Here is a 56,617-nt window from a genome sequence, read left to right as displayed (position 1 = left end):
CGCCGTGCGCGCGCCCGACTGAGCGTCCTCAGCCGCCCTTGGCGACCTTGCTGAAGAAGTCGTAGATGCCTTCGTCGCTCATCTTGCGGGCGTTGGCCAGCTCGCCGGCCTTGGTCGTGTAGACGACCTTGCCCGTGGGCGAGACCACGACCGCGGCGGGGATGCCCTTCTCGATCGGGTTGCCGTAGGTGTTGGCGATGTCCAGGTTGTGGTCCCAGTTGCCCACATCGACCTTGACCACCTCGAAGTGCTGGTTGACCAGCGCGGCGTTCTTCTCGCTGTGCAGCGAGGTATCCAGTGCCCGGCAGTCGCCGCACCAGTTGGCGCCGAAGATCAGCAGGGTCGGCTTGTGCGCCTGCTTGCCGGCGGCCAGCGCCTGGGCGACCTCGGCCTTGGCGTTGGCCTGCGGGTTGTAGGGCAGGTCGGTGGCCAGGGCGGCGCCGGTGGCGGCGAGCAACAGCAGGGTCGGCATCAAGCGCTTCATGGTGGACGGGCCAATGGGGAAGGGAACGGCGATGGTTGGCGGACCGGGTCCCCGGCGTCAATGGTCCAGCGCACGCATGCGTGGAACGCGGCGTGGCGAGGGCGGGCATGCCGCGTCCTACGACTAAAGTCGAAGCCCAAAATGTAAATCTTTTGTTCTTGTAAGTAGCCTGCGCAGTCCCGCTGGGCCAGAATGGCCCCGTACCGTGGCGTACGGCGAGGGCTAGGCACGCCGCGGTCGAACAAGTTGCAGATGAAATGAATCAAGGACGCGTGCCGATCGGCATGCAAGACAACGACAAACTCGTGGATCCGGAGGGGATACATGTTGAACAAGAAGAATGCGCTGGCCATCACCGTGGGCGCCATCTGCGCCGCCGCCAGCGGGGCGGGTTTCGCCTCGGCGCTTGACCGCTCCGGCCAGTCCATCGCGCCGTTCCTGAAGCCAGGCAACTACGCCGAGTACGGCGGCAGCTTCCTCAACCCCAAGGTGGACGGCAAGGACAAGAACGGCACCGACACCGGCAACGTGGCCAACAGCTACAACTTCGTCGGCGGCGCGATCAAGTTCCAGCCCACCGAGAAGTTTTCCTTCGGCTTCATCTACGACGAGCCCTTCGGCGCGTCGGCCGAGTACCACGGCGCCAATGCCTTCACCGCCAACCCGCGCGACGTGGTGCTGAGCGGCCTGCCGATCGTGACCGGCCCCAGCGTCGTCAGCAACGGCCAGCTGGCCGCCTACGGCCTCAATGCCGGCATCACCGGCGACACCGACGTGGAAGTGCGCACCAAGAGCCTGTCGGCGCTGGTGGGCTTCCAGCCGACCGAGAACTGGAACCTCTACGCCGGCGGCGTGTACCAGGAGATCAAGGGCGAGGTGTCGCTGCGCGGTTCGACCTACTCGGCCTTCAACGGCTACGACCTGTCGATCCCGTCCAAGCGCGACTGGGGCTGGCTGGCCGGCATCGCCTACCAGAAGCCGGAGATCGCCCTGCAGGTCTCGCTGACCTACCGCTCGGAGATCGACTACGACATCAACGCCAACGAGTCCATGCCGTTGGTCACCGCGCTGGGCGCCAACCGCGCGCAGCTGGCCGGCCTGATCCAGCAGCTGGTGCTGGCCGGCCGCCTCCCGGCGGCCACCGGTCAGGCGCTGGCCGGGACGCTGGGCTCGCTGGGCGGCCTGAGCGGCGGCACCACCTCGATCACAACGCCGCAGTCGGTCAACCTGGATTTCCAGACCGGCATCATGGCCGACACCGTGCTGTTCGGTAACGTGCGCTGGGTGCAGTGGTCCAAGTTCGCGGTGCGTCCGGCCCAGTTCGGCCAGCTCGCCGAGGCCGTCGGCCCGCTGATCGGCAAGCCGGACGGCTTCAATCTGGTCGACTACTCCAAGGACCAGTGGTCGGCCAACCTGGGCCTGGGCCGCAAGCTGACCGAAACGGTGTCAGGTTCGTTCTCGGTGGGTTGGGACGGCGGCGCCGGCAACCCGGTGACCACCCTGGGCCCGACGGACGGCTACTGGAACGTGGGCGTCGGCCTGCGCTACAGCCCCACGCCCAAGATCGACCTGAGCGCCGGCGTGAAGTACTTCTGGCTGGGCGATGCCACCGCCGAAACCGGCGCGCACAGCTACGCCGGCGAGTTCAAGGACAACAGCGCCATGGCCGTGGGCGTGAAGATGGGCCTGCACTTCTAAGCACAGGCCGCATGCGCCGGGGCGTTGGACGTCCTGGCGATCATAAGGGCGATGCCATCCGGCATCGCCCTTTTTGTTGGATTGGGTCTTCGCTGGAGTGCGGGGCTGGTCCCCACACTTCGGTAGCCAGCTTCGCCCCGACCGGGCGCGCGCCTCGGCTCAGTCGTCATTCCTGGCCGATTCTTTGGTGGGAGAGGATAGGCCGCGCCTCCATCCTTCGGTGGGAGCAACTGTCCCCTCGCATTTCGCAGTGGTCTGTCTGTAGAGCGGAGCTTGCTCCGCTGGGGCCTTTCCCACGAACTGAACGAAGAGCAGCGGAGCGAGCTCCGCTCTACAGGTGGGAGCTGCCCTTGTGGCCTTTTCGGCCAATGGCGGCGATGCGGCTTTCCCGGTAGAGCCTCATCGCCGCCATGGCGGCTCCCACGGGGTCGCGGCGGCATTCTGTAAGGATTTTTCGATGGCCGGACAACCCGACTCGCGCCACGCCAGTGGGCCGAGGACAATGGCGCGATGAGCTTCGCTTCCGAGTCGCCCTTGCCGCCCATCGCCCTCCTGTACCAGGACGCCCATCTGGCCGTGGTCGACAAGCCGGCCGGGCTGATGGTCCACGACAGCGGCCTGGCCCGCGGCGAGGAGGTGTTCCTGGCCGATCTGCTGCGCGCGCAGCTGGATCGGCCGATCTTCCTGATCCATCGCCTGGACCGCGCCACCAGCGGCTGCCTGCTGGTGGCCTTCGACCGCGACACCGCCTCGGTGCTCGGCCAGGGCTTCATGTCGCGCGAGGTGGAGAAGGACTACCTGGCCGTCTGCCGCGGCTGGCCCGAAGCCGAGTTCACCATCGACCACGCCCTGGACGGCGGCCCGGGCAAGCCGGAGAAGAAGCCGGCCATGACCGGATTCGTGCGCCTGGCCAGCGGCGAACTGAATGTGCCGTCCGGCGGCTTCGAGACCTCGCGCTACGCGCTGCTGCGCGCGCGTCCGCACACCGGGCGCTTCCGCCAGATCCGCCGCCACCTCAAGCACGCCTTCCATCCCCTGATCGGCGACACCAGCCACGGCGAGGGCCGGCACAACCGCGCCTTCCGCATGCGCGGCGTGCATCGCATGCTGCTGCACGCGCGCCGGCTGGCCTTCCTGCATCCGCACAGCGGTGCGCGCATCGAAGCGTTGGCGCCGCTGGATGCACAGTTCATGCGCGCCCTGGACCTGTTCGGCTGGGACCACGACGCGCGCTGAGCACGAGGGCTTTCATCGGCGGAAAAGGAAAAGGCGCCGTGCGGCGCCTTTTCCTCGACTCGAACCGCGGGCCTATCGCTTGGCCGGCGCCTTCATCATCGCATCGCGCGCGGCCTTGAACGGATTGCCGTCGTACCAGTTGGGCCACTGGTCGCCACCGGCCAGCTCGCGGCCCACGCCGTAGACCAGCTCCAGGTCCTGCATGGTGCCGTCCAGCTTCCAGGTGTCCGGGTCGTACTCGTCGGCGGGCGAGTGGTAGCGCTGCTCGCCGTACTCCTTCGCGGCGGCCTTGCCGGCGGCCTCTCCGCCCTCGATCAGGTCTTCGCCGCCATCCACGTACAGCGCCGGCACGCCGGCCTTGGCGAAGTTGAAGTGATCCGAGCGGAAGTACGAGCCGTTCTGCGGCGAGGCCTCGGCGTGCAGCGTGCGGCCCTGCGCGGCGGCCAGCGGCTTGAGGAGGTCCTCCAGCTGCGAGGCGCCCATGCCCGTCACGGTGACATCGTGCGCCTTGCCCGCCACCGACATCGCATCGATGTTGATCACCCCGGCGATCTTGTCCAGCGGGAAGGTCGGATGGGCGACGTAGTACTTCGAACCCAGCAGGCCCGACTCCTCCAGCGTCACCGCCAGGAACACCACCGAACGCTCAGGCTTGGGCTCCTGATGCGCGAAGGCATCGGCGATCTCCAGGATGCCGGCCACGCCGGTGGCGTTGTCCACCGCACCGTTGTAGATGTTGTCGCCGTCCTCGTTGTCGTGCTTGCCCAGATGGTCCCAGTGGGCCATGTACAGCACCGCCTCGTCGGGGCGCTTGCTGCCGGGCAGCACGCCGATCACGTTGCGCGACTTGGCCTGGCCGATCGTGCTCTTGAGGTCGAAGGACAGCTTGGCCTTCAGCGGCACCGGCTTGAAGCCGGGCTTGGACGCGTCCTTGTAGGCCTGGTCCAGATCCAGCCCGGCCTTGGCGAACAGCGTGCGCGCCACCTCGCCGGTGATCCAGCCCTGGGCCGGGATGCGCGGCGACGGATCATCGGCGGCCGGCAGGTCGTACTGCTTGCCCGCCCAGGAATTCTTGACCACGTCCCAGCCGTAGCTGGCGCCCTCGCTGTCGTGGATGATGATCGCCGCGTCGGCGCCCTTGCGCGCGGCTTCCTCGAACTTGTACGTCCAGCGACCGTAATAGGTCATCCGCTTGCCGTCGAACAAGCTTTCATCGTGCGTGTGGAAGCCCGGGTCGTTGACGAACATCACCACGGTCTTGCCCTTCCAGCTCTTGTTCCCGGCGTAGTCGTTCCACTTGCGCTCGGGGGCGTCCACGCCGTAGCCGACGAAGACCAGCTCGCTGTCCTTGACGTCGATCTCCGGCTTGCCGGTGCGCGTGCCGATCACCATCTGCTCGCCGAAGGCCAGCGTCTGCGTGCTGCCGTCGGCCTCGGTGATGGTCAGCGTGGTCGAAGGATCGGCCGTGGTCTCCACCATCGGAACGTCCTGCGTCCAGCTGTCGCCGTTGCCGGGCTTCAGGCCGATGCGCTGCATTTGCTCGGTGATGTAGGCCACGGTCTTGTCCTCGCCCGGCGTGCCGGGGCCGCGGCCCTCGAAGGCGTCGGAGGACAGCGTCTTGACCAGTTCGCCGAAATCGCCGGCATCGATCTTCGGCGAGAAGGCATGCGGCGCAGGCGCGGATGCGGCCTGGGCGGGGGCGGGCGTGGAGGCGGCGGGCGCCGGCGGCGCGTCCGGCTTCTTGCAGGCGGCCAGCGCGGTCAGCGTGGCCAGGCCCAGCAGCAGCGTGCGGGACATGCGGGTTCCTTGCGGTGAACGGGAACCCGGGATTCTAGCCAGACTGGGCCGATCCTCGGCGCGCGGCGCCTGTCGATCCGGACAGGGCCGCGCGGGACGTCCGCCTGGGGCGGAGGCGAACCGGTAGTCGCAATGGAAGCGGGAACCCCGTGGTCTTGGAGAGAGAGGGCCAAGGCACGGGGTCCCCGCCGGGAACGGGGACGCGGCAGGCGCCGCTTACTCGGTCGGCGCGGTGTTGCCGCTGTAGGCGATCGGCGTGGCGCCGGTCACCGGGCCGATCTTGGCGCTGGTATGCACGTACAGCCTGACCGGGCGTTCGAACACCAGCGCGCCGTCGACCACCGCGTTGGGGCCGATGATCACGCGCGGCGGGTTGCCCTCCTGCTTGCGGCTCGACCAGCCCTGGTTGCGCTCGATCTTGATGCCGCCGCGCACGTGCGAGCCGGCGCCGACGGTGAGATCGCCGTTGACCGTTTCGATGCTGCCGCCGACCTCGGTACCGACGATGCCGATGGCGCCGTTGACGTTCTCGATGCCCTTGGCGACCTTGCCGCCCTGGTCGACGAAGACGCTGCCGTTGACGGTCTCCAGGCTGCCGTTGACGGTGACCTGGCGGCCCAGCCTCAGGCTGCCGTTGACGGTCTCCAGGTCGCCGGTGACGGCCTTGTCCTCGACCTTGATCGAGCCGTTGACGGTGCCGGCTTCCTTGACCGTGGCGCCGGCCTCGATGGTGATGCTGCCGTTGACCGTTTCCAGGTCGCCGTAGGCCTGGCCGGACTGCGCGGTGATGCTGCCCAGGACCTTGTCGATGGACTGCTGGGCCGATGCGCCGCTGGCGGCCAGGGCCAGGGCGATGCCCAGCGCGACCAAGGCGGGGCGGGAGAACGAGACGGTCATGGATGCGGTTCCTGTGCGGGTGATGTACGGGCTTGGATGCGCCCATCGTGCCCAGGGTTTAAACGCGCGGAAGGCGCCCGGACAGGATGCGACGGCGGCCCTGGCTACAATCGGGGCCTGCTCCGTCGTCGAAGATGCATCCGTGCCCCAGTCGTCTCGCTCAACGCCTGCCCGCCGCGCCACGCTGGCGGCGCTGCTGGTCCTGGCCGCGGGCGCCTGCGCACCGGTCTGGGCGCAGAGTCAGAAGGAAGCCCAGAAGAAGCTCGAGACCGTCCGCAAGGAGCTCAAGTCCATCGCCGCCGAGCGCCGCGACCTGGAGGGCAAGCGCGGCGAGGCCTCGCGCAAGCTGCGCGCGGCCGATGAACAGGTCGGCCAGTCCAGCCGCCAGCTCACCCAGACCCAGGCCGCGCTGCGCAAGGAGGAGGCCGCCCTGGCGCAGCTACAGGACAAGCGCGCGCAGATGCAGCAGCGCCTGTCCGGCCAGCGCGCCGAGCTGGAACAGCTGCTGCGCGCGGCCTACATGGCCGGCAGCAACGCACCGCTGAAGGTGCTGCTGTCGCAGGACAGCGTGGTCGACGCCAACCGCGCCATGGTCTACCACCGCTACGTGCAGGGCGACGTGGCCGGCAAGATCGCCGCGCTCACCGGCCAGCTGCAGGAGCTGCAGACGCTGGAGCGCGAGATCCAGGCGCGCGCCGCGCTGCGCTGCAGGACGCCCACAAGCGCCAGCAGACTCAAGTGGTTCAGCTGCAGCGCGACCGCAGTGCCCAGGCCCAACTGGTCGCCCAGCTGGACGAGCGCTACGAGGACCGCAGCGACCGGGCCCAGGAACTGGGCCGCGACGCCAAGGCCCTGGAGACCCTGCTGGCCAACCTGCGCGCGGCCGCCGCGCGGGCCGAGGCCGAACGCCGCGCCGCCGCCGAGCGCGCGCGGCGCGAGCAGGCCGCGCGCGAGGCTGCCGCCCGCGAACAGGCGGCCAAGGACCGCGCCGAAGCGAAGGCGGAAGGCCGTCCGCCGCCGCCGCCGCGCAAGGTCGCCCCGCCGCCGCCGGTGGTGGCGAGCGCGCCGGCGCTCAAGGTCGGCGGCCTGAGCTGGCCGACCTCGGGCAACCTGCTGGCGCGCTTCGGCGGGCAGCTGCCCGATGGCCGCACCAGCCAGGGCGTACTGATCGGCGCGCCGGTGGGCTCGACCGTCTCGGCGGTGGCCGATGGCACGGTGGTGTTCTCCGAGTGGATGACCGGCTACGGCATGATCCTGATCATCGACCACGGCAACGGCTACATGAGTCTGTATGCGCACAACGAGGCGCTGCTGCGCGACGCCGGCGCGGTGGTGAAGAAGGGCGATCCCATCGCCAAGGTCGGCAGCTCCGGCGGCTGGGGCACGCCGGCGCTGTACTTCGAACTGCGCAAGGGCGGCTCGCCGGTGGATCCGGGGGCGTGGCTGCAGCGGCGCTGAGCGGAGAGCAGCCAGTGAAGCGGAGCGCGCGGTGAGCCGGTGCCGCCGCAAGCACGCGCTGCTCCTGCGCTTGCGCGCGCCTGACGCCGCCTCGCCCGCTGCGCTTTCCTTTCTCCCGCTTCCCGCATAATCCGGGGCGTTAGGTCCCTCACGATCCACCCGGAGTCGCCGCATGCGTGTGTCCCTGTTGCTGTCGTCCCTGCTGCTGGCGATCGCGCCGGCCCTGGCCCAACAGGCCCGCGCCCGCCGCCCAGGACACGCCGCAGTCCGCGCCCGCGCCGGCCGCTGCGCCGGCCAAGCCGGCGGCCCAGGACAGCGACGAGGACGCCCCGGCCGTCCCCTCCAGCGACGATCCGGACGGCACCGAGGCCAAGACCTCCGAGGTGCCGCTGGACGAAATCCGCCGCTTCGTCTCGGTGTTCAACGCGGTCAAGCAGGCCTACGTCGAGCCGGTGGACGATGAGAAGCTGATGCACTCGGCCATCCGCGGCCTGCTGCTGGACCTGGACCCGCACAGCGCCTACCTGGACAAGGAAGACGCCAAGGATTTCGACGAGCAGGCCAACGGCGCCTACGACGGCGTCGGCGTGGAGCTGCTGGCCCAGCCCGACGGCACGCTCAAGGTGATCTCGCCGATCGACGGCACGCCGGCCGCGCGCGCCGGCCTGCAGTCCGGCGACACCATCGTGGCCATCGACGGTAAGCCGCTGGGCGGCATGAACGATCCGATGGAGCCGCTGCGCGGCAAGGTCGGCACCCAGGTCACCCTGACCATCGTGCGCGACAAGCTCGCCAAGCCCTTCGACAAGACCCTGACCCGCGAGACCATCCGCGTGGCCAGCGTGCGCTCGCGCCTGCTCGAGCCGGGCTATGGCTACATCCGCATCAGCGCCTTCCAGGCCGACACCGGCGCGGACTTCCAGAAGGCGGTCGACGGGCTCAAGGCCAAGGGCCCGCTCAAGGGCGTGGTGCTGGACCTGCGCAGCAATCCGGGCGGCCTGCTGACCAGCGCGGTGCAGGTGGCCGACGACCTGCTGGACAAGGGCACCATCGTTACCACGCGCGGGCGCATCGCCATCAGCGACGCCAAGTTCGACGCCACCCCCGGCGATCGCCTCAAGGGCGTGCCGGTGGTGGTGCTGGTCGATGCCGGGTCGGCCAGCGCGGCCGAGGTGCTGGCCGGCGCGCTGCGCGACAACGACCGCGTGCGCATCATCGGCAGCCGCACTTTCGGCAAGGGCTCGGTGCAGACCGTGCTGCCGCTGGACAACGGCGATTCGGTCAAGCTGACCACCGCGCGCTATTACACGCCCAGCGGCAAGTCGATCCAGGCCACCGGCATCGTGCCCGATGTGGTGCTCAAGCCCGACGAATCGGACGATCGCGACATCCCGCCCTCGCTGGCCGACTACAGCGAGGCCAAGCTGCCCGGTCACCTGCGCGGCGATCAGGAAGGCGCCGAGGGCTATGCGGCCGGCGATGTGCTCAATGGCGACAAGCCGATCGAAGAGGCGCTGGCCGAGTTGAAGCACCCGGGTTCGGTCGCGGCCGCGCAGCAGGCCGCCGCGGCCAAGGCGGCCGCCGCCAAGCCCAAGCCCGCACCGAAGGCGCCAGCGCCGGTGCCGGAAGCCGCCAAGCCAACCGCCCCTGCGTCCGCCAAGCCTGTCGCCCCCACGCCGGCCAAGCCGGCCGAAGTCCCGGCCACGCCGTAGCTCGGTGGGAGCCGGCATGCCGGCGATGAGGCTTTCCCGGGAAGGCCCCATCGCCGGCATGCCGGCTCCCACGGGGATTGCAGGGATCAGCGGTTGCGCGTCAGCGCTTCGGGATTGACCAGATTGCGCGGCGTGCCGTCGGCGAACGCCCGCACGTTGTCCAGCGCCGTGCCCAGGTACAGCGCGTAGCTGTCCTGTTCGACGTAACCCAGGTGCGGCATCGCCAGCACGCGCGGATGGGTCAGCAGCGGCTCGCGCTGCGGCAGCGCGGGCTCGTGTTCGAACACATCCAGCGCCGCCATGCACGGGCGGCCCGCCTCAAGCGCGGCCAGCACCGCGCCCGGGGCGACCAGCTCGGCGCGGCTGGTGTTGACCAGCAGCGCATCGGGCCGCATGCGCGCCAGCAGCGCCGCATCGACCTGATGACGGGTGGCCGGCACGAGGCGACGATGCAGGCTGAGCACGTCGCTGCGTTCGAACAGCGCCTCCACCGAGGCCGCCACCTCGACGCCATCGGCATGCGCGGCGGCGCGCGCGGCCTCGCCGCCCCACACCAGCACCTGCATGCCGAACGCGCGGCCATAGCCGGCGACGAGGCGGCCGATCTTGCCGTAGCTCCACACGCCCAGCGTGCGCCCGTGCAACGCGCGGCCCAGGACCGCATCGCCGGTGTCCTGCCAGCGGCCGGCCTGCAGCGCCGCGCCATAGGCGGGCAGGCGCCGCATCGCGGCCATGAGCAGCGCCCAGGTCAGCTCGGCCGGCGCGATCGGCGAGCCGACGCCTTCGGCCACCGCCACGCCGCGCGCGGTGCAGGCGGCCACATCCACGTGCGCGCCGACCTTGCCGGTCTGGCTGATCAGGCGCAGCTGCGGCAGGCGCTCGAGCAGCGCCGCGTCGATGCGGGTGCGCTCGCGGATCAGCAGCAGCGCCTGGGCCGGTTGCAGCAGCGCCGCGCGCGCCTCCAGGGCCTCGGGCAGCGCGCCCAGCACCTGCACGTCCAGCCCCTGCGCATGCGCGGCCAGTGCCGGCAGCGCCGCAGTGGCGCGCTGGTAATCGTCGGCGATGAGGACGCGCATCGCGCTCAGCGCGGCTTGCCCGGCATCGGGAACGGCGTGACCACCTTCTCGCCGCTGGCGGCATCGCGGATCGCGCTGGCGCCCTTCTTCTCCACTTCCTCCACCCGCACGATGCTCTGCATCGGCAGGTGCAGCACGCGGGTGTCGCCGAACTCCTCGCGCAGGCGTTCCTCGGTCGGGTCCACCACCAGTCCGTCGTGCACGTCGAACACCAGCTCGCTCACCTCGGTGAAGCCCCACAGCGCATCGGAGCTCGCCACGCGGCGGGCGTAGAGTTCGTAGACCTTGCCGTGATTGAGGAAGGTCACCTTGTAGAGCGGCTTGGACATTGCGGCGTGCGAAAGGCGATGGAGGAAGGTCGGCAAGATCTGGGCACGGGCGGCGCTTTGCAACCTCGCGCCGGGCGCGTGGCCCGCTAGAAACCGTAGCGCCGGCGCAGGCGGCGGGCGATGGCTGCGCGCACGAACAGCGCGAACACCACCCCGAACAGGAAGCCGGCCAGATGCGCCGACCAGGCCACCGCGCCGAACGCCGGGCCGATGTAGGCGAATACCACCTGCAGCACCGCCCAGACCCCGATCAGCACTGCCGCCGGCGCGCGCACGAACTGCAGGAACAGGCCCAGCGGCACCACCACGCCCAGCTTGGCGCCGGGGAACAGCGCCAGATAGGCGCCGATCACCGCCGACACCGCGCCGCTGGCGCCGATGATCACCCGGTCCGGCGCGCCGATCGCCAGCACCGCGGCCAAGTTGGACACCGCCCCGCCCAGCAGGAACAGCACCAGGAAGCGCCACGGCCCCATCGCCCGCTCCGCGGGCAGGCCGAAGATCAGCAGGAACACCAGGTTGCCGAGCAGATGCGCCCAGTCCGCATGCAGGAACAGCGCGGTGAACAGGCGCAGGATCGAGCCGTCGGTCAGGCCGGTGCGCCACTCCTGCAGGCTGTCCAGGCCGCCGGTCAGTGCGCCCCACTGCAGCAGCAGGCCGCGGTACATGCCCACCGGGCGGGTGATGGCCCACAGGAAGGCCAGCCACAGCAGGGCGAACAGCACGGGCGTGGCCCAGCGCACGGAGGGCTTGCGGCGGGAAGGCGTGGCGACGAACACGGGCAAGGCAGGGCTTCGAAGAGTCGGGAATGGCAGCGTGCCATCGTCGCGCACACGCGACTAAAATCTAACCGGCCAGCTGACGGCGCCGTTAGATTGCGGGGATATACTTGCATACGGCGTCGTATGTCGGGGAGGGAATTTCCGGCGCACGGAAGTCCGGCGGCCGTCTGGCCGCGCCGGCCCGTGTTGCGGCGCAGGCGTTTTTTCTTTCGTCTTCCGGAGTCCATGCACATGCTGTCCTCGAACCTATTCAGAATTTCGCTTCTGGCCGCCGGCGTCGCCGGTGCCCTGGCCAGCGGCCACGCCCACGCCGCCGCCTTCCAGCTGAAGGAAAACAGCGCCAAGGGCCAGGGCCGCGCGTTTGCCGGTTCGGCCAGCGCCCCGGGCGATGTCGCCGTGGTCGCCAACAACCCGGCCGCCATGCGCCTGCTCGATGGCCGCCAGCTGTCCATCGGCGCCAGCGCGATCAGCTTCAGCGCCGACTTCAAGGGCTCCGGCCGCTACGTCGGCGCGACCGGCCCGGGCACCGGTGCGCCGGTGAGCGGCGGCGACGGTGGCGATGCCGGCACCATCGCCGCGCTGCCGGCGGTGTACTTCGCCATGCCGGTGGGCGACAACATGCACTTCGGCGCCTCGCTGACCGTGCCGTTCGGCTTCAAGACCGAATACGACCGCGACTGGGTCGGCCGCTACCAGGGCATCAAGACCGAGCTGCAGACCATCGACGCCGGCCTGGCGTTCTCCTACGACGTCAATCCGTGGGTGTCCTTCGGCGCCTCGGTGTTCGCCGAGCGTCTGGACGTGGACCTGACCAACGCCATCGACTTCGGCACCGCCCTCTACGCCCAGCGCGTGCCGGGCGCCACGCCGGGCAGCCAGGACGGCTTCGCCCGCGTCAAGGGCGACAGCACCGAGGTCGGCTTCACCCTGGGCGGCCTGTTCAGCGTCGATGAGAACACCCACATCGGCTTCACCTACCGCTCGCGCGTGGACCACAAGATCGACGACGGCAAGGCCACCTTCGACGTGCCGCCGTTCGCCAAGGCCGTGCTGGCCGTGGCCGCGCCGGGCCAGTACGTCAACACCGGCGGCAGCGCCAAGATCATCATGCCGGCCAGCGCCACGGCCAGCTTCACCCACATCATCAACGACCGCTGGACGGTGATGGCCGATGTGAGCCGCACGGCGTGGAGCAAGTTCGACAAGATCACCGTCGACTTCGACTCGGCCCAGCCCGACAACACGCTGGTGTTCAACTACCGCGACACCACGTTCGGCTCGATCGGCGCGGACTACAAGTACAGCGACACGCTGACCTTCCGCGGCGGTCTGGCCTACGACCAGACCCCGACCCAGGCGCGGTACCGCGACGTGCGCGTGCCGGACAACACCCGCAAGTGGGTGTCGCTGGGCCTGACCTGGACGCCGTCGCCGAGCAGCGAGTGGAACGTGGGCTATACGCACCTGTTCGTCTCAGATCCGACCGTCAACGAGACGGCGGTCACCGGCAGCTCGCTGGTGGGCGCGTTCGACGTGGGCGGCGACGTGCTGGCCGGGTCGTACACCTACAAGTTCTGATCCGCGCTGCAAGCCGACGTTCGCGAACCCCGCCCTGTGCGGGGTTCGCTTTTTGTGCGCGGCGCAACCGGCGTCGATGAGGCCCTAGGGCGCCTCGTGCAGGTGCACCACGCAGTTGCGGCCGCCGCGCTTGGCCTCGTACAGGGCCTGGTCGGCCAGGTCCATCAGGTCCTCCACGGCGATGCGCCGCGTCGCGCAGGCCACGCCGACGCTGACGCTCACGCGCAGGCCCAGGTGCGGCAGCAGACGCAGCGCACCGGTGGATTGCCGGATACGCTCGCCCAGGCGGATGGCCTCCTCGCAGCTCATTCCGGCGGTGATCACCACGAATTCCTCGCCGCCCGTGCGCGCGAACAGGTCGTGCTGGCGGATGCAGGCGCGCACCGTGTCGGAGAACGCCTGCAGCACCTGGTCGCCGACCCGGTGGCCATGGCTGTCGTTGATCTGCTTGAAGCGGTCCAGGTCCAGCGCCAGCACCGACAGCCCGTAGGGCGCGGCGGCGCCGCCGGGCGTGCGCCGCTCGTCCAGGCTGTCGCTCAGGCCGCGGCGATTGAGCGCGCCGGTCAGCGGGTCGACCAGCGCGCCGCGGCGAAGCGCCTCGGCGGCGTGGAAGCTGCTCAGCATCAGCATGCAGAAGTTGAGCATGAACCACAGCGCCAGATCCGCGCTGACCCACACATCGTTGATGTCGTAGTGGCCCTGGCCTTCGAACCAGTCCGACATCCCGCTGCTGTAGATGCAGATCAGCAGCGCGCAGGTGACCATCATCATGCGCGCGGGCACCTTGTCCAGCGAGCCGCGCAGCCGACGCAGCTGCCAGATCATCGTCAGCAGGGCCACCACTTCGACCAGGCTCAGGGCCAGGCCCTGCGCATCGGTGGTGCCGGCCGCCAGCCAGGCGATCGCCGGCGGCACCAGGCTCAGGGGCATCCACGCCAGCTCCCAGCGGTGCAGGCGGCGCTGCTGGATGAACTGCACCAGCGCCCAGGCCAGCCCCGCCATGCCGGCGCAGGCCAGCATCGCGCCCAGGTTGATCGCCAGCATGGCCACGAGCGGATGGCCGGCCTGGTGCAGCGCACTGGCCAGGACATCGATGCTGTCCGCGCCCAGGGTGTAGGCCAGGTGCGCCAGGCCCCAGGTCGCGATGCCGTACAGCGTGCGCGAGACGTGGGCCACGTAGGAAAACAGGGCGAACAGCACCAGCGCCAGCAGGCAGTCGCTGATCAGGCTGAAGAACACCGAGTTGTCCATGGCGACGACTCCCCTTTCGATCCCGGCGTACCCCCGCGCGCCGGTCCCTCATCATTGGTCTTACCCGCAGTGCAGCACAAAGCGTGCCAGTGGTTTTCCTCACGCGCATCCAGCCGTGCTGACGCCTGCCTGCCCGTTGTACACGGGCGATGGGTCGACCGCCCGACTACGACCATCGTCGCAGCGACCTGCCAGGACCCGGACGCGCCGATCGGGGCCGGGTGCAAGTCATTGAGCCGGAAACGCTTTTATGTGCGTTTGCACAATTTCTTGTCGGTTGCCGCGCGCCGGATCGCGGGGCTACCATTCAGGCGTTTTCCGCAGCCAAGGGCGCGGCAGGCGCGATGATCGAAGTGGCGACACAGGGCCCGGAAGGGCGGGGAACGCGGCTGACGCTGCGACCCCCGCGGGCACTGAATGGGCGGCAGTTCGTGACGTTGTTCGTGGCCTGCACCGGCCTGATGTGGGGCGCAGCGATCCTGGGCTGGCTGGCGGGCAACGCCTTCGCCCCGGTGTTCGCGGTGCTGCACGGCGGCCTGGTCGGGCTGGCGCTGCGGGCGGCGTGGCGGGCCGGCGAGCGCGATGAGGTCATCGCGATCGCGCCGGAGCTGGTGGAGGTGCGGCGGCGCGCGCAGCGCGATGCCGCGTTCCGGGCGCATCCGTACTGGGTGCGGCTGGGCGTCGGTGGCGATGCGTGCGTCACCCTGTCCTCCAGTGGCCGGCAGGTGGAAGTGGGAAGGCTGCTCGGCCCGGCCGAGCGGCAGGAACTGGTAAGGCAGTTACGCGTTTCACTTGCGGCCGCAGTGCGGCCGTGACCGATGACACTGAAGGCGGGGTCTAGGCAATGACGCAAGGCAAGAAAAGGGGAGGCAGCCGCGTCGCGCTGCTGGCGACATTGGCGGGCCTGCCGGGCCTGGCCTTGGCGCAGGTCGCCGATCCCAAGCCCTGGCAGCTCAACATGGGCCGGGGCGTCACCCACACCGCGCGCATGGCCTATGAGGCGCACATGGTGGCGCTGTGGGTCTGCGTGGCGATCGGCATCATCGTGTTCGGCGCGATGGGCTATGCGATGTTCAAGTTCCGCAAGTCCAAGGGCGCGGTCGCCGCGCAGTTCAGCCACAACACCACCGCCGAGCTGATCTGGACCATCGTGCCGGTGATCATCCTGATCGCCATGGCCTGGCCGGCCACGGCCAAGCTGATCGCGATGTACGACACGCGCGATTCGGAGATGACCATCAAGGTCACCGGCTACCAGTGGATGTGGAAGTACGAGTACCTGGGCCAGGGCGTGGAGTTCACCAGCCGCCTGGCGCGCAGCTCCGACCAGATGCGCCAGTCCGGCAAGGTGCCCGACGCCGCCAGCAACCCGCACTACCTGCTGGAGGTCGACCACCCGCTGGTGCTGCCGGTGGACACCAAGATCCGCTTCGTCATCACCGCCGACGACGTCATCCACTCCTGGTGGGTGCCGGCGCTGGGCTGGAAGCAGGACGCCATCCCCGGCCTGATCAACGAGGCCTGGACCAATATCGAGGTGCCGGGCACCTACCGCGGCCAGTGCGCCGAGCTGTGCGGCAAGGACCATGGCTTCATGCCGATCGTGGTGGAGGCCGTGTCCAAGGCCGACTTCCAGAAGTGGCTGGCCGCGCGCAAGCCGGCCGCGCCGGTGCCGCCGGCCCCGGCCGAAGGCTCGCCCGCGCCGGATGTGACGCCGGAGCAGGCCGCGCCGGCCGGCGGCGACGCCAGCGCCAGCGCCGCGCCCGCCGCCACCGAAGCAGCGCCCGCTCCCGCGCAGGCCTGATCTCTTCTCGCGACACCCGCTGCTTTCGAGGAACACGCCCATGGCCCACGCCGCCGCAGAGCACCACGACGATCACCACGGCCATCGCCAGGGCTTCGTCGAGCGCTGGTTCTTCTCCACCAACCACAAGGACATCGGCACGCTGTACCTGCTGTTCTCCTTCGTGATGTTCGTCATCGGCGCGGCGATGAGCGTGGTGATCCGCGCCGAGCTGATGGAGCCGGGCCTGCAGTTCGTCAAGCCCGAGTTCTTCAACCAGATGACCACCGTGCACGCGCTGGTGATGATCTTCGGCGGCGTCATGCCGGCCTTCGTCGGCCTGGGCAACTGGATGATCCCGCTGCAGATCGGCGCGCCGGACATGGCGCTGCCGCGCATGAACAACTGGTCGTTCTGGCTGCTGCCGGTAGCCTTCACCCTGCTGCTGATGACCCTCTTCCTGCCCGGCGGCGCGCCGGCCGGCGGCTGGACGCTGTACCCGCCGCTGTCGCTGCAGGGCGGCGCCAACGTGGCCTTCAGCGTGTTCGCCATCCACGTGGCCGGCATCAGCTCGATCATGGGCGCGATCAACATCATCGCCACCATCCTCAACATGCGCGCGCCGGGCATGGATCTGCTGAAGATGCCGATCTTCGTGTGGACCTGGCTGATCACCGCCTTCCTGCTGATCGCGGTGATGCCGGTGCTGGCCGGCGCGGTGACCATGCTGCTGACCGACCGCTTCTTCGGCACCAGCTTCTTTAACGCCGCCGGCGGCGGCGACCCGGTGATGTACCAGCACATCTTCTGGTTCTTCGGCCATCCCGAGGTCTACATCATGATCCTGCCGGCCTTCGGCGTGGCCAGCGAGATCATCCCGACCTTCAGCCGCAAGCCGCTGTTCGGCTACCAGGCCATGGTCTACGCCACCGCCTCGATCGCCTTCCTGAGCTTCATCGTGTGGGCGCACCACATGTTCGCGGTGGGCATGCCGCTGGGCGGCGAGATCTACTTCATGTTCGCCACCATGCTGATCGCCATCCCCACCGGGGTGAAGGTGTTCAACTGGGTCTCGACCATGTGGAAGGGCTCGCTGAGCTTCGAGACGCCGATGCTGTGGGCGGTGGCCTTCGTCATCCTGTTCACCATCGGCGGCTTCTCCGGGCTGATGCTGGCCATCGTGCCGGCCGACTTCCAGTACCACGACACCTACTTCGTGGTGGCGCACTTCCACTACGTGCTGGTGACCGGCGCGGTGTTCTCGATCATCGCGGCCACCTACTACTGGTGGCCCAAGTGGACCGGGCGCATGTACAGCCAGTTCTGGAGCAAGTTCCATTTCTGGTGGACGGTGGTGTTCGTCAACGTGCTGTTCTTCCCGCAGCACTTCCTGGGCCTGGCCGGCATGCCGCGCCGCATCCCGGACTACAACGTGGTCTTCGCCGACTGGAACTTCGTCAGTTCGATCGGCGCCTTCGGCATGTTCCTCACGCCCTTCATGATGGCCGCCATCCTGGGCTGGTCGCTGAAGAAGGGCGCGCCGGCCGACGCGCGCGCCTGGGAGAACGCCAGGGGCCTGGAGTGGACGGTGCCCTCGCCGGCGCCGGCGCATACCTTCACCACGCCGCCGGTGATCAAGCCGGGCGACCTGGCGCACGAGGACATCGGTCACTGATGGACAGCCCGCGCGCCCCGCTGCAGACCATGGCCGAGGCCGCCAGGCGGCGGCGTGGCACGCGCATCACCGCGCTGGTGGTGGGCGGCATCGCGATCGCGATCTATGCCGCCTTCATCCTCTCCGGGGTGCTGCGCGCATGAACGCCCGGGACGCTGCCACCGCTTCGGCGCCGGATCGGCGCACCGCGGGCCTGCCGCGGCTGATCGGCGTGGCGGTGGTGGTGTTCGTGCTGACCTTCTCGCTGGTGCCGCTGTACCGGTTGGCCTGCGAGAAGGTGTTCGGCATCCGCCTGGACAAGGGGCCGGCCGCGGCCGGCCAGGTGGCCGGCGTGGCGGCGAGCAAGCGCCTGGTGACGGTGGAGTTCGATGGCGGCGTCAATTCGAAGCTGCCCTGGGCCTTCCACCCGGAGGTCCAGCGCATGCAGGTGGTGCCGGGCCAGCTGTACGAGGCGCAGTTCTTCGCCCGCAACGACGGCAAGCGCTCGATCGTGGGCAATGCGGTGCCTTCTGTGGCGCCGGCGCGGGCCTCGCAGTACTTCGTCAAGACCGAGTGCTTCTGCTTCACCGCGCAGACGCTGGAGGCCGGCGAGAGCCGCGACATGCCGCTGCGCTTCATGGTCGACCCGCATCTGCCCAGCGATGTCTCCACGATCACCCTGTCCTACACCTTCTTCAAGAACGATGCGCTGACCACCGCCCTGGCGGGCGCGGCGGCGAGTCCGACGGCGCATTCGGCGCCTTGATTGCCCAAGACCCTCAAAGGAACGCGTGATGGCGCAGACCCACTCCCAGGATACCGATGTCTACTTCGTCCCGGCGCAGAGCAAGTGGCCCTTTGTCGGTTCGATCGCGATGTTCGTGCTGATGATCGGCGTGGCCAGCTGGCTCAACGACGCGGCCTGGGGCAAGTGGACCTTCCTGGTCGGCGTGGTGCTGCTGGCGGCGACGCTGTTCATGTGGTTCGGCGATGTGATCCGCGAGTCGGTCGCCGGCCGCTACAACGGCCAGGTCGACGTGTCCTTCCGCATGGGGATGGTGTGGTTCATCTTCTCCGAGGTGATGTTCTTCGCCGCCTTCTTCGGCGCGCTGTTCTACACCCGCACCTTCTCCCTGCCGTGGCTGGGCGGGCAGGGCGACGGGGTGATGACCAACGCGCTGCTGTGGGAGGGCTATTCGGCCGGCTGGCCGACCAACGGCCCGGCGATGGTCGGCGGCACCTTCCAGACCATCCCGGCCTGGGGCCTGCCGCTGATCAACACGCTGATCCTGCTGACCTCCGGCGTGACCCTGACCATCGGCCACCATGCGCTCAAGGCGGCACAGCGCGGCACCGTGCTGCTGTGGCTGGGCATCACCGTGCTGCTGGGCCTGACCTTCCTGTACTTCCAGGTGACCGAGTACGCGCACGCCTACCACGCGCTCAACCTGACGCTGGGCTCGGGCATCTACGGCTCGACCTTCTTCATGCTCACCGGCTTCCATGGTGCGCACGTGTTCCTGGGCACGCTGATGCTGGCGATCATGTGGCTGCGCGTGCTCAAGGGGCACTTCACCAAGGACCACCACTTCGCCTTCGAGGCGGCCGCGTGGTACTGGCATTTCGTCGACGTGGTGTGGCTGGCGCTGTTCCTGTTCGTTTACGTGCTTTGAGGCAGGGGCGCGTGGCGACGCGTGAGCGGAAGCCCAGCGCTTTTGCTCACTCCTCAGTGTCTGCGCGCGCGTTCCTCGCTTTCAGCCGCCGATGCCGTGCGGTTTGATCCAGCCGCTCCAGATGCCCAGCACGACCAGCGCGAACAGGGTCACCGACAGCCCGATGCGCCAGGTCAGTGAGCGCACCGTGCGCGTGGTCTGGCCGCGGTCGATCAGCAGGTAGTACAGGCCCGCGCCGAGGTTCCACACGATCATGATCAGGAAGGCGACGATCAGCAGGGTCTTGAGCGAGTCGTTCATGCGCACCTCTCGGGCGGCCGTGTGCCGCATGCGCGGATTATCGTCTGCCCTGGGCAGGCGGGCGTGAGCCGGCGCCTGTCCACGCCCGCCGGCTGGGCGCTGGCCCTGCTGGTGGCGGCGGTCTTCTCCGGGCTGGGCGTGTGGCAGCTGGGGCGTGCCAAGCAGAAACGCGCGATGCTGGAGCAGGTCGCCCAGGTGCTGCACGACCGCCAGCCGCGGCCGCTGGCTGACGCGGCGCAGCACGCCCGCGCGCAGGAGTTCGACTGGGCGGCCGGCAGCGGCCGCTTCGCGCCCGGCCCGGCGGTGCTGCTGGACAACCAGACTCACCAAGGCCAGGCCGGCGTGCGCGCCTACCGGGTGTTCGTGCCCGATGCGGGCGGCGCGCCGCTGCTGGTGGACCTGGGCTGGCAGCCGCTGGACGCGCAGCGCCAGTTGCCGCCGGTGCCGGCGCTGGCCGACACGCACCGCGTCGCCGGACTGCTGGCGCCGCCGCCCTCGGCCGGGCTGCTGCGGGCGCCCGCGCAGGCCCAGGCCAACGGCGACCTGCTCGCCGTGGTGCTGGACCCGGCCGCGCTGGCCGCGCCGCTGCGCCAGCCGGCGCTGGCGCAGCGGGTGCTCAAGCTCGATCCGGCCCTGCCGGTCGGCTTTCCGCGCGACCTGGACGTGTTGCCCAATACGCTGCCGCCGGAGCGCCACCTGGGCTATGCGGTGCAGTGGTTCGGCCTGGCGCTGGCGGTGCTGATCACCGCCGGCGTGCTCACGTGGCGGCGCAGACGCGCCGCGCGTGAGAAAATGGGGGCATGACCCCTTCCGACGTCGCTCCTGGCCGAAACCGTGGCCGGTGGATCCTGCTCGGCCTGTTCGTGTTGTTCTTCGGCAGCGTGGGCGCGGCCGGCGTGCTGCGCTTCGCCGGCTGGCAGCCGGCCGGGCTGAAGAACCACGGGGCGCTGCTGCATCCGCCCGTGGACGTGCGCGCGCTGCAGCCGGCGCTGGCCGGTGGCGGCACCTACAGCTGGCGGCAGCCGCAGCGCACCTGGCGCATCGTGCTGGCGCCGCCGGCCGACTGCGTGGCCGACTGCGTGGCCCTGTCGCACCAGCTGGACACGGTCTGGCAGCTGTTCGGGCACAACGCCGACCAGGTCCACATCCTGTGGATCGGTCCGCCGCCGGCGGGCGCGGCGCGCCCGGTGTCGCTGCGCGTGATCGCCGCCGGCGATCCGCTGCGCGCCGCGCTGCCCGACGTGGACGACGGCGCTGGCGTGCCGGTGTACGTGATCGATCCCAACGGCTTCGTGATCCAGCGCTTCGCCCCGGGTTTCGACCCGGCCGACCTGCGCAGCGACGTCGCCAAGCTGCTGAAACTCCTTTAGAGCGAACCCCACCGTAATGCCTGTCCTCCCACGCCTGCCGTTCCGGCACTTCCACCGCATCGCCTGGCTGGCGGCGATCATGACCGCCAGCACGATCGTCTTCGGCGGCTTCGTGCGCCTGTCCGATGCCGGCCTGAGCTGCCCGGACTGGCCGACCTGCTATGGCCGCGCGGCCTGGCCGCAGGCGCCTTCGGAGATCATCGACCACGCCCAGCTGAAGATCCGCCCGCTTGAGACGCACAAGGCCTGGCGCGAGCAGGTGCACCGCTTCCTGGCCGGCATGCTCAGCATCGAGATCTTCGCCCTGGCGCTGATGGCCGCACGTCGGCGCCGGCTGGGCGTCGCGCAGGTGATCGTGGCCGCGGTCCTGGTGGCGCTGGCCATCCCGCTGTACATGCGCGGCCAGCACGTGGCGGCCAGCGTGCTAGCCCTGATCGGCGAGGGCATCCTGCTGGTCGCGGCGTGGCGCTGGTCTTGGGCGTCCGCGCCTGGCGGCGCGGGCGATCTTGCGCGCGTGGCGATGCTGACCCTGGCGATGATCATCTTCCAGGCCCTGCTGGGCATGTGGACGGTGACCTGGCTGCTCAAGCCCATCGTGGTGATGGGGCACCTGCTGGGCGGCCTGGCGACCTTCGGCCTGCTGGTGTGGATGGCCTGGCGGGCGACCCAGCTGCCGATCACCCTCGTCGATGCGCGCGCGCTCAAACGCGTGCTGGGCGTGGGCCTGGGGCTGCTGGTGGTGCAGATCGCGCTGGGCGGCTGGGTCAGCGCCAACTACGCGGCGCTGGCCTGCGGCGGCGGCAGCTGGCGCATGGCCAACTTCCCGCAGTGCGTGGGCCAGTGGTGGCCGCCGCACGACTTCCACGAGGGGTTCACCCTGTGGCGCGGCATCGGCGTGGACTACGAAGGCGGCGTGCTCGACGGCGCCTCGCGCATCGCCATCCAGATGGCGCACCGGCTGATGGCCATCGTGCTGGCCTGCTGGCTGGTGTTCTGCGCGCTGCGGCTGTGGCGCCAGCCGGGCATGCGCGGCTGGGGCGCCGGGCTGCTGGTCGCGCTGCTGGCCCAGGTGACCCTGGGCATCCTCAACGTCAAGCTGGCCCTGCCGCTGGGCGTGGCCGTGCTGCACAACGCCGGCGCGGTGGTGCTGCTGTTCGTGCTGGTCTCGCTGCTGGCGCGGCTGAGGACGCCGGAATGAGCGCCGTGCGCGCCACGGCCAAGGACTACTGGGACCTGACCAAGCCGCGCGTGGTCGCCCTGATCGTGTTCACCGCCTTCGTCGGCATGATCCTGGCGATCCCGGGCCTGCCGAGCGCGACCCAGGTGCGGCACGGGCTGCTGGGCTTTGTGGGCATCTGGATCGCGGCCTCGGCGGCGGCGGCCATCAACCAGCTGCTCGATGCGCGCATCGATGCGCAGATGGCGCGCACCTCGTGGCGCCCGCTGGTGGTGGGCAAGGTGCAGCCCTGGCAGGTGCTGGTGTTCGCGCTGGTGCTGACCGTGATCTCGATGGCCATCCTGGTGCTGTGGGTCAACGTGATCACCGCGGTGCTGACGTTCTTCTCGCTGATCGGCTACGCGGTGATCTACACCGTCTACCTCAAGCGCGCCACGCCGCAGAACATCGTCATCGGCGGGCTGGCCGGGGCCACGCCGCCGATGCTGGGCTGGGCCGCGGTCACCGGCATGGAGGGGCCGTGGGACTGGGGCCACAGCCTGCTGCTGGTGCTGATCATCTTCGTCTGGACGCCGCCGCACTTCTGGGCGCTGGCGATCTTCCGCCGCGAGGACTACGCCAAGGCGCTGATCCCGATGCTGCCGGTCACCCACGGCGTGGTCTATACGCGCTGGCAGATCCTGTTCTACACCGTGCTGCTGGTGGAGGCCACGCTGCTGCCGGTGCTGTTCGGGCTCAGCGGCCTGTTCTACCTGGGCGGGGCGCTGGTGCTGGGCGCGGGCTTCCTGTGGTACGCGTGGAAGCTGCTGGATCCGCCGGACGAATTCTTCGCCATGCGCACCTTTCGCTATTCGATCGTGTACCTGATGGCGCTGTTCGCCTTCCTGCTGGTGGACCACTGGCTGGCGCCGCTGCTGCCGGGCATCGCCGGGCGCAGCCTGTGAGCCCGTTGCGCCGGCGCCATGCGCGCGGGAGGATGGCCGCGCGGCGGTGCCGTTCCGCCGCCGCCACGTCCCTTCGAGTGATCGTCTGAATTCCATGAGTGTCGAGCGTCGCCGCACCAAGCGCAGCCCCCGTTTCACCGAGATCGCCATCGAGGCGGGGGTCAGCCCCAGCACCGTCGACCGCGTGCTCAACGAGCGCGGCAGCGTGTCCGACGCGCTGCGCCGCAAGGTGGTCGAGGCGGCCAAGCGCCTGGGCACCAACCGCCTGCTGCCGGACGTGCGCCATGGCGTGCTGCATTTCGACGTGGTGCTGGTGCACAGCGAGATCGCGCTGTTCCAGCGCTTCAACAACGCGCTGGACCGCTACGCCAACCTGATCGGCCCGCGCGTGACCGTGCATCGCAGCGCCTGGGGCGAGCGCGACGACGAACGCCTGGCCGAGTTCCTGGAGAATCCGCCGTACCCGCGCCACGGCCTGCTGATCGTGGCCCGCGACAACGCGCGCATCGGCCAGGCCCTGCGCGCGGTGAATGCCGCCGGCACGCCGGTGGTGACCATGACCTCGGACGTGTCCGGGATCCAGCGCCTGGCCTACGTGGGCATCGACAACGTGCTGGCCGGGCGCACCGCCGGCTACCTGGCCGGGCGTTTCACCCGCCAGGCGGGCAAGGTGTGGATGCCGGTGGCCTCGCTGGACTTCCGCTCGCAGCTGGATCGCGTGGAAGGCTTCACCCAGATCCTGGCCGAGCAGTTCCCGCACCTGGATCCGCTGCCGCCGGTGGAAGTGGCCGACGACAACGAGCGCGCCCACGCCCTGCTGCACGACACCCTGCGCCAGCGCCACGACATCGTGGCGATCTACAGCACCGGCGCCTGCTCGGGAGGCATCCGCCGCGCGCTGCGCCGCCATCCGCTGGCGGTGGCGCCGGTGTGGATCGGCCACGAGGCCACGCGCGAACATGCCGAGCTGCTGCGCGCAGGCGATCTGGCCGCGGTGATCGACCAGGATCCGGAAGGGCAGATCCTCTCCGGCCTGCAGCATCTGCTGCACGCCAACGAGGAACTCGAGCGCGCGCCGGAGCAGCGCACGCGCTTCCGCCTGATCACGCCCGAGAATCTGAGCCAGTTCGAGCTGTTCGCGTAGGAGCAGGGGCAAGGGGTCGGAGGCCAGGGATCGGGGCAAAAACGGCGCGCCTGCTCAGTCGGCGATCGGCGCGTCGGTGCGCGCCTTGCCGCGCGCATAGCGCTGGGCCACCACCGCGCAGGTGATCAGCTGCACTTGGTGGTAGATCATCACCGGCAGCACGATCGCGCCCAGCGCGCCGCCGGCGAACATCACCTTGGCCATCGGCACGCCGGTGGCCAGGCTCTTCTTGGAGCCGCAGAACACGATGGCGATCTCGTCGCTGCGGGCGAAGCCCAGCCGGCGCGCCAGCAGCGTGATCAGGGCCATGGCCACACCCAGCAGCACCGCGGCGAAGCCGACCACGCCCAGCAGCGCCAGCAGCGGCGTGTGCTGCCACAGCCCCGCGACCACGGCCGCGCTGAAGGCGGTGTAGACCACCAGCAGGATCGTGCCCTGGTCGGTGTACTTGAGCACCGCGCGCCGGCGTTCGACCCAGCCGCCGATCAGCGGGCGCAGCAGGTGACCGGCCACGAACGGCACCAGCAGCTGCAGCAGGATCTTGAACATCGCCTGCAGCGGATCGGCCATCTGCCCTTGCGTGCCGGCGAGCAGGGTCATGATCGCCGGCGTCAGGAACACGCCCAGCAGGCTGGAGGCGGAGGCGGCGCACACCGCGGCCGGCACGTTGCCGCCGGCCATCGAGGTGAAGGCGATCGAGGACTGCACCGTGGACGGCAGCGCGCACAGGAACAGCAGGCCCAGCGCCAGGCCCGGCGTCAGCAGGTGCACGGCCAGCGGATGCACCAGCAGGCCCAGCAGCGGGAACAGCACGAAGGTGCAGGCCAGGATGGTCAGATGCAGCCGCCAGTGGGTCATGCCGGCGACGATGGCCTCGCGCGACAGCCGCGCACCGTGCAGGAAGAACAGCGCGGCGATGGCCACATCGGTGATGTCGTCCATCCATCCCGCCGCGGTGCCGCGCACCGGCAGCAGCGAGGCCAGCAGGACCGTGCCCAGCAGGCAAAGCGTGAAGGGGTCGATGCGCAGACGCTTGAGCAGGTTCACGGGCGAGGCGGTGCGGCAGTGGGGAAGTAGATTCTACCGGCCATGTCGATGAGTCCGAGCGCTTTGGAGCATGGGCTGTAGGTGGGAGCGGCCCGCCTGTAGAGCGGAGCTTGCTCCGCTGGGGCCTTCCCCACGAACCGAACGAAGAGCAGCGGAGCAAGCTCCGCTCTACAAGGAGGCTGCGACTCGACCTGAGAGACAGTTGCTCCACACCAAGTCTCGTCATTCCCGCCTTCGCGGGAAGGACGACGGAGGGTGGCAGCGGGCGTTCAATGCCCCGATGCGCGCGCCTTGAGCAGCTCGCGCAGCTCGTACTTGTCGGTGTCGTCCAGGCCCTGCGCGCGCTGCTTGGCCAGCAGTTCGTCCAGGCGCTGCTGCAGGGTCTGCTTCTCCAGCTGCACCACCGCATCGTGCAGTTCCTGGCGCCAGGTGGCTTCCTCGCCGGGCAGGGCCTGCATCATCAGCTTCTGCAGCGCGGGCAGCTCCTCGCGTTCGGCGAAGTGCTCCAGCAGCGCGCCGGGGGTGATCTCCGGGCGCGCCTGGATGATGTCCAGCAGCTCGGTCAGCAGCGCGATGCCGGGCAGGCGCAGGCCGGCGAAGGTGTAGGGCATCGGCACTTCCAGCGCCAGCGACGGCGCGTGCAGCAGCAGCAGGATCGCGCTGCGCACCAGGCTGGGCCGTTGCTGCGGGCCGGACGGGGCGCGCCGCGCGACCGGGCGCGCCGCCGCGGGCGCCGGCGGCGGGTTGGCGCCCACGCCGGTGATCCGCGCCAGCTGGGCCCGCATCAGGTCGCCGAAGGCGCCGTCGGGGATCTGCGCCAGCAGCGGCTTGGCGCGTTCGGCCAGGCGCGCCTTGCCGTCCAGCGTGCCCAGGTTGATTTCGCGCGAGAGCTCGTCGAAGAAGAATTCCGACAGCGGCGTGGCCTGGGCCAGGCGCGCGGCGAAGCCCTCGGCGCCCTCCTTGCGCACGATGGTGTCCGGGTCCTCACCATCGGGCAGGAACAAAAAGAACGCCTGCCGCCCGTCCTTCATCCGCGGCAGCACCGACTCCAGCGCGCGCCAGCCGGCGCGCTGCCCGGCCGCGTCGCCGTCGAAGCAGAAATACACATCGGCCGCATTGCGGAACAGCAGCTCGGCATGGTCCGGCGTGGTCGCCGTGCCCAGCGTGGCCACCGCGTACTTCACGCCGAACTGGAACAGGCTGACCACGTCCATGTAGCCCTCCACCACCACCAGCTTCTCGATCTTCTGGTTGGCCTGGCGCACCTGCCACAGGCCGTACAGCTCGCGGCCCTTGTGGAACAGCGCGGTCTCGGGGCTGTTGAGGTACTTGGGCCCGTCGTCCTTGTCCAGCACGCGCCCGCCGAAGGCGATGGTGCGCCCGCGCCGGTCGGCGATGGGGAACATCACCCGGTCGCGGAACTTGTCGTAGACGTGGCCGCGGTCGTTCTTGGAGAACATGCCGCCGCGCTCGAGCAGCTGCATCCGGCGCGCCTCGGTGCCCAGCGCGTCCTTCAGCGCCGAATAGCCGTCGGGCGCATAGCCGATGCCGAACGCCGCGCGCGTGGCCGCGTCCACGCCACGCCCGTCCAGGTACGCCCTGGCCTTGTCGCTGGCCTCCAGCTGCCGCTGGAAGAAGCGCGCGCTGGCTTCCAGCATCGTGTACAGCTCGCGGCTGTCGTCGCTCTGGTTGCGCTGGGCGGTCTCGCGCGGGACCTCCATGCCGGCGCGCTTGGCCAGCTCGTCGACCGCATCGAGGAACTCGAGGCGGTCGTAGTTCATCAGGAAGCTGATCGCCGTGCCGTGCGCGCCGCAGCCGAAGCAGTGATAGAACTGCTTGACCGGCGAGACGGTGAAGCTGGCCGAACGCTCGTCGTGGAACGGGCAGCGCGCCGCGTACTCCTTGCCCTGCCGCTTGAGCGGCACGCGCGTGCCGATCACCTCGACGATGTCCGTCCGGGCGAGCAGGTCATCGATGAAAGCGTCGGGAATACGGGCCATGGCAGACGACTAGGATGCCACGCCCGTCAAGCCGGCCCACCCTGGCCCTCCGTTGGACGTGTCTCCTCAACGCCTTGCCCCACGCGGCAAGCCGCTTTTGCCCCTCCCTTTCGCCGCAGGCGAAGGGGAGGGCTGGGAGGGGTGCTTTTCGCGGCAAACCAGCCCGTCTCAGCGTCCGGTCTAACGCGGATTGGCCCAGAACCGGCAGGCGGCGCCATCTCCTCAGCAGCCGAAGACCCAGTGCTCCTCCTGGCCTCCAGCCACAATCCTCAGACCCGCGGCGCCCCATCCTGATGCGAAGGCAGTTCCTGCGCCGGCAGCGGCTGAGCGTCCGGATCGACCCCCTCAGGGCGCTCGGTGGAGCTCTGGCGCAAGACCGCCTCGCGCTCGGCGGCCCGGTGCGCGGCCCGGGCGTCCATCCGCTCGTCGATCACCGCGGTCAGCAGCGCACCGACGAAGAACACCACCGTGGCGTAGTACAGCCACACCAGCATGATCACCATCGCGCCCATCGTCCCGTAGGCGCTGCCCGGGTCGGTGCTCGCCAGGTACAGCCCGATGCCGTAGCGCCCGGCGATGAACAGCCCTGCGGTGATCACCCCGCCCAGCAGCGCCTGGCGCCATTCCACCGGCCGGTCGGGCAGATAGTGGTAGAGGAAGCCGAACGCGGCCGCGTACAGCACGAAGGTCAGCGCATTGCCCAGCACCGGCAGCAGCGAGGGCACGCTGGCCAGCACCACCTGCAGCGCGGTGGCGGCCATCATCGAGACGATCAGCAGGAAGCCCAGCCCCAGCACCACGCCGAAGGAAAACACGCGCTTCTTCAGGAAATCCCATACACCGCCCGTCAGCGCGGTGCGGTCGGTGTAGAAGATCAGGTTCAACGCGGCCTGCAGGCGCGCGAACACTGCGGTGGCGCCGACGAACAGCAGCAGCGTGCTCCACAGCCCGGCCAGCGATCCCACGCTGGGCTGGGCCTTGGCGTTGGTCAGCACGGTGCGCGCCACGGCCCCGGCCTGCGGCCCGGCCAGCCCGGCGATCTGCCGCAGCAGCTCGTCCTGCGCCGGCGGGTAGAGCGAGGCCACGATCCACAGCAACAGCACCAGCAGCGGGGCCAGCGACAGCAGCGCATAGAAGGTCAGGGCCGCGGCCTGGGTCATCAGGTCGCTCTCGGAGAAGCGCTTGGCCAGCGCCACCGGAAAACTGTCCTGCAGCTTCTGCAGGCGACGGCTCAGTTTGTCGGACGAGGGCAGATGCATGGCATTGATCGGCGTTGCGACGGTTGCCGATCAGCATGCCCCGCAGGGGTGTCACCAGTCGGTGATCGAATGGATCAGCCCGCGCTGGCGGGCGTCTGGGCCGACCACACGCTGTTGGCCTCGCCGGCACGAGCGCGACGGCGCGCGGCCAGGCCCATGCGCCAGTACGCGAGCGCCAGCAGCAGCGCGATCGCGCCCACGCCGAAGCGCGTCCAGTGCCCGTGCCACAGCGCGGCGAACAGATGCTCGCCGGTGCCGATCCACCCGGCCACCGGCACCAGCGCGGTCAGCGCCGCGCAGGCGAACAGCAGCTCCGCACCGGCCCTGGCCGGCGCACGCAGCAGCGCCCACAGCAGCAGCGCGAAGAACACCGCGTAGTAGGCGAACTTCGCCTGCGCCTCGGGCAGCAGGGCGCCGGCGATGAACAGCGCCGAGACCCCGCCCACGCAGCCCAGGCACACGCCCAGCGTCAGCCGAGCCATCACCTGCGTGCGCGTCGGCTGCTGTGGCGTGCGCCGCTTGCGCCGTGCCTCGATCCACAGCAGGTTGCCGCTGTAGAACAGGAACGCGCCGCCCAGGCCCAGCACGAAGTACAGCCAGTGCACGGCGCCGTGGCCGTAGTTGCCGAAGTGCAGCGCCTGCAGCCCGCGCAGCATCGCCGTGCCCGGCGACATCGCGCGCGGATCGACCACCCGCAGCACCTGGCCGCTGGCGCCGTTGAGCGCGACCACCGCCAGCGTGTTGAGGTGGCGCTGGTCGATCTCGCCGTACAGCTCGATCTGGGCATTGGCATCGCCGGCGTCGTGGTAGGCGAGGGAGTCCACCTCCATGCCCGGCAGCGCCAGCTGCGCGCGGCGGATCAGCTCGGCCACCGGCAGCGTCGGCGCGGCGACCTTGGCCGGCGCGACGTGGGGGACGACTTCGAAGTCCGACGCCAGCACCTGCATCAGCTTGCCGCCGAACACCAGGTACTGGAACGGCGCCAGCAGCACCAGGCCCAGCGTCAGCACCGCGCCCGACCAGGCGAAGATCACGTGGAAGGGCAGCGAGAGCATGCCGATCACGTTGTGCGCGTCCTGCCACAGGCGCTTGAGGTTGCTGCCCACGCGCAGCGCGAACAGGTCCTTCAGCAGCACCGGCGCATAGGCCACCACGCCGGACACCAGCGCCAGCCCGTACAGCACGCACACCACGCCGAACAGATAGGTGCCGAAGGTGCGCGGCAGGCCGGCGGTGAAGTGCAGGTCGTAGAGGAAATCGACGAAGCCCACCCGCTGCGGCAGCTGCTGCAGGGCGCCGTGTTCGTCGAGCCGATACTGGAAGGTCTCCCGCCCGCCGGGCGGCTGATGGAACACGCGCGGCACCGGGCCGTGGTCGCCGGCCAACACCAGGAACATCGCATCGCGCGCGTCCGGATGCTGGCGCTGCATGGTGTCCACCAGGGCCTGCGCGCGGGCCAGCGTCTGCGCCGGGTTCGCGTCTTTTGCATCGGCCACCGCCGGGCGTGGCGCCCAGTCGTTCAAGTCGTGGGTGAAGATGCTGAAGGCGCCGGCATAGAAGGCGATGAACAGCGCCATCCCGGCCAGCAGCCCGGCCCAGGTATGCAGCGACAGGAAGCTGCGCAGGGTCGCGGCCTTCATGCCGGCAGCCCCGCGGCCCCAACCCAGCGCCTTGGCCGCATACAGCGCGGCGTAGGCCAGCACCGTGGCCCCGCCCAGCCACAGCCAGGCGCGCGCGCCGCTGCGGCAGGCGAAGGCCGCCGACATCGTCCCGATCCACACCGGGAAGAACAGCAGCAACAGCGGCAAGGTGTGCACCTCCAGCCGGCCGGGCCACAGCAGCGCCGCCAGCCCGACCACGCCGGTGGACAGCGGCAGGCCCAGCAGGATCGCCGCCAGCCACTTGCCGGTCATGGCGCCACCTTGCGCGCCTGGCGCCAGGCATCCAGATAAGGCAGCGCGACCAAGCCCAGCATCACCGCGCTCAACGCGGCGAACGCACCGGCCCACGGCCCCAGCACCGCGATCGCCAGCCCCAGGCAGGCCGCGCACAGCAGCCAGCCGGCCACGCGCAGGGCGCGCGCGTGCGCGCGCAGCGATGGCCGCAGGCGCTGATGCGCGCAGGCCAGGTAGAACGCCAGCGCGGCCAGCAGGCCGCCGAGCAGATACAGCACGGTCATCGGGTTGCCTCGCGCATGCGCTTCATCGCCTCACCAGTAGGCCTCGAACCCGATCCCGACCACGCGCGGCGCGCCGATCACCATGTTGGGCTGATCGGCCCAGGCGTACTGGACATAGCCCTTGTCCAGCAGGTTGCTGCCGAACACGTAGGCGCTCCAGTCCAGGTTGCCGTAGCCCAGCTTGCCGTTGACCAGCGTGCGCGAGGGCGCGCCCTCGGCGCCGCTGCCTACGCTGAACTTCACGCTGTCGCGGAAGTTGGCGTTGAGGTTGCCGAACCAGCCCTGCGCCCAGCGCCAGTTGCCGCCGGCCGCCAGCGTCCAGTGCGGCGCATAGGCGAACTCCTGGCCGCTGTAGTCGGTGATGGTCGCGCCCTGGACGGTCTTGAACTCGTCGTAGCGCGTGCGCGTGCCGCCCAGCGAGGCGTACAGGTCGAAGCCCTCGCTCACGCGGTAGCGCGTCTCGGCTTCCAGCCCGTACAGGTGCGCGCGACCGGCGTTGACGGTGTTGTAGTCGTAGGTGTTGAGGCCGAAGTAGGCGGTGACCTGCTTGTCCTTCCAGTCGATGTAGTAGGCGTTGGCGTTGAAGGTCAGGCGACCGTCCAGCCACTGCGTACGCAGGGCCGCCTCGTAGTTCCAGGTGTATTCCGGGTCGTAGGCGACCACCTGGCTGCGGGCGATGTTGTAGCTCGACCCGCCCGAGCGATAGCCGCGCTGCACCGTCAGCGCCAGCGACTTGTCCGCGGCGAAGTCCCAGCGCAGCCCGGCCTTGGGCAGGAAGGCGGTGAAGCTGCGCGTGGTCGGCGCCACGTAGCCGCCGCTGGCCGAACGCACCAGGCCCAGCACCGCCTGGTTGATGCCCACCACCGCCCGGTACAGCAGCGAGCCGGCCGCGCCGAAGCCGCCCGGATCGGGCAGGGTGCCGGCGAACACCGCATTGGTGTCGTTGGAGAAGGTGTAGTCCTGGCGGTCGTAGCGGAACCCGCCCAGCAGCGTCCACGCCGGCGCCAGCCGCAGCTGGCCATCGCCGAACAGCGCCTTGTTCTCCGACTCGGTCGGCGCATCGCTGTCGTAGTCCACCGGGATCACCGGCAGCGCCTGCGCGTAGCGCGTGGCGATGGCCGTGGCGTTGGCCGCCGGGAAGCCCGAGGCGCGCAGCACCCCGGCGATGGTCGTCACCGGCGTGGTCACATTGGTGCGGCTGGACTGGATGTTGCCATCCTCCGCGCGCGACCAGTACGCGCCCAGCAGCCCGTCCAGGCGCTCGCCGGCGTAGTGCACGCGCAGCTCCTGCGAGCAGCCGCGGTAGTCGCCGTCGGTGAGGGTGTGGGCGGAATCCACCGGTCCCAGGTCGTTATCCGCGCTGCGTGCGGTCGTCACCTTGCTCCAGGCCGTCACCGAGGACAGGGTCCAGGCGTTGCCGAAGTCGTAGTCCACCTGCGCCGTGCCGATCTGCGCGTGGGACCGGGTGGTGTTGGGAAAGTCGGAGGTGTTGATCGGATGGTCGAACGGGTCGCGCACATCGCTGCGCGCGTAGGTGTACATGTACGGCCCGTCGCGGTTGTCGTTGATCCAGGTCAGGCGCGCGGTCAGGCCTGGCAGGCCCTTGGGCGTCCAGAGCAGCTTGAAGCGGGCATTGGTGCTCTCCAGCGCGTCCTCGCCGGTCTGGCGCGTCGGGTTCCACACATAGCCGTCGAAATCGCGCTTCTCGGCGGCCACGCGGAAGGCCAGTTCGTCGCTCACCAGCGGGCCGCCGCCGGCGACGGCGTAGCGCTTGTCCGACGGGTCGGACAGCAGCACGCGGGCGCGGCCGCTCCAGTCCATGGTCGGGTCTTCGCTGCGCATCACGATCGCGCCGGCCAGGGCGTTCTGGCCCTGGATGGTGGACTGCGGGCCGCGGAAGATCTCGACCTGGGACAGGTCCCACAGGTCGGTGGGGAGGCTGTCGCTGGCCTGGCTGGGCAGCGCCGCGCCGTCCAGATAGATGGTGGCCAGCGGGTTGGGCGCGCCGGACTCGTCGGCGATGCCGCGGATGGTGAAGCCGCGCTGGCCGTACATCGGCGTCACGTTGGGCGTGCGGTTGATCAGGTCCGACAGCGAGAGCAGGTTCTCCTGCTCCAACCTGGCGCTGGTGGTCACCGCCACGCTGGAGGCGGTGTCCTGCAGCGAGCGGTCGGTCTTCTCGCCCTTGACGGTGACCTTGTCCAGGTCCGTGGCGGTGGCCGCCGTGGGCGCCTGCTGGGCCGCGGCGGGCAGGGCCGCCAACACGGCCAGGGTCAACAACGTCGGGCGCAGGCCGGCGCGGTGGGTCGGAGCGGACATGTGGAACTTCCCCGGGAGGTCCTTGCAAGGCGGACCTGCTGGCGGGCGCGGCGAGAGGCTTGCACCCAGCCCGGGAAGTGTAGATGAGAATGGCTTTCGATTGCAGCCCGCGCAGGGCGGGCGGACGGCGCGCGGCCCGCAGGCGGCGCGCCGGGGCGCGGGCTCAGCCGGCCAGCTTCTGCTTGACCAGCTTGGACACCAGCCCCATGTCGGCCTGCCCGGCCAGCTGCGGCTTGAGCACGCCCATCAGCTTGCCCATGTCGGCCGGGCCGGCGGCGCCGGTCTGGGCGATGGCCGCATCGATCGCCGCGGCGATGGCGGCCTCGTCCAGCTTGGCGGGCAGGTAGGTGTCGATGATGGCCAGCTCGGCGCGCTCGATCGCGGCCAGGTCCTCGCGGCCGGCGCCTTCGTACTGGCTGACCGAGTCCTTGCGCTGCTTGACCATCTTCTCCAGCACGGCCAGCACCGCGGCGTCGTCCAGCTCGATGCGCTCGTCGACTTCGCGCTGCTTGATCGCCGCGTTGATCAGGCGGATCACGCCCAGGCGATCCTTCTCACCGGCCTTCATGGCGGTCTTCATGTCTTCGGTCAGCTGCTGCTTGAGGCTCATGGCCATCCTCCGGGGCAGGGCGCGCGGGTCGAACCCGCGCGGGAACAGGAATCTAAGGGACGACAAAAAGCCGGCGACGCTCGCGCGTGCCGGCTCTTGGTCTGGCTTGCCGCCGAGCCACCGCACGGAGCGGTGGCCGACGCAACGACCCGCCTTCGCTCAGTACAGGCGCTGGCGCTTGGTGACGTCGCGCGAGGAGCGACGCAGCTGGCGCTTCACCGCGGCAGCGGCCTTGCGCTTGCGCTCCTGGGTCGGCTTTTCGTAGAACTCGCGCTTGCGGGTTTCGGCCAGCACGCCGGCCTTTTCGCAGGTGCGCTTGAAACGACGGAGCGCAAACTCGAACGGCTCGTTTTCGCGGACTTTGACGCTGGGCATGGAATCTCCGGGACACAAAATGACCGGGCTCTGACCCGGTGAGCCGCGCACTATAGCGGCTCGTCCGGTGCCGTGCAAGCGCGCGGGCTGGAAAAGGACCTGCGCCGGGCGCATCCTGTGGCCATGAAAGTCCTCGGCATCGAAACCTCCTGCGACGAGACCGGCGTGGCGGTCTACGACACCGCCCAGGGCGGCGCGGCCGGCCTGCGCGCCCACGCGGTCTACAGCCAGATCGCCCTGCATGCCCAGTACGGCGGCGTGGTCCCGGAGCTGGCCAGCCGCGACCACGTGCGCAAGCTGCTGCCGTTGATCCGCCAGACCCTGGGCGAGGCCGGCCTGTCCACCCGCGATCTGGACGGCGTGGCCTACACCGCCGGGCCCGGCCTGGTCGGCGCGCTGCTGGTGGGGGCCGGCGTGGCCCGTGCGCTGGCCTGGGCGCTGGACCTGCCGGCCATCGGCGTGCACCACATGGAAGGCCACCTGCTGGCGCCGCTGATGGAGGACGACCCGCCCGCGGCGCCGTTCGTCGCGCTGCTGGTCTCCGGCGGCCACACCCAACTGGTGGCGGTGGACCGGATCGGCGAGTACCGCCTGCTCGGCGAGACCCTGGACGATGCGGCCGGCGAGGCCTTCGACAAGACCGCCAAGCTGATGGGCCTGCCGTATCCAGGCGGCCCGCAGCTGGCGCGGCTGGCCGAGACCGGCACGCCGGGGGTCTACACCTTCGCCCGGCCGATGACCGACCGCCCGGGCCTGGATTTCAGTTTCTCCGGCCTGAAGACGCAGGTGCTGCTGGCCTGGCGCGACAGCGACCAGTCCGAGGCCACGCGCGCGGACATCGCGCGCGGCTTCGAGGACGCGGTGGTCGACACCCTGGCGATCAAGTGCCAGCGCGCGCTGGAGGCGGCCGGCAGCGACACGCTGGTGATCGCCGGCGGCGTGGGCGCCAACAAGCGCCTGCGCGCCAGGCTGCAGGCCATGTGCGAACAGCGCGGCGGCCGTGCCTGCTTCCCGCGCCCGGCGCTGTGCACCGACAACGGCGCGATGATCGCCTTCGCCGGCGCGCTGCGCCTGGAAGCCGGCCAGCGCAGCGACGCGCAGGTGCACGTCACCCCACGCTGGGACATGGCCACGCTGCCGGCGGTGGCGTAGAGCGGAGCTTGCTCCGCTGCGCTTCGTTCGGTTTGTGGGGAAGGCCCCAGCGGAGCGAGCTCCGCTCTACAGGCGGCTGCCACCCGCACAAGCAAGCATCGGCGCCGCCTACAATGACGCGATGACCGAAGACGTTTCCCAGCCCCGCATCCAGCTCGAGCCTTCGTGGAAGGCGCGGGTGGGCGATTGGCTGCTGCGGCCGGAGATGCAGGCGCTGTCGGCGTTCCTGCGTCAGCGCAAGCAGGCCGGGGCGCATGTGTTTCCGCCGGGGCCGCAGATCTTCGCGGCGTTCGATGCCACGCCCTTCGAGGCGGTCAAGGTGGTGATCCTGGGCCAGGATCCGTATCACGGCGCCGGCCAGGCGCATGGGCTGTGCTTCTCGGTGCTGCCGGGCGTGCCGGTGCCGCCGTCGCTGCAGAACATCTACAAGGAGCTGGCCAGCGACATCGGCTTCACCCCGCCGGATCACGGTTGCCTGATGCCGTGGGCACGCCATGGCGTGCTGCTGCTCAACTCGGTGCTGACGGTCGAGGAGGGCCGCGCCGGCGCGCATCAGGGCAAGGGCTGGGAGGGCTTCACCGACCATGTGATTCAGACGCTGGCGCAGGAGCGCGAGCATCTGGTGTTCCTGCTCTGGGGCAGCTATGCGCAGGCCAAGGGCAAGGTGATCGATCCGCGCCGGCATCGGGTGCTGAAGGCGCCGCATCCTTCGCCGCTGTCGGCGCATCGGGGCTTCCTGGGCTGCCGGCATTTCTCGCAGGCCAACGAGTATCTCGATCGGCATGGGTTGGGGGCGGTGGACTGGCGTCTGCCGCCGCGGGCGCAGTTGGCGCTTTAAGGCTTCCGGTAGAAGCGCCTCTGTTGTTTCTCCCTGGCGGGGAACGACTTCTTGATCAGCCATTCCTGAAGGGCGCGTGCTCTGCCCCCTCCCTTTGGCCGCAGGCCAAGGGGAGGGATGGGGAGGGGTTGCTTTTCGCGGGGAAGTCAAAAGCAAAAGCACCCCCTCCCAACCTCCCCCTTCGCTTCGCGAAAGGGGAGGGGCTGTTCTGGACTTCGGGGGGACGAGGTGGGCTGTTGGCGGTTCCGCTTCGTCTGCGTGCCGAGAAAGGCGTGCGGCTGCGGCTGGCGGCAAGGTCGCGGACGCCGTCTTCAGGGCTGCCGCCCTGCGCCGGGGTGCGGTGCTAGGAGGCCTTCTTGGTCGTGGTGGTCTTCTTGGCCGGGGTCTTGCTGGTGGTGGCCTTCTTGGTGGTGCTGGCCTTGGTCGAGCCGGACTTGCTGCTGCTCGACTTGCTGGAGCTGGACTTCTTCGTGCTCGACTTGGTGCTCGACTTCTTGCTGGTCGAGGTGGCCTTCTTGCGGGTGCTGCTGGTCGTGGCCGACTTGCGGCGCTCCTCCGGCGGGGACACCGGCGGGGCGGGCAGGGGCTCGGCCGAGACGGTCTTGACCTCGGCCTGCAGCGCCTCGAGCTGCGGGATCATCTTCTGCTGGATGCCGACCATCAGGCTCTGCATCACCGCCGGCGTGCGGTCCAGCAGGCGCTGGCCGGCCTTGCTCTCGTAGAACTTGGTCATCGCCTTGACGTCGTCGTCGTCGAAGGTCTTGCGGTACACGTCCAGATAGACCGGGCGCATCTGCTCCCAGGCCAGCGACTGGCGCACGATCTCGGAGGTCTTGGCCTGGATCTGCTGGATCTCGGCCTGCTGCTGCGGGGTCAGCGTCTTGCCCTGGGTCAGCTGGGCGAACTGCTCGCGCTGCATGGCCTCGACCTGGGGCTGGATCGCCGCCAGCATGCTCTGCGCGCGCGAGGCGGCCAGCAGTCGGTCGATCTCCTCGTCGGTCGGCACGCGGGCCAGCGCGGGCGCGCAGACCGCCGCCAGCAGGGACAGCAACAACAGGACGGACGTGAATCGACGGCGTGGCATGTGGATCTCGAAAAGGCGCGCAACGTGACCGGCGATGGTGCCGAGCCGGCGCGGGGTGCGTGTAAAAATTTCACTAAGCAAGGGCGGCGATTCTGCGTCGGTTCGCCTCGCTCGCAAAGCGCGATGACAGACTCGTCAGGTGCGCGCGCGGGCGGGGGTTCAGGACCGCGATGGGCGATAGCCCGCGTGTCGCGGCATCGCACGGCGTGTCATCGCCTTGTCCTACAATCGCGGCCATGCCGGCCGGTTCCCTCCAGATCACCCCTGCGCTGTCGATCCCCGAGGAGGAGCTGGTCGAGCGTTTCGTGCGCGCCAGCGGCGCCGGTGGGCAGAACGTCAACAAGGTGTCCAGCGCGGTGGAGCTGCGTTTCGACGTGGCCGGCTCGCCGTCGCTGCCCGAGGCCCTGCGCAGCCGCCTGCTGGCGCGTCGCGACCGGCGCCTGACCGACGAGGGGGTGCTGGTGATCGACGCGCAGCGCTTCCGCACCCAGGACCGCAACCGCCAGGACGCACGCGAGCGCCTGGCCGACATCATCGCCGCCAGCCTGTCGGTACCCAAGGCGCGCGTGGCGACCCGACCGAGCCGCGCCTCCAAGCTGCGCCGGCTGGATGAGAAGAAGACCCGTGGCCAGATCAAGCGCAACCGGACCGCACGTGACTGGGACTGACCCGACCCCGAGGCCGCCGGGCCAGATGCCGGCCACCCCCCGCAACATGCCGCGTGTGAAGCCCAACCGCTTCAATCGCTGGTGCGCGCGCACGCTGTTGCGCCTGAGCGGCTGGCGCATCGCCGGCGAGCTGCCGGACATCCCCAAGCTGGTGATGATCGTGGCCCCGCATTCGTCCAACTGGGACGGGCTGTGGGGCATGGCGGCCAAGATCGCGATGGGCTTCGAGGTCAAGGTGCTGGCCAAGGCCAGCCTGTTCTGGTGGCCGCTGTCGATCCTGCTGCACAAGCTGGGCGTGGTGCCGGTGGACCGCGCCAACGCCGGCGGTGTGGTCAGCACCGCGGTGGACACCATCCGCCGCAGCGAGCGCATCTGGTTCGTGGTCACCCCCGAGGGCACGCGCAACCGCGTGGACAAGTGGAAGGCGGGCTTCTGGAAGATCGCCCGCGCCGCCGATGTGCCGGTGCTGATGGCCTACTTCCACTACCCCGAGAAGATCATCGGCCTGGGGCCGGTGTTCCATACCAGCGCCGACATGGAGGCCGACATGGCCGCCATCCGCGCCTGGTACCGGCCGTGGATGGGGAAGACGCGCGGCACTGTGTGAGGAGCGGGCGGAGAGGAACGAGGCGCGAGTGAGCGCGGAGCTTCGACCCGCGCTCCGGCGCGCGCGCGTTCCTCGTTCCTCAGCACGCGGTTCTCACAAGGCCTTGCCGCCGAACTTGTAGGTGAAGTCCAGATACAGGCTGCGCCCCAGCGAATCGAACCAGGACACGTCGTAGTACGGATAGGCGGTGTAGCTGGCGTCCTTGGGCGGCATCTTGTCCAGCACGTTGTTGACCGTCAGCGACAGGCGCGCGCGGTCGCCGAACTGCCGCGACAGCGACAGGTTGTAGCGCCAGGTCGCCTCGACCCACGGGCTCTGGCCCGAGTCCTCGTCGAAGTCCTGGTCGTAGGAGGCGTAGTTGGGCAGCTTGCCCAGGCGCTGGCCGTACACCGTGGCCGACCAGGCGGCCTTGCTCCAGCCCAGGCTGGCGCTGGTCTTGGTGCGCGGGATGTCGTAGCCGCTGTTGATGGCGAACTCGTCCACCATCGGATCGCCGGCATAGACCTGGATGTCGTGGCGGTGCACCCAGGTGTAGTCCAGGCCCAGCGTGAACAGGCCCAGGCCGGTGTCCAGCTTCCAGTGCGCGGCCAGGTCTGCGCCGGAGGTGCGTTCGCGGGCGATGTTGATCGGTTCGACGGACACGCCGTAGAGCTTGCCGTCCGCCAGGCGGGTGACGCGCGAGAGCGCGTCCACGCACGTGCCCGAGCCGAGCGGGACCGCGCCGGTGAGGCAGTCGCGCTCATTGCGCAGGACCACGTCCACGCGCAGGTCCTGCACCTGGTCGCGCATGTCGATGTCGAACCAGTCCAGCGAGATGTCGAAGCCCGGCGTGGGCGAGAACACCAGGCCGGCGGTCCACGCGGTGCTGGTCTCCGGCTTGAGGTCGCGGTTGCCCACGCGCGTGCGCACGATGCCCTCGTCGCCGTAGCTGCAGTCCTCGTACGGCGTGCCGGCCTCCTCGGTGTCGCAGCGGTAGTAGTCCACGCCGGAGGTCTCGTCCTCGCCTTCCTGGGCGAACAGGTAGTGCAGGTCCGGTGCGCGGAAGGCGGTGCCGTAGGAGCCGCGCAGCAGCAGCGCGTCGATCGGGCGCCATTCCACGCCCGCGCTCCAGGTCGGCTTGTCGATGCTGCGGCCGGCGAAGCGGTACTGGTCGAAGCGCCCGGCCAGGCTCAGGTTGAGGCGCTCCAGCAGCGGCAGGCGCAGTTCGCTGGCCACCGCCCAGCGGTTGCGGCTGCCGTGGCCGTCGGAGTCCTTCCAGCTGTAGTAGTAGTCCTGCGTGGCCAGCGGATCGGGCTTGAGGTCGTAGCCCTGGCTGCCGAGCTCGGCGGTGGCCGACAGCCCGGCCGGTCCGCCGGGCAGGCCGAACAGCTCGGTGTTGGTCAGGGTGAAGGCCAGCGTGTCGTTGCGCGACTCGGGGTGGTAGGTGGAGCGCGCGAAGATGCCGTCGTATTCGGCGCGGGTCAGCGGGGTGTACAGGCGCGCCGGGTCGGCGTCGTAGATGGGATAGCCCGAGTCCTCGTCGATGCCCAGCATCGGCCCCAGGAACAGGTCATTGGCCTTGGACGCGACGATCTGCGGCCAGCTCACCGCCAGCGAGTACTGCGAATGCGACAGCGAGGCCTCCCAGTCCCAGGCCTGGCCGAAGCGGCCGGCCAGGCCGGTGGTGAGGCTGAAGGTCTTCTGCCGGTTGCGGACCGTGCCGGTGTTCAGCCCGCCCATCTCCTCGGGCGTGAACTGGCGCTGCCAGTACTCCACCTGCTCGGTGGCCTGATTGTAGAAGTAGCCGTCTTTCTGCCCGTTGGGCTGCTGGTAGGACCAGCTGCGCACATCGCGGAACAGGTCGATGGTGTGATAGCCGGCCTGCACGTCGGCGAACCAGCGCAGTCCGTCGCCGAAGTCGTAGTTGAAGCTGCCGTAGGCGTTGAGCCCCTCGCGCTTGCTGATGATGGTGCCGTAGCCGATCGCCTTGTCGCTGCCGCAGTAGTAGCCGGGGCCGTAGTCGTCCAGCGCGGGGTCGTAGTCGCCGTAACGCGGGCGCGAGGCGTAGTAGGTGGAGTTGCCGTTGAAGCGGGCCAGCGCCTCGCAGGTGTCCCGGCCCGGGTCGAGGTAGGTGTCGTAATAGTCGGTGCGCAGGAAGCCGCGGCGCGCGATTCGGCCGCTGGCCACGGGGGAATCCTGCGAGGAGTCCTGGATGCCGCGCTGATAGGCCCACAGCGGGTTCTGTCCGGTGTACTCCAGTCCGTACACCGCGCTGAAGGCGCCGCGCTCGAAGCCGCTGGAGATGCTCAGGTCGAACGAGTCGGCATCGCCGCGGCTGGTGGTGCCGAAGCGGTAGTCCACGGTGGTGCCGTCGGCGTGCTTCTTCAGGATGAAGTTGACCACGCCGGAGATCGCGTCCGAGCCGTACACCGCCGAGGCGCTGCCGCTGAGGATCTCGATGCGCTCGATCATCCCCAGCGGGATGTTGGAGATGTCGGTGAAGTTGCTGCGGCCCTTGAACGGCAGCGGGAAGTCGGCGATGCGGCGGCCGTTGACCAGCACCAGGGTGTGGTTGGGCCCCAGCCCGCGCAGGTCCACCTGCTGGGCGCCGGGCGAGAAGTCCGCGCCGTTGGCCGACTGCTGGCTCTGGGTCTCGCCGCCGTTCTGGGTGATCGCGCGCAGCACGTCGGGCACGGTGGTGAAGCCCTTGGCCTTGATGTCCTCGGCGGTGATGGTGGTGATCGGCGCAGGACCCTCGACCTGGGCGCGCGGGATGCGCGAGCCGGTGACCTGCAGGCGCTCCAGGTCGGTCGGGGCGTCGCTGTCGGCCTGCGGCGCGGGCGCGGGCTTCGGGCGCGCGCTGATCGCAGGCCGCGGGGTCGCGTCCTGGCGGGCGATCAGCAGGGCGCCGGAGGCGTCGCGCCGGGCGACCAGGCCGCTGCCTTCGAGCAGGCGGTCGGCGGCCTGCGCCGGGCTCAGCTCGCCGCGCACGCCGCGGGTCTGCAGGCCGGCCAGCTGCTCGGGGCGGTAGAGCAGCTGCGCGCCGGTCTGGCGCGAGAGCGCCTGCAGGGCGCCGTCCAGGCTGCCGGCCGGGATGTCCAGTTGGCTGGCGGCCTGGGCCGGGGCGGACAGTGCCGCCGCACAGGCAGCGCTCAACAGCAGCGTTCGCAGCTTGGAATGCATTCGACTCTCCCCAGAGTGGCGGGCGTGCGGGGGGGCGCGCCCATGCAAGGCTCAGGACGAACAAGTCCGCCACTCCCCCCACGCGATCGACGCGCGGCGTGCTCAGCGGCTGTGCAGCAGCACCGTCCCGGGGCGGCGTTCGGCGTGCACGGGGAAGCCGCGTTCGAGCAGGCGCACGAAGCCGTCGGCGTTGTCCCACTGGAAGGTGCCCGACACCCGCAGCGCAGCGGCCCGGGCGTCGGCCACCACCAGCTTGTGCGCGTTGTAGCGGTTGAACTCGGCCACCGCCTCGCCCAGGGCGGTGTCGCGGAAGCTCAGCAGGCCGCCGCGCCAGTCCAGCGCGGCCTCGGCCTCGGCCAGCGGCACGCTGCGCACCAGCACCCCGTCCGGGCCGGCGATGGCGATGCTGCCGGCCGGCAGCAGCGTGGTCGGGGCGGGGCGGTCGCCGTGGTCGTCCGATTCCAGCCGCACCGTGCCTTCGGTGACGACCACGCGGGTGGTGGCGCCGTCGCGGCGTACCGAGAAGCGCGTGCCCACCGCTACTGCGCGGCGTTCGCCGGCCTCGACCACGAACGGCCGGTCGGCGTCCTTGGCCACCTCGAAGTAGGCCTCGCCGCGTTTCAGTGCGATGCGCCGGCGCGCGGCCGACAGCGCGACCTCGATCAGGCTGTCGCTGCTGAGCGTGGCGCGCGAGCCGTCGGACAGGGCCACCGGCTGCAGCTGGCCCAGCGCGCTGGCGTAACTCGCGCTTTCGGTGACCGCGTAGTGCCTCCAGCCGGCGCCGGCCATGCCCAGGGCGAGCAGCAGCACGGCCGCGCCGGCGAGCAGGGCGGGCCAGCGGCGGCGGGAGCGGGCGGGGCGTGGGGCGAAGACCACCTGCGACAGGTCGGCGCCCGGGCTGGGAGTCGCGGCGGGCGCGGTGGGCGGTGCCGGCGTGGACGACCAGGCGCCGCGCGGCGGCACCGTGCCCGGCGCCACCCCGGCGCCGAGCGCGGCCAGGCGCCCGCTCTGCTCCCAGGCCGCCTCCAGCCGCAGGAAGGCGATGCGGTGCGCGGTGGCCTGCGCCAGCCAGGCCTCCAGCGCGTCCTGTGCCTGGGTGTCCCAGTCCCCGCAGTCGCGCCGCGCCAGCCACGCGGCCGCGCGCGACTCAATCCTGGCGCTGTCCGTCGACATGCCGGTGTCCGGTCGGTTGCGATGCGGTGGCGGCGGGGCGCGCCGGGCCGCCGCCGTGATAGGCCCCGGCCAGCAGGCGCATGCCCTTGGCCAGGTGCTTCTCCACGGTCTTCTCGCTGATGCCCATGCGCATGGCCGCCTCCTTCTGCGACAGTTCCTCCACCCGCCGCAGCCACACCACTTCCCGGCAGCGGTCCGGCAGCCGGTCGAACGCCTCGGCCAGCCGCCTGAGCACCTGCCGTCCGCCGCACACGCGCTCGGGACAGGCCTCATCCACCAAGACGTGCAAGGCGTCCAGATCACCCACTGCCTCGATCGACACCACCCGCCCGCGGCGCAGCCGGTCGGTCATCAGGTGGCGGGCGGTGGCGAACAGGAAGGACTTGGGCGCGGTCGGCAGCGCCTTGCCGGCGGCCTCGTAGACGCGCACGTAGATCTCCTGGCGCAGGTCGTGGACCTCGTCGGGCCGCGACCAGCTGCGGCGCAGATACGCGCTCAGCGACGCCTCGTGGATCAGGATCTCGCGGATGAACCAGTCGTCCAGGGCGGTGCGCATGGCCTGCACCATAGCCGAGCCGACGCGCTGTTGCCCACGGGGGGATTGGCGCTGTTCGTTCGTCCTGCATGGCTGTCGCCCTCCAAAGGAACCCCTGCCCATGCCGTCCGTTTCGCGCAAGTCCTGGCCGCTGCTGGCCGCGCTGCTGTGGTCGGGTGTGGCGATGGCCGCGCCGGCCTCGCTGGACCACTACCTGCTGGGCGACGCCAGGGCCGCCACGCCGGGCAAGGTCCAGCCGGGCCTGCTGCTGATGGGCGGCGGCGACCGCAACCACGACGCCCTGCGCTGGTTCTTCGCCAAGGCGGGCAACGGCCACCTGGTGGTGCTGCGCGCCTCGCAGGCCGGCGAGGTGGGCGAGGAGTTCTATCGCGAGGTCGGCGGCCCGGTGTCGGTGGAGACCTTCGTCTTCCACGACCGCCAGGCGGCCTACGACCCGAAGATGCTGCAGGCCCTGAAGCGGGCCGACGGCATCTTCATCGCCGGCGGCGACCAGTCGCGCTACGTGCGCTTCTGGAAGGACACGCCAGTGGCCGCCGCACTGGATGCGCACGTGGCCGCGGGCAAGCCGCTGGGCGGCACCAGCGCCGGCCTGGCCATGCAGGGCGAGTATCTGTACGGCGCCATGGATGGCGGCAGCCAGACCAGCCCGCGCGCGCTGGCCGATCCGCTGGGGCCGGAGAACACCATCGAGACCGGCTTCCTGCACCTGGCCGCGCTCAAGGGCGTGGTCACCGACACGCACTTCAGCGAACGCAACCGGCTGGGCCGGCTGATCGGCTTCGTGGCCAAGGCCGAGACCCTGGCCGGGCATCCGCTGATCGGCCTGGGCGTGGACGAGAGCGCGGCGGTGGCGGTGGAAGGCGACGGCAGCGCCCGCGTGTACGCCACCGCGCCCGGCGCGGGCGCGACGGTGGTGCAGGGCGGCTTCACCGAGCGCCAGGCCGAGGACAGCCCGATGCGGCTGGCGCAGGTGCGCACGCTGGGCGTGGGCGCCGGCTCGGTGCTGCACCTGCCGGCCGGCACGGTGGACGCGCCGGTCTTCCAGCGCCGCTACGCGGTGCGCGACGGCGTGCTGGTCCTGCTGGATGCGCCGATGCTGGTGATCCACGGCGGGGCCGGCGTGGAGCGCAAGGGGATGACGCCGGCCGACGAGGTCGAGGCGCGTGCGGCGATGACCGCCGCGCTGCAGGCCGGCCATGCGCTGCTGACCCAGGGCAAGCCGGCGCCGGAAGCGGTGGCCGCGGCCATCACCGTGCTGGAGGACTCGCCGCAGTTCAACGCCGGCAAGGGCGCGGTGTTCACCCACGACGGCAGGAACGAGCTGGACGCGGCGATCATGGACGGCGCCAGCGGCAAGGCCGGCGCGATCGCCGGCGTGCACCGGGTCAAGAATCCGATCCTGCTCGCCAAGGCGGTCATGGACCACTCCCAGCACGTGATGATGGTCGGCGATGGCGCCGAGGTCTTCGCCCGCGAGCAGGGCATCACGCTGGTCGATCCGTCGTACTTCCGCACCGAGAAGCGCTGGCAGCAGCTGCAGCAGGCGCTGAAGGAAGACCGCCTGGGCCTGGCCCACGGGGACCTGGCCACGGCCAAGCACTTCGGCACCGTCGGCGCGCTGGCGCTGGACGGCGCCGGGCGGTTGGCGGCCGGCACCTCCACCGGCGGCATGACCGACAAGCGCTACGGCCGGGTCGGCGATTCGCCGATCATCGGCGCCGGCACCTATGCCAACGCGCAGTGCGCCGTGTCCGGCACCGGCTGGGGCGAGTTCTACATCCGCGCGGTGGCCGCCTACGACATCTGCGCGCGGATGAAGTACGCAGGCCAGTCGCTGGTGCGCGCGGCGCAGACGGTGATCAACCGGGAGATCCCGGCCGCCGGTGGCGACGGCGGTGCGATCGGGCTGGCCGCCGATGGCGTGGTCGCCTTCCCGTTCAATACCGAAGGCATGTACCGCGGCTGGATCGGCGCCGACGGCGTGCCGCACGTGGCCATCTACAAGGACGACCCGCTGCCGCTGCCGGCCGGCCAGGCGGCGCCTTAAGCGTGGCTGGCCCGGCGCCCGCGCCGGGCAGGCCGGGCCCGGGCGTCGGTGCGTCCTGACGCTGACCTTTGGCCCAATCGGCCAGCGTCCGGCACGTGCCAGCGAACGGCAGATCGGGTAGCGTGCGCGGCTCTTCCGCAATGGCTGGATCCCGCATGACCCGCACCCTCGCTCTTGCCACCGCCATCAGCCTGGCGCTGGCCGCCTGCCACGCACAAACGGAGGCCGATGCCGTGAAACCCGCCGCGTCCACCCCGGCCGCCGACGCCGCGCCGCAGCGCGCCAACCCGCTGCTGAGCGCCAGCACGCTGCCCTTCCAGGCGCCGCCGTTCGACAAGATCCAGGACAGCGACTACCTGCCGGCCTTCGAGGAAGGCATGCAGCAGCACACCTGGCCGAGATCCGCAAGATCGCCGACAACCCGGAGCCGGCCACCTTCGCCAACACGCTGGAGGCGATGGAGCGCAGCGGCGAGACCCTGACCCGCGTCTCGCGCATCTTCTTCGGCCTGGTCCAGGCCGATACCAACGATGCGCGTCAGAAGATCCAGGAAGAGATCGCGCCCAAGCTGGCCGCGCACCAGGACGAGATCAACCTGGATCCGAAGCTGTTCGCGCGCATCAAGAGCCTCTACGACCAGCGCGACACCTTGAACCTGGACCCGGAGCAGAAGCGCCTGGTCGAGTACGAGTACCAGGAGTTCGTGCGCGCCGGTGCGCAGCTGTCCGACGCCGACAAGGCCACCCTGCGCAAGCTCAACATCGAAGAGACCACCCTGGCCACGCAGTTCCACACCAGGCTGGTCGCGGCCGCCACCGCCGGCGCGGTGGTGGTGGACGACAAGGCCAAGCTGGACGGCCTGTCCGACGGCGACATCGCCTCGGCCGCGCAAGGACGCGGCCGCGCGCAAGCTCGACGGCAAGTACCTGCTGGCCCTGCAGAACACCACCCAGCAGCCGGTGCTGGCCTCGCTGAAGGATCGCGACCTGCGCCTGCAGGTGATGAGCGCCTCGCAGACGCGCGCCGAGAAGGGCGACGCCAACGACACCCGCCAGACCGTGCAGCGCCTGGCCCAGCTGCGCGCGCAGAAGGCCAAGCTGCTCGGCTTCGACAGCTACGCCGCCTACAGCCTCAGCGACCAGATGGCCAAGACGCCGGACGCGGCGCTGAAGCTGCTCACCGACACCGTGCCCGCCGCCACCGCCAAGGCGCGCAGCGAGGCGGCCGAGATGCAGAAGGTGATCGACGCGCAGCAGGGTGGCTTCAAGCTCACCGCCGCCGACTGGGACTTCTACGCCGAGCAGGTGCGCAAGGCCAAGTACGACCTGGACGAGGCGCAGATCAAGCCGTACTTCGAGCTGGACAACGTGCTCAAGAACGGCGTGTTCTACGCCGCCACCCAGCTCTACGGCATCACCTTCAAGGAGCGCACCGACATCCCGACCTACCACGACGGGATGAAGGTCTACGAGGTGTTCGACCAGGACGGCAAGTCGCTGGCGCTGTTCTACACCGACTACTTCAAGCGCGACAGCAAGTCCGGCGGCGCCTGGATGGACGAGTTCGTCGGCCAGAACGGGCTGAGCGGCACCAAGCCGGTGGTCTACAACGTCTGCAACTTCACCAAGCCGGCGCCGGGCCAGCCGGCGCTGCTGAGCTTCGACGACGTCACCACGATGTTCCATGAGTTCGGCCATGCGCTGCACGGCATGTTCTCCAACGTGAAGTATCCGACCCTGGCCGGCACCGCCACCTCGCGCGACTTCGTCGAGTTCCCCTCGCAGTTCAACGAGCACTGGGCCTCCGATCCGAAGGTGTTCGCGCATTACGCCAAGCACTACCAGACCGGCGAGGCGATGCCGGCCGATCTGGTGGAGAAGATCAAGAAGTCGCGCACCTTCAACCAGGGCTATGCCACCACCGAGTACCTGTCGGCGGCGCTGCTGGACCTGTCCTGGCACACCCTGCCGGCCGACGCGCCGCTGCAGGACGTGGACAAGTTCGAGGCCGATTCGCTGAAGAAGTACAAGGTCGATCTGGCCGAAGTGCCGCCGCGCTACCGCACCACCTACTTCGACCACATCTGGGGCGGCGGCTATTCGGCCGGCTACTACGCTTACTTCTGGGCCGAGGTGCTGGACGACGATGCGTTCGAGTGGTTCAAGGAGCACGGCGGGCTGAGCCGCAAGAACGGCGACATCTTCCGCGACAAGATCCTCTCGCGCGGCAACACGGTCGACCTGGCCACGCTGTACCGCGACTTCCGCGGCAAGGATCCCAGCGTCGCGCCGCTGCTGGAGAATCGCGGGCTGAAGTGAGGCGGGTTTTTCCGCCGAGTTCTGGCGGGAGATATGAAAAAGGACGGCTTCTGGCCGTCCTTTTGCTCTTGTCGCGCTAGGGATTGCAGTGCGTGGGCGTTGCGACTTCGAAAGGGGCAGCGGTCCGGCGGGCGGCGTCCGCCTTCCCCTCAGTCAGGGCATCCTGCCCTGATTCGGGCGCTCGGCCTCCTGCCTCGCTCGTCGCGGCCACCGCCCGCCGGCCCGCTGCGGCGCGCTTCATGTCTCATGACTTCGGCTCGAAAGAAATCCTGACCTGTCAGCCGCAGAGCCTCGACCCGACAGGGCATGGCACAACATGGGCCATGCCGTGCGCACAGTCCTCGCAAACCCTGTGGGAGCCGCCATGGCGGCGACGAGGCTTTACCAGTAGAGCCTCGTCGCCGCCACGGCGGCTCCCACCTGTAGAGCGGAGCTTGCTCCGCTGCTCTTCGATCGGTTCGTGGGAAGGCTCCAGCGGAGCAAGCTCCGCTCTACAGCAGGCCGCTGCGAGACTTGAGAAGACAGTTGCTCCCACCGAGCAGGGGTCGTACTCAGTCCATATGCAGGCCGCCGTTGACGGCGTAGTCGGCGCCGGTGACGTAGGCGGCCTCGTCGGAGACCAGCCAGGCGCACAGGCCGGCGACTTCGGCCGGCTGGCCCAGGCGGCGCACCGGCACGCTGGAGGCCAGGCGCTCCAGCATGTCGGGCGGGAAGCCGCTGATCGCCGCGCTGGCGATGTAACCGGGCGAGAGCGTGTTGACCGTCACCCCACGCGTGGCCACTTCCTGCGCCAGCGCACGGGTGAAGCCGCCCATCGCCGCCTTGGCCGTGGCGTAGTTGACCTGGCCGATCTGGCCGCGGTGCGCGCTGACCGAGCCGATGTTGACGATGCGTCCCCAGCCGCGCGTGGTCATGCCGTCGATCACCTGCTTGGTGACGTTGAACAGCGCATGGAGGTTGCCGTTGATCACCGCCTGCCAGTCCGCGCGCTGCATCTGCCGGAACAGCTGATCGCGGTGGCCGCCGGCGTTGTTGACCAGCACGTCGATCTCGCCGACCTCCGAGCGCACCTGGTCGAAGGCGGCCACGGTCGAGTCCCAGTCGGCCGCATTGCCCTCCGAGACGATGAAGTCGAAGCCCAGCGCGCGCTGCTCGCGCAGCCAGCCGGCCTTGCGCGGCGAATCGGGCCCGCAGCCGACCACCACGGTGTGGCCGCTATGGGCCAGCTTCTGGCAGATGGCCGTGCCGAGGCTGCCCATGCCGCTGGTGACGTAAGCGATGCGAAGTGTCATTGGATGGACCTTGAGGTTGGAAGAGCGGGGGACTGGGGGCCGGAGGTCAGGGGTCAGGGGTCAGGGGTCAGGGAAAAGCGGGGGGCCGAGATCCTTCGGGCGCCGGCTCCTCCCTGGCCCCCGGCCCCTGACCCCTGACCCCTGCTTTCAAGCCACCAACGGAAACAACCCAAACACCAGCCCCGCCGCCATCAGCACCAGCGAGACCAGCACCGCCCACTTGAGGGTGAACTTCTGGTGGTCGGCGAACTCCACCTTGGCCAGACCCACCAGCAGATAGGTCGAAGGCACCAGCGGGCTGAGCAGATGCACCGGCTGGCCGGCCAGCGAGGCGCGCGCCATCTCCACCGGCGTGATGCCGTATTCGCCCGCGGCCTGCGACAGGATCGGCAGCACGCCGAAGTAGAAGGCGTCGTTGGACATGAAGAAGGTGAAGGGCATGCTGGCCAGCGCGGTGATCACCGCCAGGTACGGGCCGCAGGCATCGGGGATCACCGCCAGGAAGCTGCGCGACATCGCCTCGACCATGCCGGTGTTGGACAGAATGCCGGTGAAGATGCCGGCGGCGAAGATCAGCGACACCACCGACAGCACGTTGCCGGCGTGGTTGACCAGGCGACGACGCTGCTCGGCCAGGTCCGGGTAGTTGATCACCAGCGCGATGGCGAAGCCGATCATGAACAAGACCGGCATCGGCAGCACGCCCACCACCAGCGCGGCCATCAGCGCGCAGGTCAGGGCGAAGTTGACCCACAGCAGCTTGGGCCGCTTGATGTGCTCGACATCCTCGACCGTGGGCAGGGCGTCGCTGCCGTCCTCGGCCACCGAGGCATCCATCCAGTCCTGGCCCGGCTGCAGCTGGATCACGCCCAGGCGGCGGCGCTCCTGCAGGCCCAGCCACCACGCCAGCGCCAGGATGCTGAGCAGCGCGATCACCATCGCCGGCACCAGCGGCACGAACACATCGGCCGGGTCCACGTGCAGCGCGGTGGCCGCGCGCGCGGTCGGCCCGCCCCACGGGGTGAGGTTCATCACGCCGCTGGCGAGCATGGTCACGCAGGTCATGCGCAGGGCGTTCATGCCCAGCCGGTGGTACAGCGGCAGCATCGCCGAGGCGGTGATCATGTAGGTGGTCGAGCCGTCGCCGTCCAGCGAGATCAGCATCGCCAGGATCGCCGTGCCCATCACGATCTTCAGCGGATCGCCCTTGACCAGGCGCAGGATGCGTCCGACCAGCGGGTCGAACAGCCCCGCATCGATCATCACGCCGAAGTAGAGGATGGCGAACATCAGCATCACGCCGGTCGGCGCGATCTTCTTGATGCCCTCCAGCATCATCTCGTTGATGTCGCCGCCGAAGCCGCCGATCAGCGCGAACACGATCGGCACCGTGATCAGCGCCACCAGCGGCGAGAGCCGCTTGGACATGATCAGGTACATGAAGGCGATGACCATCCCGAAGCCGAGCAGCGTCAGCATCCGCGTTTCCTCAAGGGTTGAAGGCCGCACCGGCGGTGCGGCGGTGGATCAGAAGTCGTACTGGAAGCGTCCGGTGTAGGCCAGGGTGTGGTCCAGCGTGGTGCCGGTGCGGTGGTCGCGGTTGCGGCTGTCGATCGCGTCGAACATCACCCGCAGGTTGGGCTGGAAGTACCAGTTGGCGCCCAGCGTCACCGCCCGCATCGAGGCATCGATCGTGTCGGCCATGCCGTCGGGATGCTGCCGGCCCCACATGCGGTCGTAGCGCAGCGCCAATTCCAGCGCGCCGGTGCGGTGGCGCATGGCCTTGATGCGCGAGAAGCGCCCGGTCTTGCGGTCGTAGCCGCGCGACTCGCCGGTGACGAACCAGCTGACGAAGCCGTAGGCGGCCTGCACCTGCGCCTGTTGCGCGCCGTCGTCCAGCACCGCGCCGCTGTATTCGCCCTGCCAGGACAGCGGGCCGTGGACCTCGGCGTATTCCAGCGACCACTTGTCCACGTCGGTGTCGCGGCCGGCGTCGAAGCGCGCCAGGGTCAGGCGGCTGTTGTCGGCCAGGTCGTTGGCCGGGCGTGGCCGCAGCACCAGCGCCGCGGCCCGGCGCGTGCCCGGATGGTCGTAGGCCTCGTGCGCCAGCGACAGGCCCAGGTGCCGCAGGGTGCTGCCCGCATCCAGCGGCAGCCAGGTCGCGCGTCCGCCGATCGCGGCGCCCTTGGTCGCGCTGTTGTCGATGCTCTCCAGACTGTAGGCGCTCGCCGCCCAGGTGCCATGCGGCAGGGTGGCCTGCCACGACACCGCCTTGCGATAGATCGGCGCCAGCGTGCTGGGGCCCATGCCGCGCTCCAGGAACGCGCCGTAGTTGGAGCCGGTGCGATCGTCCAGGCTGAAGTACTGCTTGAACTGGCCCACCGTCAGCGTGCCGGCGTCGAACGCTTTGGCGATGTACACATCGCGCGCGACGATGCCGGCGCTGCCCGGTGCATCCTGCAGGCCGGCCAGATCGACCTCGGCCTTGTAGGTGAAGCCGTAGAAGCGCCCGGAGACATCCAGCCAGACCCGGCGGAACTGGGTGTCGTTGCGGTTGGGCACGCCGCGCTCGTCGTTGTCGAACACGGCGAAGTCCCAGTGCAGGCGGCCGCCCAGCTCTGCAGTGATCGGGCGTGTGTCCTCGTCCGCGGCCAAGGCCGGTGCGGCGACGCAGGCGCCCAGGACCGCGGCCAGCGCGGCGATGGTGTTGGTGGTGGTGGACACGGACCCTCCCAGGTTCGGACCGGTCGCCGCGGATCGAGCCCGGGCGCCGAGGTTGCGAGGCAGGCTAGGGGCCGCAAGCTGTCATGGTCCTGTCGCTGCGGCGCAGCAAAGGTGGGATGGACGCGGCCGCGCGCAGATGGAATCCTGCGGCGCCCCATGCCGTGCTGGCCGTGCCGATGCGCCTGCTGCTGGTCGAAGACAACGAGGACCTGGCCGACGCCATCGTGCGACGCATGCGGCGCAGCGGTCATGCGGTGGACTGGCAGCGCGACGGCCTGGGCGCGGCCAGCGTGCTGCGCTACCAGGCCTTCGACCTGGTGGTGCTGGACATCGGCCTGCCGCGCATGGACGGCCTGACCGTGCTGGGCGAGCTGCGCGAGCGCGGCGACGCCACGCCGGTGCTGATGCTCACCGCGCGCGATGGCATTGAGGATCGCGTGCACGCGCTGGACGTGGGCGCCGACGATTACCTGGCCAAGCCGTTCGACTTCCGCGAGTTCGAGGCGCGCTGTCGGGTGCTGCTGCGGCGCAGCCGCGGCCAGGCCACCGCCGCGGTGCAGGTGGGCACGCTGGTGTTCGACGCCGCCGCGCACACGGTGCACGTCGATGGCGTGGCGCTGGAGCTGCCCAACCGCGAGTTCCGCCTGCTGGAGATCCTGCTGGGCCGGCTGGAGCAGGTGGTGAGCAAGGACGAGATCGCCAAGGGCCTGTTCGGCTTCGACGACGAGGCCGGGCCCAACGCCATCGAGCTGTACATCGGCCGCCTGCGCCGCAAGCTGGGCGAACACGGCCCGCTGCGCATCACCACCGTGCGCGGCGTGGGTTACAAGGCCGAGGCCGCCGCGCCGTGAGCCGCGCCGCGCCTTCGCTGCGGCGCACGCTGCTGCTCTACCTGGGCGCGCTGTCGGCGCTGGCCATCGCCGTGCTGTTCTTCGCCGCACGCGCCTATGGCAACCGCGCGGCCAACCAGTCCTACGACCACCTGCTGGTGTCCTCGGCGCTGTCGATCCTGGACAGCGTCGCCCTGGCCGATGGCCAGTGGCAGGTGGATCTGCCGTACGCGGCACTGGACATGCTGTCGATGGCGCCGGAGGACCGCGTTTTCTACCGCGTGCTCGACGGCAGCGGCCGCACCATCACCGGCTATGGCGACCTGCCGATGCCGCGCCGGCCGCCGCGCGATGGGCAGCCGGTGCTGTTCGACACGCGCTACAGCGGCGAGCCGGTGCGCGTGGCGGCGGTGGCGCGGCGCATCACCACGCCGGCGGCCCAGGCGCAGGTGCTGGTGGAGGTGGGCCACACCCGCCGCGCGCGCGAGGCGCTGGCCGGCGAGCTGGTGCTGCGCGCGCTGGCCGCGCTGGCGCTGCTCTCGCTGCTCAGCGCCGCGCTGGTCTGGCTGGGCGTGCAGCGCGCGCTGCGGCCGCTGGCGCGGCTGGAGGGCGACCTGTCGCGGCGCGAGCCCTCCGACCTGCGCCCGCTGCCCGAGGGCGCGCCGCAGGAGATGCAGCAGATGGTCGGTGCGCTCAACCGCTTCATGCAGCGCCTGCAGGCCAGCAACGAGAACCTGCGCGCCTTCATGGCCGAGGCCGCGCACCAGATGCGCACGCCGCTGGCCGCGCTGCGCGCGCAGGCGCAGCTGGGCCTGGACGAGGACGATCCGGCCGACATGCGCCGCAGCCTGGTCGCGGTGGAGCGCAACGCGACCCACATGAGCCGCCTGCTCAACCAGCTGCTCAGCGATGCCAGCGTGCTGCACCGCTCCAACCTGCAGGACTTCACGCGCTGCGACCTGGCCGAGGCGCTGCGCCAGGCCTTGCACGACGCGCTGCCGGCGGTCGGCCCGCAGCCGGTCCTGGTGCTGGAGATGGACCCGGCGCCAGCGTACGTGCGCGGCGATGCGCTGCTGCTGCGCGAGGCCCTGAAGAACCTGATCGACAACGCGCTCAAGCACGGCGGTGCGCAAGGGCCGCTGGAGATCGCGCTGCGCGTGGAGCCGGCGCAGTGCGTGGTGACCATCGCCGACCACGGGCCGGGCATCCCGGCGGCCGAGGCCAACACCGTGTTTGCGCGCTTCGCCCGCGGCGCGCAGGCCGCCCAGGGCGGCGCCGGCCTGGGCCTGGCCATCGTCAAGCGCGTGGCCGACAGCCATGGCGCACACATCGACCTGTCCAACCGGCCCGAGGGCGGGCTGGTGGTGACGCTGCGCCTGCCGAGGATCGCCTGATGCGCCCGATGCGTCTGTTCGCCGCGCTGCTGCTGCTGTGCGTGGTGCCCCTGGCCTGGGCGCAGTCGGACAAGGCGCGCCGCTTCCCCGCGCCCTCCGGCAAGGCCGGGGCGCAGCTGCGCGTGCAGGGCTCGACCGATCTGCCGGTGTTCGCCAGCGTCATCGCCGACTACCAGCGCCTGCATCCGGACGTCGAGGTGCTGTACGAGGAGGTGGTCTCCTGGGAGATGTACGCGCGCTATCTGCGCGCCCCGAACGACGCGCACGGCCCGGACCTGATGATCAGCGCCAGCATGGACCTGCAGACCAAGCTGGCCAACGACGGCCATGCGCTGGCCTATCGCTCGCCGCAGACCGAGACGCTGCCCGACTGGGCGCAGTGGCGGCACGAGGTGTTCGCGGTCAGCACCGAGCCGGTGGCCATCGTCTACAACACGCGCCTGCTCAAGCCGGCCCAAGTGCCGCGCACGCGCCGCCAGCTGCTGGACCTGCTGCGCGATCCGGACGCGCCGCTGCGCGGCCGGGTGGGCACCTACGACATCGCGCGCAGCGGCGTGGGCTATCTGTTTGCGACCCAAGACGCGCAGCGCGGCAGCGTGTCCACCGCGCTGCTGGCCGCGCTGGGCCGCAACGCGGTGCAGCTGGAGGAGCGCACCGGCCCGTTGCTGGACCGGGTCGCGCGCGGCCAGCTGCTGCTGGCCTACAACGTGCTGGGCTCATACGCGCAGGCGCGCATCGACGCCGGCGCACCGCTGGGTCTGGTGCAGCCGGAGGACTACACGCTGCTGGCGCTGCGCACCGCGGTGATCCCGCGCACGGCGCAGCACCCCGCGCAGGCGCAGTCCTTCCTGGACTATCTGCTCTCGCCGCGCGGCCAGCGCGTGCTGACCGAGCAGGCGCGCCTGGGCTCGGTCCTGCCGGCCGGCGAGGCGCTGCGGCCGATCGCGCTGGGGCCGGGCCTGCTGGTGTACTTGGATACGCTCAAACGCCGCCAGTTCCTGGAGAACTGGCACGCGCTGGTCCAGCCGCAGGCGCCTTGAGGCCGATGGCGCGCCGCAGCGGATGCGCGGGGCATGAACGGAACCGTTCCGGGCCCGGCAAGTACGACATCGTCCCGACATCTTCTGCCAGAAAATGGTCACCGATGGGCCTGGGCTCGCCAGCGGATTCACGCCGCGCCGGCCTATGCAGCGCCGGCGGCAACTGCCGGCGAGGCCTGGCCGCCTAGGACCTTAGACCATGCATGTGCGCTTGATTCCTCTCCTGCTGGCGGTGCCCGCCCTCGGCACGCTGGCGGTCTTGCCCGCCAGGGCCCAGGACGCGACCGTCACCCAGCCGACCAGCGATAACGAACAGGTGATCGGCATGGCCGCCCAGCTCGAGTCGCGTTATCCGGGCGGCGGCGGCAGTCGCTTCGCGCCCATGCCGGTGTTCTCGCTGCAGCACGGCGTGCTGTTCGCCGATCAGGAACACGGCGCCGGCCTGCAGTTCCAACTCGGGCCGGTGTTCACCCTGTCGCAGTCGGTGGCCTACGACTTCGGCCGCGTGGATCACGACAGCCGCTGGCGCTCCGGCAGCACGCGCCTGGCCGGCATGGGCCAGGTGCCCGACGCCTTCACCTCGCACACCATGCTGGAGGCGCAGTTCACGCCCTGGCTGTCGGTCAGCGCCGAGGCCGAGCGCACCTTGCGCCAGTCCGCGCCGCGCACCCAGTTCCACCTGGGCACCGAGCTGGGGCTGTTCCAGACCGCGCACGACGGCATGGCCGTGGACGTAGATGCCTGGTGGGGCGATGCGCATTACAACCAGGCCTGGTTCGGCGTGACGCAGGCCCAGGCCGCGCGCTCGGACTTCGCGCCGTTCCAGGCCGATGCCGGGCTGTACGCCGGTGCGCTGGGCCTGGGCTGGGAGCACAAGTTCGACACGCACTGGACCTCCACGACCCAGCTCACCTCCACGCGCTACGGGGGCCAGGTGCAGGGCAGCCCGCTGCTGGTGCGCCGCACCGAGCCCGGCGCGGTCTGGGCGATCACCTATACCTACTGAGCGCGGTTACGAGCGCTTGCTGCGCGTCGGCGCCGGCACCAGGGCCACATCGTGGTCCACGCCGATGTCGTCAGGCGAACCCAGCCAGGCGCGGATCTGCATGTCGTCCACCTCGCGGTCCAGGTCCAGGCTCATCTCGATGCGGCCGGAAGGATCGGGCAGCGCCCAGTGCTGGGCCAGCACCTTGCCCTGCGCATCCATGGCCTCGATCCAGAACGCGTGGCTGGGCCGGTGCGAGGTGGTCAGCGTGACCTGGTAGTGGCCGGGCGCGGTCTGGCGCAGCGCCGAGCCGACCATCACCGGCTGGCGCGGCTCCAGCCGCGCGCCGGCCATGCGCTGCAGCGGCGCGTCCACGCGCACGCCGTGCGCCAGCTCGCCGCTGCGGTACAGCCGCGCATCGCGGGCGTTGTTGATCAACAGCGCGCACCAGCCGCTGTCGGGCGAGTCGTTGTCGAAGGCGGTGCAGCGGTCGACATAGGCCAGCGTGTTCTCCGGGCTGGCCTTGCGGAAGCGGCGCGGCGTGTCTTCCAGGGTGATGTTCTTCAGGTTCCAGCTGCTGTCGTAATCCAGCAGCACGGGCGGGCGCAGCTCCTG

48 protein-coding genes and 5 pseudogenes (2 of these 53 running past the window's edge) are annotated in these 56,617 nt (G+C 70.1%); 28 read left to right on the top strand and 25 right to left on the bottom strand.

The window, feature by feature from the left end; all coding sequences use genetic code 11:
- A protein-coding gene (locus QE438_RS13505; RefSeq protein WP_306994964.1) for a class I SAM-dependent methyltransferase crosses the window boundary here: on the top strand, window positions 1-22 show its 3' end. 575 nt of this gene lie to the left of the window's left edge; only the last 22 of its 597 coding nucleotides appear in the window; its start codon lies off the left edge, out of view; the stop codon is at window positions 20-22.
- A 6-nt stretch (window positions 23-28) separates the two neighbouring features.
- On the opposite strand, the gene QE438_RS13500 is transcribed toward QE438_RS13505, so the two are convergent.
- Window positions 29-472, bottom strand: coding sequence for a thioredoxin family protein (locus QE438_RS13500; RefSeq protein ID WP_307184123.1), 444 nt, complete (start codon window positions 470-472; stop codon window positions 29-31).
- Between the two features lie 336 nt (window positions 473-808).
- Here QE438_RS13500 and QE438_RS13495 point away from each other — a divergent pair, with 336 nt between their 5' ends.
- Together QE438_RS13495 and QE438_RS13490 are read left to right on the top strand one after the other, a co-directional pair.
- A complete protein-coding gene (locus QE438_RS13495; protein ID WP_130531973.1) occupies window positions 809-2,182 on the top strand; it encodes an outer membrane protein transport protein in 1,374 nt (457 codons plus the stop codon).
- A gap of 510 nt (window positions 2,183-2,692) precedes the next feature.
- Window positions 2,693-3,418 carry a pseudouridine synthase gene (locus tag QE438_RS13490; protein WP_306994966.1) on the top strand — a complete coding sequence of 242 codons (726 nt, stop codon included), beginning with the start codon at window positions 2,693-2,695 and terminating at the stop codon, window positions 3,416-3,418.
- A gap of 72 nt (window positions 3,419-3,490) precedes the next feature.
- On the opposite strand, the gene QE438_RS13485 is transcribed toward QE438_RS13490, so the two are convergent.
- Window positions 3,491-5,215: a M28 family metallopeptidase gene (locus QE438_RS13485; protein WP_306994967.1), complete on the bottom strand. Its 1,725-nt coding sequence runs from the start codon at window positions 5,213-5,215 to the stop codon at window positions 3,491-3,493.
- 216 nt (window positions 5,216-5,431) lie between these two features.
- Complete coding sequence (locus QE438_RS13480) at window positions 5,432-6,112, bottom strand: hypothetical protein (protein WP_130531974.1); 681 nt, start codon at window positions 6,110-6,112, stop codon at window positions 5,432-5,434.
- A 134-nt stretch (window positions 6,113-6,246) separates the two neighbouring features.
- On the opposite strand from QE438_RS13480, the pseudogene QE438_RS13475 reads away from it, so the two are divergent.
- A pseudogene (locus tag QE438_RS13475) lies at window positions 6,247-7,570 on the top strand (peptidoglycan DD-metalloendopeptidase family protein).
- Between the two features lie 341 nt (window positions 7,571-7,911).
- Window positions 7,912-9,282, top strand: a pseudogene (locus tag QE438_RS13470) (S41 family peptidase); the annotation flags it as partial.
- A gap of 86 nt (window positions 9,283-9,368) precedes the next feature.
- Here QE438_RS13470 and QE438_RS13465 read toward each other — a convergent pair.
- The 3 genes from QE438_RS13465 to QE438_RS13455 all read right to left on the bottom strand — a co-directional run bounded on the left by QE438_RS13465 (window position 9,369) and on the right by QE438_RS13455 (window position 11,466).
- Complete coding sequence (locus tag QE438_RS13465; protein ID WP_306994969.1) at window positions 9,369-10,358, bottom strand: D-2-hydroxyacid dehydrogenase family protein; 990 nt, start codon at window positions 10,356-10,358, stop codon at window positions 9,369-9,371.
- 5 nt (window positions 10,359-10,363) lie between these two features.
- A complete protein-coding gene (locus QE438_RS13460) occupies window positions 10,364-10,687 on the bottom strand; it encodes a DUF1820 family protein (RefSeq protein WP_130531977.1) in 324 nt (107 codons plus the stop codon).
- Between the two features lie 86 nt (window positions 10,688-10,773).
- Complete coding sequence (locus QE438_RS13455; RefSeq protein ID WP_130521661.1) at window positions 10,774-11,466, bottom strand: rhomboid family intramembrane serine protease; 693 nt, start codon at window positions 11,464-11,466, stop codon at window positions 10,774-10,776.
- A gap of 234 nt (window positions 11,467-11,700) precedes the next feature.
- Between QE438_RS13455 and QE438_RS13450 the strand changes: the two genes are divergently transcribed.
- On the top strand, window positions 11,701-13,047 hold the full coding sequence (locus QE438_RS13450) for an outer membrane protein transport protein (RefSeq protein ID WP_306994972.1): 1,347 nt from the start codon (window positions 11,701-11,703) through the stop codon (window positions 13,045-13,047).
- 84 nt (window positions 13,048-13,131) lie between these two features.
- On the opposite strand, the gene QE438_RS13445 is transcribed toward QE438_RS13450, so the two are convergent.
- Entirely contained in the window at window positions 13,132-14,298 is a 1,167-nt protein-coding gene (locus tag QE438_RS13445) for a GGDEF domain-containing protein (RefSeq protein WP_130561726.1), read from the bottom strand.
- A 344-nt stretch (window positions 14,299-14,642) separates the two neighbouring features.
- Here QE438_RS13445 and QE438_RS13440 point away from each other — a divergent pair, with 344 nt between their 5' ends.
- The 6 genes from QE438_RS13440 to QE438_RS13415 are packed head-to-tail and all read left to right on the top strand — an operon-like array spanning window position 14,643 to window position 19,408.
- Window positions 14,643-15,113, top strand: coding sequence for a DUF2244 domain-containing protein (locus QE438_RS13440; protein WP_306996306.1), 471 nt, complete (start codon window positions 14,643-14,645; stop codon window positions 15,111-15,113).
- Window positions 15,114-15,142: 29 nt separating this feature from the next.
- The gene (gene coxB / locus QE438_RS13435) at window positions 15,143-16,102 is read left to right on the top strand and encodes a cytochrome c oxidase subunit II (protein WP_306994975.1); all 960 of its coding nucleotides are present in this window, start codon (window positions 15,143-15,145) and stop codon (window positions 16,100-16,102) included.
- A gap of 40 nt (window positions 16,103-16,142) precedes the next feature.
- Entirely contained in the window at window positions 16,143-17,756 is a 1,614-nt protein-coding gene (gene ctaD, locus QE438_RS13430; RefSeq protein ID WP_131659256.1) for a cytochrome c oxidase subunit I, read from the top strand.
- Window positions 17,756-17,899 carry a hypothetical protein gene (locus QE438_RS13425; RefSeq protein WP_165394652.1) on the top strand — a complete coding sequence of 48 codons (144 nt, stop codon included), beginning with the start codon at window positions 17,756-17,758 and terminating at the stop codon, window positions 17,897-17,899. Before ctaD ends, QE438_RS13425 begins: the two co-directional genes overlap by 1 nt.
- Window positions 17,896-18,501: a cytochrome c oxidase assembly protein gene (locus tag QE438_RS13420; RefSeq protein ID WP_130521510.1), complete on the top strand. Its 606-nt coding sequence runs from the start codon at window positions 17,896-17,898 to the stop codon at window positions 18,499-18,501. The genes QE438_RS13425 and QE438_RS13420 overlap by 4 nt, the downstream gene beginning before the upstream one ends.
- Before the next feature lie 28 nt (window positions 18,502-18,529).
- On the top strand, window positions 18,530-19,408 hold the full coding sequence (locus QE438_RS13415) for a cytochrome c oxidase subunit 3 (protein WP_306994978.1): 879 nt from the start codon (window positions 18,530-18,532) through the stop codon (window positions 19,406-19,408).
- A gap of 81 nt (window positions 19,409-19,489) precedes the next feature.
- On the opposite strand, the gene QE438_RS13410 is transcribed toward QE438_RS13415, so the two are convergent.
- The gene (locus tag QE438_RS13410) at window positions 19,490-19,708 is read right to left on the bottom strand and encodes a twin transmembrane helix small protein (protein WP_130521513.1); all 219 of its coding nucleotides are present in this window, start codon (window positions 19,706-19,708) and stop codon (window positions 19,490-19,492) included.
- A 63-nt stretch (window positions 19,709-19,771) separates the two neighbouring features.
- Here QE438_RS13410 and QE438_RS13405 point away from each other — a divergent pair, with 63 nt between their 5' ends.
- From QE438_RS13405 to QE438_RS13385, 5 genes are all read left to right on the top strand, one after another.
- Complete coding sequence (locus QE438_RS13405) at window positions 19,772-20,512, top strand: SURF1 family protein (protein WP_306994980.1); 741 nt, start codon at window positions 19,772-19,774, stop codon at window positions 20,510-20,512.
- Window positions 20,509-21,078 carry a hypothetical protein gene (locus QE438_RS13400; RefSeq protein WP_130521515.1) on the top strand — a complete coding sequence of 190 codons (570 nt, stop codon included), beginning with the start codon at window positions 20,509-20,511 and terminating at the stop codon, window positions 21,076-21,078. Before QE438_RS13405 ends, QE438_RS13400 begins: the two co-directional genes overlap by 4 nt.
- A 16-nt stretch (window positions 21,079-21,094) precedes the next feature.
- Window positions 21,095-22,276, top strand: a complete 1,182-nt coding sequence (locus tag QE438_RS13395) for a COX15/CtaA family protein (RefSeq protein ID WP_306994981.1) — start codon at window positions 21,095-21,097, stop codon at window positions 22,274-22,276.
- Window positions 22,277-22,281: 5 nt separating this feature from the next.
- A complete protein-coding gene (gene cyoE / locus QE438_RS13390; protein ID WP_234852752.1) occupies window positions 22,282-23,199 on the top strand; it encodes a heme o synthase in 918 nt (305 codons plus the stop codon).
- Between the two features lie 94 nt (window positions 23,200-23,293).
- A complete protein-coding gene (locus QE438_RS13385) occupies window positions 23,294-24,343 on the top strand; it encodes a LacI family DNA-binding transcriptional regulator (RefSeq protein WP_130524649.1) in 1,050 nt (349 codons plus the stop codon).
- 54 nt (window positions 24,344-24,397) lie between these two features.
- On the opposite strand, the gene QE438_RS13380 is transcribed toward QE438_RS13385, so the two are convergent.
- The 9 genes and pseudogenes from QE438_RS13380 to rpsU form a co-directional block, all read right to left on the bottom strand.
- Complete coding sequence (locus QE438_RS13380) at window positions 24,398-25,390, bottom strand: bile acid:sodium symporter family protein (protein ID WP_306994982.1); 993 nt, start codon at window positions 25,388-25,390, stop codon at window positions 24,398-24,400.
- 269 nt (window positions 25,391-25,659) lie between these two features.
- A complete protein-coding gene (dnaG, locus tag QE438_RS13375) occupies window positions 25,660-27,390 on the bottom strand; it encodes a DNA primase (RefSeq protein ID WP_306994984.1) in 1,731 nt (576 codons plus the stop codon).
- 269 nt (window positions 27,391-27,659) lie between these two features.
- A complete protein-coding gene (locus tag QE438_RS13370; protein ID WP_307184124.1) occupies window positions 27,660-28,649 on the bottom strand; it encodes a YihY/virulence factor BrkB family protein in 990 nt (329 codons plus the stop codon).
- A gap of 74 nt (window positions 28,650-28,723) precedes the next feature.
- The gene (locus QE438_RS13365; RefSeq protein WP_306994985.1) at window positions 28,724-30,289 is read right to left on the bottom strand and encodes a PepSY-associated TM helix domain-containing protein; all 1,566 of its coding nucleotides are present in this window, start codon (window positions 30,287-30,289) and stop codon (window positions 28,724-28,726) included.
- Between the two features lie 21 nt (window positions 30,290-30,310).
- Window positions 30,311-30,562: pseudogene (locus QE438_RS13360) on the bottom strand (hypothetical protein); the annotation flags it as partial.
- Window positions 30,559-30,828 carry a hypothetical protein gene (locus QE438_RS13355; protein WP_130521532.1) on the bottom strand — a complete coding sequence of 90 codons (270 nt, stop codon included), beginning with the start codon at window positions 30,826-30,828 and terminating at the stop codon, window positions 30,559-30,561. The gene QE438_RS13355 and the pseudogene QE438_RS13360, both read right to left, overlap by 4 nt.
- Window positions 30,829-30,858: 30 nt before the next feature.
- The gene (locus QE438_RS13350; protein ID WP_306994989.1) at window positions 30,859-33,147 is read right to left on the bottom strand and encodes a TonB-dependent receptor; all 2,289 of its coding nucleotides are present in this window, start codon (window positions 33,145-33,147) and stop codon (window positions 30,859-30,861) included.
- Window positions 33,148-33,310: 163 nt separating this feature from the next.
- Window positions 33,311-33,757 carry a GatB/YqeY domain-containing protein gene (locus QE438_RS13345; RefSeq protein ID WP_130521536.1) on the bottom strand — a complete coding sequence of 149 codons (447 nt, stop codon included), beginning with the start codon at window positions 33,755-33,757 and terminating at the stop codon, window positions 33,311-33,313.
- 159 nt (window positions 33,758-33,916) lie between these two features.
- Window positions 33,917-34,132, bottom strand: a complete 216-nt coding sequence (gene rpsU, locus QE438_RS13340) for a 30S ribosomal protein S21 (protein ID WP_002808376.1) — start codon at window positions 34,130-34,132, stop codon at window positions 33,917-33,919.
- Between the two features lie 123 nt (window positions 34,133-34,255).
- Between rpsU and tsaD the strand changes: the two genes are divergently transcribed.
- Window positions 34,256-35,284: a tRNA (adenosine(37)-N6)-threonylcarbamoyltransferase complex transferase subunit TsaD gene (tsaD, locus tag QE438_RS13335; protein WP_306994992.1), complete on the top strand. Its 1,029-nt coding sequence runs from the start codon at window positions 34,256-34,258 to the stop codon at window positions 35,282-35,284.
- A 121-nt stretch (window positions 35,285-35,405) separates the two neighbouring features.
- Entirely contained in the window at window positions 35,406-36,122 is a 717-nt protein-coding gene (gene ung / locus QE438_RS13330; RefSeq protein ID WP_306994994.1) for a uracil-DNA glycosylase, read from the top strand.
- Window positions 36,123-36,465: 343 nt separating this feature from the next.
- Here the strand turns inward: ung and QE438_RS13325 are convergent, their stop codons facing one another.
- Window positions 36,466-37,176 (bottom strand): DUF2059 domain-containing protein, encoded by a 711-nt coding sequence (locus QE438_RS13325; protein WP_228257934.1) that lies wholly within the window; start codon window positions 37,174-37,176, stop codon window positions 36,466-36,468.
- Window positions 37,177-37,442: 266 nt separating this feature from the next.
- On the opposite strand from QE438_RS13325, the gene arfB reads away from it, so the two are divergent.
- Both arfB and QE438_RS13315 read left to right on the top strand, forming a co-directional pair.
- Entirely contained in the window at window positions 37,443-37,874 is a 432-nt protein-coding gene (arfB, locus tag QE438_RS13320) for an alternative ribosome rescue aminoacyl-tRNA hydrolase ArfB (RefSeq protein ID WP_130521545.1), read from the top strand.
- Window positions 37,875-37,899: 25 nt separating this feature from the next.
- Window positions 37,900-38,481: a lysophospholipid acyltransferase family protein gene (locus tag QE438_RS13315; RefSeq protein ID WP_234852743.1), complete on the top strand. Its 582-nt coding sequence runs from the start codon at window positions 37,900-37,902 to the stop codon at window positions 38,479-38,481.
- Window positions 38,482-38,574: 93 nt separating this feature from the next.
- Here the strand turns inward: QE438_RS13315 and QE438_RS13310 are convergent, their stop codons facing one another.
- The 3 genes from QE438_RS13310 to QE438_RS13300 all read right to left on the bottom strand — a co-directional run bounded on the left by QE438_RS13310 (window position 38,575) and on the right by QE438_RS13300 (window position 43,372).
- Window positions 38,575-41,643 carry a TonB-dependent receptor gene (locus QE438_RS13310; RefSeq protein ID WP_306994998.1) on the bottom strand — a complete coding sequence of 1,023 codons (3,069 nt, stop codon included), beginning with the start codon at window positions 41,641-41,643 and terminating at the stop codon, window positions 38,575-38,577.
- Between the two features lie 102 nt (window positions 41,644-41,745).
- Window positions 41,746-42,816 (bottom strand): FecR domain-containing protein, encoded by a 1,071-nt coding sequence (locus QE438_RS13305; RefSeq protein ID WP_306995000.1) that lies wholly within the window; start codon window positions 42,814-42,816, stop codon window positions 41,746-41,748.
- Window positions 42,791-43,372 (bottom strand): RNA polymerase sigma factor, encoded by a 582-nt coding sequence (locus QE438_RS13300; RefSeq protein WP_306995002.1) that lies wholly within the window; start codon window positions 43,370-43,372, stop codon window positions 42,791-42,793. Before QE438_RS13300 ends, QE438_RS13305 begins: the two co-directional genes overlap by 26 nt.
- On the opposite strand from QE438_RS13300, the pseudogene QE438_RS13295 reads away from it, so the two are divergent.
- The 3 genes and pseudogenes from QE438_RS13295 to dcp form a co-directional block, all read left to right on the top strand.
- A pseudogene (locus QE438_RS13295) lies at window positions 43,344-44,228 on the top strand (cyanophycinase); the annotation flags it as partial. The gene QE438_RS13300 and the pseudogene QE438_RS13295 sit on opposite strands and share 29 nt — an antisense overlap.
- Before the next feature lie 237 nt (window positions 44,229-44,465).
- Complete coding sequence (locus QE438_RS13290) at window positions 44,466-45,419, top strand: isoaspartyl peptidase/L-asparaginase (RefSeq protein WP_306996308.1); 954 nt, start codon at window positions 44,466-44,468, stop codon at window positions 45,417-45,419.
- A 155-nt stretch (window positions 45,420-45,574) separates the two neighbouring features.
- Window positions 45,575-47,737, top strand: a pseudogene (dcp, locus tag QE438_RS13285) (peptidyl-dipeptidase Dcp).
- A gap of 551 nt (window positions 47,738-48,288) precedes the next feature.
- Here the strand turns inward: dcp and phbB are convergent.
- From phbB to QE438_RS13270, 3 genes are all read right to left on the bottom strand, one after another.
- A complete protein-coding gene (gene phbB / locus QE438_RS13280; protein ID WP_130536011.1) occupies window positions 48,289-49,029 on the bottom strand; it encodes an acetoacetyl-CoA reductase in 741 nt (246 codons plus the stop codon).
- Window positions 49,030-49,176: 147 nt separating this feature from the next.
- On the bottom strand, window positions 49,177-50,508 hold the full coding sequence (locus tag QE438_RS13275) for a CitMHS family transporter (protein ID WP_306995007.1): 1,332 nt from the start codon (window positions 50,506-50,508) through the stop codon (window positions 49,177-49,179).
- 48 nt (window positions 50,509-50,556) lie between these two features.
- On the bottom strand, window positions 50,557-51,753 hold the full coding sequence (locus QE438_RS13270; protein ID WP_306995009.1) for a porin: 1,197 nt from the start codon (window positions 51,751-51,753) through the stop codon (window positions 50,557-50,559).
- 176 nt (window positions 51,754-51,929) lie between these two features.
- Between QE438_RS13270 and QE438_RS13265 the strand changes: the two genes are divergently transcribed.
- The 4 genes from QE438_RS13265 (at window position 51,930) to QE438_RS13250 (ending at window position 56,023) form a co-directional block, all read left to right on the top strand.
- A complete protein-coding gene (locus QE438_RS13265; protein ID WP_130561757.1) occupies window positions 51,930-52,604 on the top strand; it encodes a response regulator transcription factor in 675 nt (224 codons plus the stop codon).
- Window positions 52,601-53,977 carry a sensor histidine kinase gene (locus tag QE438_RS13260; RefSeq protein ID WP_307184125.1) on the top strand — a complete coding sequence of 459 codons (1,377 nt, stop codon included), beginning with the start codon at window positions 52,601-52,603 and terminating at the stop codon, window positions 53,975-53,977. Before QE438_RS13265 ends, QE438_RS13260 begins: the two co-directional genes overlap by 4 nt.
- Before the next feature lie 8 nt (window positions 53,978-53,985).
- A complete protein-coding gene (locus QE438_RS13255) occupies window positions 53,986-55,017 on the top strand; it encodes an ABC transporter substrate-binding protein (RefSeq protein ID WP_306996311.1) in 1,032 nt (343 codons plus the stop codon).
- A 211-nt stretch (window positions 55,018-55,228) separates the two neighbouring features.
- A complete protein-coding gene (locus tag QE438_RS13250; RefSeq protein ID WP_307184126.1) occupies window positions 55,229-56,023 on the top strand; it encodes a MipA/OmpV family protein in 795 nt (264 codons plus the stop codon).
- 6 nt (window positions 56,024-56,029) lie between these two features.
- Here the strand turns inward: QE438_RS13250 and QE438_RS13245 are convergent, their stop codons facing one another.
- On the bottom strand, window positions 56,030-56,617 hold the 3' end of the coding sequence (locus QE438_RS13245) for a phosphoglycerol transferase I (RefSeq protein ID WP_306995013.1). 1,506 nt of this gene lie beyond the right edge of the window; 588 of the gene's 2,094 nt are visible here — the last part of the coding sequence; the start codon falls outside the window, past its right edge; its stop codon occupies window positions 56,030-56,032.

The sequence above is a fragment of the Pseudoxanthomonas sp. SORGH_AS_0997 genome, assembly GCF_031453535.1.
Classification (GTDB): Bacteria; Pseudomonadota; Gammaproteobacteria; order Xanthomonadales; family Xanthomonadaceae; genus Pseudoxanthomonas_A; species Pseudoxanthomonas_A winnipegensis.
Note: the sequence above shows the minus strand (reverse complement) of the source record. Positions and strands in the feature narration are given on the sequence as shown.

Coding starts and splice junctions, on each gene's coding strand:
- QE438_RS13500 (WP_307184123.1), bottom strand. CDS start 472: ATGCCGACCCTGCTGTTGCTCGCCGCCACCGGCGCCGCCCTGGCCACC.
- QE438_RS13495 (WP_130531973.1), top strand. CDS start 809: ATGTTGAACAAGAAGAATGCGCTGGCCATCACCGTGGGCGCCATCTGC.
- QE438_RS13490 (WP_306994966.1), top strand. CDS start 2,693: ATGAGCTTCGCTTCCGAGTCGCCCTTGCCGCCCATCGCCCTCCTGTAC.
- QE438_RS13485 (WP_306994967.1), bottom strand. CDS start 5,215: ATGTCCCGCACGCTGCTGCTGGGCCTGGCCACGCTGACCGCGCTGGCC.
- QE438_RS13480 (WP_130531974.1), bottom strand. CDS start 6,112: ATGACCGTCTCGTTCTCCCGCCCCGCCTTGGTCGCGCTGGGCATCGCC.
- QE438_RS13465 (WP_306994969.1), bottom strand. CDS start 10,358: ATGCGCGTCCTCATCGCCGACGATTACCAGCGCGCCACTGCGGCGCTG.
- QE438_RS13460 (WP_130531977.1), bottom strand. CDS start 10,687: ATGTCCAAGCCGCTCTACAAGGTGACCTTCCTCAATCACGGCAAGGTC.
- QE438_RS13450 (WP_306994972.1), top strand. CDS start 11,701: ATGCTGTCCTCGAACCTATTCAGAATTTCGCTTCTGGCCGCCGGCGTC.
- QE438_RS13445 (WP_130561726.1), bottom strand. CDS start 14,298: ATGGACAACTCGGTGTTCTTCAGCCTGATCAGCGACTGCCTGCTGGCG.
- QE438_RS13440 (WP_306996306.1), top strand. CDS start 14,643: ATGATCGAAGTGGCGACACAGGGCCCGGAAGGGCGGGGAACGCGGCTG.
- coxB (WP_306994975.1), top strand. CDS start 15,143: ATGACGCAAGGCAAGAAAAGGGGAGGCAGCCGCGTCGCGCTGCTGGCG.
- ctaD (WP_131659256.1), top strand. CDS start 16,143: ATGGCCCACGCCGCCGCAGAGCACCACGACGATCACCACGGCCATCGC.
- QE438_RS13425 (WP_165394652.1), top strand. CDS start 17,756: ATGGACAGCCCGCGCGCCCCGCTGCAGACCATGGCCGAGGCCGCCAGG.
- QE438_RS13420 (WP_130521510.1), top strand. CDS start 17,896: ATGAACGCCCGGGACGCTGCCACCGCTTCGGCGCCGGATCGGCGCACC.
- QE438_RS13415 (WP_306994978.1), top strand. CDS start 18,530: ATGGCGCAGACCCACTCCCAGGATACCGATGTCTACTTCGTCCCGGCG.
- QE438_RS13410 (WP_130521513.1), bottom strand. CDS start 19,708: ATGAACGACTCGCTCAAGACCCTGCTGATCGTCGCCTTCCTGATCATG.
- QE438_RS13400 (WP_130521515.1), top strand. CDS start 20,509: ATGACCCCTTCCGACGTCGCTCCTGGCCGAAACCGTGGCCGGTGGATC.
- QE438_RS13395 (WP_306994981.1), top strand. CDS start 21,095: ATGCCTGTCCTCCCACGCCTGCCGTTCCGGCACTTCCACCGCATCGCC.
- QE438_RS13385 (WP_130524649.1), top strand. CDS start 23,294: ATGAGTGTCGAGCGTCGCCGCACCAAGCGCAGCCCCCGTTTCACCGAG.
- dnaG (WP_306994984.1), bottom strand. CDS start 27,390: ATGGCCCGTATTCCCGACGCTTTCATCGATGACCTGCTCGCCCGGACG.
- QE438_RS13370 (WP_307184124.1), bottom strand. CDS start 28,649: ATGCATCTGCCCTCGTCCGACAAACTGAGCCGTCGCCTGCAGAAGCTG.
- QE438_RS13365 (WP_306994985.1), bottom strand. CDS start 30,289: ATGAAGGCCGCGACCCTGCGCAGCTTCCTGTCGCTGCATACCTGGGCC.
- QE438_RS13355 (WP_130521532.1), bottom strand. CDS start 30,828: ATGACCGTGCTGTATCTGCTCGGCGGCCTGCTGGCCGCGCTGGCGTTC.
- QE438_RS13350 (WP_306994989.1), bottom strand. CDS start 33,147: ATGTCCGCTCCGACCCACCGCGCCGGCCTGCGCCCGACGTTGTTGACC.
- QE438_RS13345 (WP_130521536.1), bottom strand. CDS start 33,757: ATGAGCCTCAAGCAGCAGCTGACCGAAGACATGAAGACCGCCATGAAG.
- rpsU (WP_002808376.1), bottom strand. CDS start 34,132: ATGCCCAGCGTCAAAGTCCGCGAAAACGAGCCGTTCGAGTTTGCGCTC.
- tsaD (WP_306994992.1), top strand. CDS start 34,256: ATGAAAGTCCTCGGCATCGAAACCTCCTGCGACGAGACCGGCGTGGCG.
- ung (WP_306994994.1), top strand. CDS start 35,406: ATGACCGAAGACGTTTCCCAGCCCCGCATCCAGCTCGAGCCTTCGTGG.
- arfB (WP_130521545.1), top strand. CDS start 37,443: ATGCCGGCCGGTTCCCTCCAGATCACCCCTGCGCTGTCGATCCCCGAG.
- QE438_RS13315 (WP_234852743.1), top strand. CDS start 37,900: ATGCCGGCCACCCCCCGCAACATGCCGCGTGTGAAGCCCAACCGCTTC.
- QE438_RS13310 (WP_306994998.1), bottom strand. CDS start 41,643: ATGCATTCCAAGCTGCGAACGCTGCTGTTGAGCGCTGCCTGTGCGGCG.
- QE438_RS13305 (WP_306995000.1), bottom strand. CDS start 42,816: ATGTCGACGGACAGCGCCAGGATTGAGTCGCGCGCGGCCGCGTGGCTG.
- QE438_RS13300 (WP_306995002.1), bottom strand. CDS start 43,372: ATGCGCACCGCCCTGGACGACTGGTTCATCCGCGAGATCCTGATCCAC.
- QE438_RS13290 (WP_306996308.1), top strand. CDS start 44,466: ATGCTGGTGATCCACGGCGGGGCCGGCGTGGAGCGCAAGGGGATGACG.
- phbB (WP_130536011.1), bottom strand. CDS start 49,029: ATGACACTTCGCATCGCTTACGTCACCAGCGGCATGGGCAGCCTCGGC.
- QE438_RS13275 (WP_306995007.1), bottom strand. CDS start 50,508: ATGCTGACGCTGCTCGGCTTCGGGATGGTCATCGCCTTCATGTACCTG.
- QE438_RS13265 (WP_130561757.1), top strand. CDS start 51,930: ATGCGCCTGCTGCTGGTCGAAGACAACGAGGACCTGGCCGACGCCATC.
- QE438_RS13255 (WP_306996311.1), top strand. CDS start 53,986: ATGCGTCTGTTCGCCGCGCTGCTGCTGCTGTGCGTGGTGCCCCTGGCC.